The organism is Lysinibacillus sp. CNPSo 3705 (assembly GCF_028674935.1).
Classification (GTDB): Bacteria; Bacillota; Bacilli; order Bacillales_A; family Planococcaceae; genus Lysinibacillus.
The window spans coordinates 1-57,671 of sequence record NZ_JAQZSD010000021.1 but is presented as its reverse complement, the minus strand read 5'-3'; the positions used below and the strand labels follow the sequence as shown (position 1 = coordinate 57,671).

Annotated in this window: 41 protein-coding genes, 3 pseudogenes and 1 riboswitch; of the genes and pseudogenes, 17 read left to right on the top strand and 27 right to left on the bottom strand. The window is 38.2% G+C overall.

Annotated features, from left to right (window positions below; translation table 11 throughout):
* Positions 1-464: 464 nt before the first annotated feature.
* From nadD to hutH, 6 genes are all read right to left on the bottom strand, one after another.
* Positions 465-1,079 (bottom strand): nicotinate-nucleotide adenylyltransferase, encoded by a 615-nt coding sequence (gene nadD / locus PVA17_RS11285; RefSeq protein ID WP_132363515.1) that lies wholly within the window; start codon positions 1,077-1,079, stop codon positions 465-467.
* A gap of 310 nt (positions 1,080-1,389) precedes the next feature.
* Positions 1,390-1,614, bottom strand: coding sequence for a hypothetical protein (locus tag PVA17_RS11280; RefSeq protein WP_337993612.1), 225 nt, complete (start codon positions 1,612-1,614; stop codon positions 1,390-1,392).
* A 29-nt stretch (positions 1,615-1,643) separates the two neighbouring features.
* The gene (gene hutI, locus PVA17_RS11275; RefSeq protein ID WP_274067730.1) at positions 1,644-2,930 is read right to left on the bottom strand and encodes an imidazolonepropionase; all 1,287 of its coding nucleotides are present in this window, start codon (positions 2,928-2,930) and stop codon (positions 1,644-1,646) included.
* Positions 2,927-4,597, bottom strand: a complete 1,671-nt coding sequence (gene hutU / locus PVA17_RS11270; protein ID WP_132363519.1) for a urocanate hydratase — start codon at positions 4,595-4,597, stop codon at positions 2,927-2,929. Before hutU ends, hutI begins: the two co-directional genes overlap by 4 nt.
* Positions 4,598-4,612: 15 nt before the next feature.
* Entirely contained in the window at positions 4,613-5,878 is a 1,266-nt protein-coding gene (locus tag PVA17_RS11265) for a YjiH family protein (RefSeq protein ID WP_274067729.1), read from the bottom strand.
* Between the two features lie 165 nt (positions 5,879-6,043).
* A complete protein-coding gene (hutH, locus tag PVA17_RS11260; RefSeq protein WP_132363523.1) occupies positions 6,044-7,558 on the bottom strand; it encodes a histidine ammonia-lyase in 1,515 nt (504 codons plus the stop codon).
* 232 nt (positions 7,559-7,790) lie between these two features.
* Between hutH and PVA17_RS11255 the strand changes: the two genes are divergently transcribed.
* Both PVA17_RS11255 and PVA17_RS11250 read left to right on the top strand, forming a co-directional pair.
* On the top strand, positions 7,791-9,236 hold the full coding sequence (locus PVA17_RS11255; protein WP_132363525.1) for a response regulator transcription factor: 1,446 nt from the start codon (positions 7,791-7,793) through the stop codon (positions 9,234-9,236).
* Between the two features lie 406 nt (positions 9,237-9,642).
* Positions 9,643-11,148, top strand: coding sequence for a catalase (locus PVA17_RS11250; RefSeq protein WP_132363527.1), 1,506 nt, complete (start codon positions 9,643-9,645; stop codon positions 11,146-11,148).
* A 189-nt stretch (positions 11,149-11,337) separates the two neighbouring features.
* Here the strand turns inward: PVA17_RS11250 and thiC are convergent, their stop codons facing one another.
* Both thiC and PVA17_RS11240 read right to left on the bottom strand, forming a co-directional pair.
* On the bottom strand, positions 11,338-13,116 hold the full coding sequence (thiC, locus tag PVA17_RS11245; protein ID WP_274067728.1) for a phosphomethylpyrimidine synthase ThiC: 1,779 nt from the start codon (positions 13,114-13,116) through the stop codon (positions 11,338-11,340).
* Positions 13,117-13,247: 131 nt separating this feature from the next.
* Positions 13,248-13,362, bottom strand: a riboswitch (TPP riboswitch).
* 346 nt (positions 13,363-13,708) lie between these two features.
* Positions 13,709-14,638: an AEC family transporter gene (locus tag PVA17_RS11240; protein ID WP_274067727.1), complete on the bottom strand. Its 930-nt coding sequence runs from the start codon at positions 14,636-14,638 to the stop codon at positions 13,709-13,711.
* Between the two features lie 392 nt (positions 14,639-15,030).
* On the opposite strand from PVA17_RS11240, the gene PVA17_RS11235 reads away from it, so the two are divergent.
* From PVA17_RS11235 to PVA17_RS11215, 5 genes are all read left to right on the top strand, one after another.
* Positions 15,031-17,202, top strand: coding sequence for an S-layer protein (locus PVA17_RS11235; RefSeq protein ID WP_274067726.1), 2,172 nt, complete (start codon positions 15,031-15,033; stop codon positions 17,200-17,202).
* An 866-nt stretch (positions 17,203-18,068) separates the two neighbouring features.
* Positions 18,069-19,370 carry a hypothetical protein gene (locus PVA17_RS11230; protein WP_274067725.1) on the top strand — a complete coding sequence of 434 codons (1,302 nt, stop codon included), beginning with the start codon at positions 18,069-18,071 and terminating at the stop codon, positions 19,368-19,370.
* Positions 19,371-19,789: 419 nt separating this feature from the next.
* Complete coding sequence (locus tag PVA17_RS11225) at positions 19,790-20,050, top strand: FeoA family protein (RefSeq protein WP_400939848.1); 261 nt, start codon at positions 19,790-19,792, stop codon at positions 20,048-20,050.
* The gene (locus tag PVA17_RS11220) at positions 20,047-20,772 is read left to right on the top strand and encodes a FeoB small GTPase domain-containing protein (protein WP_274067724.1); all 726 of its coding nucleotides are present in this window, start codon (positions 20,047-20,049) and stop codon (positions 20,770-20,772) included. The genes PVA17_RS11225 and PVA17_RS11220 overlap by 4 nt, the downstream gene beginning before the upstream one ends.
* Positions 20,744-22,138: a nucleoside recognition domain-containing protein gene (locus tag PVA17_RS11215; protein WP_274067723.1), complete on the top strand. Its 1,395-nt coding sequence runs from the start codon at positions 20,744-20,746 to the stop codon at positions 22,136-22,138. Before PVA17_RS11220 ends, PVA17_RS11215 begins: the two co-directional genes overlap by 29 nt.
* Positions 22,139-22,263: 125 nt before the next feature.
* Here the strand turns inward: PVA17_RS11215 and PVA17_RS11210 are convergent, their stop codons facing one another.
* Positions 22,264-23,238 carry a helix-turn-helix transcriptional regulator gene (locus tag PVA17_RS11210; protein ID WP_274067722.1) on the bottom strand — a complete coding sequence of 325 codons (975 nt, stop codon included), beginning with the start codon at positions 23,236-23,238 and terminating at the stop codon, positions 22,264-22,266.
* A 79-nt stretch (positions 23,239-23,317) separates the two neighbouring features.
* On the bottom strand, positions 23,318-24,484 hold the full coding sequence (locus PVA17_RS11205) for an MFS transporter (RefSeq protein ID WP_337993611.1): 1,167 nt from the start codon (positions 24,482-24,484) through the stop codon (positions 23,318-23,320).
* A gap of 544 nt (positions 24,485-25,028) precedes the next feature.
* Between PVA17_RS11205 and PVA17_RS11200 the strand changes: the two are divergent.
* Positions 25,029-25,664: pseudogene (locus PVA17_RS11200) on the top strand (nucleoside recognition domain-containing protein); the annotation flags it as partial.
* A 165-nt stretch (positions 25,665-25,829) separates the two neighbouring features.
* On the opposite strand, the gene PVA17_RS11195 reads toward PVA17_RS11200, so the two are convergent.
* Complete coding sequence (locus PVA17_RS11195; RefSeq protein WP_274067720.1) at positions 25,830-30,059, bottom strand: S-layer homology domain-containing protein; 4,230 nt, start codon at positions 30,057-30,059, stop codon at positions 25,830-25,832.
* Between the two features lie 678 nt (positions 30,060-30,737).
* Positions 30,738-32,306 (bottom strand): sensor domain-containing diguanylate cyclase, encoded by a 1,569-nt coding sequence (locus PVA17_RS11190; RefSeq protein WP_274067719.1) that lies wholly within the window; start codon positions 32,304-32,306, stop codon positions 30,738-30,740.
* A 435-nt stretch (positions 32,307-32,741) separates the two neighbouring features.
* Between PVA17_RS11190 and PVA17_RS11185 the strand changes: the two genes are divergently transcribed.
* Both PVA17_RS11185 and PVA17_RS11180 read left to right on the top strand, forming a co-directional pair.
* Positions 32,742-33,653, top strand: a complete 912-nt coding sequence (locus tag PVA17_RS11185; RefSeq protein WP_274067718.1) for a CAP domain-containing protein — start codon at positions 32,742-32,744, stop codon at positions 33,651-33,653.
* 396 nt (positions 33,654-34,049) lie between these two features.
* Positions 34,050-35,234 (top strand): CaiB/BaiF CoA transferase family protein, encoded by a 1,185-nt coding sequence (locus tag PVA17_RS11180; protein WP_132363549.1) that lies wholly within the window; start codon positions 34,050-34,052, stop codon positions 35,232-35,234.
* A gap of 13 nt (positions 35,235-35,247) precedes the next feature.
* Here PVA17_RS11180 and PVA17_RS11175 read toward each other — a convergent pair whose 3' ends face one another.
* The 6 genes and pseudogenes from PVA17_RS11175 to PVA17_RS11150 all read right to left on the bottom strand — a co-directional run bounded on the left by PVA17_RS11175 (position 35,248) and on the right by PVA17_RS11150 (position 40,998).
* On the bottom strand, positions 35,248-35,532 hold the full coding sequence (locus tag PVA17_RS11175; RefSeq protein ID WP_274067717.1) for a hypothetical protein: 285 nt from the start codon (positions 35,530-35,532) through the stop codon (positions 35,248-35,250).
* Entirely contained in the window at positions 35,525-37,000 is a 1,476-nt protein-coding gene (locus PVA17_RS11170) for a hypothetical protein (protein WP_132363551.1), read from the bottom strand. Before PVA17_RS11170 ends, PVA17_RS11175 begins: the two co-directional genes overlap by 8 nt.
* Positions 37,001-37,831: 831 nt before the next feature.
* Positions 37,832-38,388, bottom strand: a pseudogene (locus tag PVA17_RS11165) (HPP family protein).
* A gap of 232 nt (positions 38,389-38,620) precedes the next feature.
* The gene (locus PVA17_RS11160) at positions 38,621-39,979 is read right to left on the bottom strand and encodes an acetamidase/formamidase family protein (RefSeq protein ID WP_274067716.1); all 1,359 of its coding nucleotides are present in this window, start codon (positions 39,977-39,979) and stop codon (positions 38,621-38,623) included.
* 82 nt (positions 39,980-40,061) lie between these two features.
* A pseudogene (locus PVA17_RS11155) lies at positions 40,062-40,469 on the bottom strand (PH domain-containing protein).
* 205 nt (positions 40,470-40,674) lie between these two features.
* The gene (locus PVA17_RS11150; protein WP_274067715.1) at positions 40,675-40,998 is read right to left on the bottom strand and encodes a helix-turn-helix domain-containing protein; all 324 of its coding nucleotides are present in this window, start codon (positions 40,996-40,998) and stop codon (positions 40,675-40,677) included.
* A gap of 427 nt (positions 40,999-41,425) precedes the next feature.
* Here PVA17_RS11150 and PVA17_RS11145 point away from each other — a divergent pair, with 427 nt between their 5' ends.
* Complete coding sequence (locus PVA17_RS11145; RefSeq protein ID WP_132363557.1) at positions 41,426-42,148, top strand: response regulator transcription factor; 723 nt, start codon at positions 41,426-41,428, stop codon at positions 42,146-42,148.
* Positions 42,145-43,533 carry a sensor histidine kinase gene (locus PVA17_RS11140; protein WP_132363559.1) on the top strand — a complete coding sequence of 463 codons (1,389 nt, stop codon included), beginning with the start codon at positions 42,145-42,147 and terminating at the stop codon, positions 43,531-43,533. The genes PVA17_RS11145 and PVA17_RS11140 overlap by 4 nt, the downstream gene beginning before the upstream one ends.
* A gap of 26 nt (positions 43,534-43,559) precedes the next feature.
* Here PVA17_RS11140 and PVA17_RS11135 read toward each other — a convergent pair whose 3' ends face one another.
* From PVA17_RS11135 to PVA17_RS11105, 7 genes are all read right to left on the bottom strand, one after another.
* Complete coding sequence (locus PVA17_RS11135; RefSeq protein ID WP_132363561.1) at positions 43,560-43,922, bottom strand: YxeA family protein; 363 nt, start codon at positions 43,920-43,922, stop codon at positions 43,560-43,562.
* Position 43,923: 1 nt separating this feature from the next.
* A complete protein-coding gene (locus PVA17_RS11130) occupies positions 43,924-45,792 on the bottom strand; it encodes an ABC transporter permease (RefSeq protein WP_274067714.1) in 1,869 nt (622 codons plus the stop codon).
* Positions 45,779-46,546 carry an ABC transporter ATP-binding protein gene (locus tag PVA17_RS11125; protein WP_132363565.1) on the bottom strand — a complete coding sequence of 256 codons (768 nt, stop codon included), beginning with the start codon at positions 46,544-46,546 and terminating at the stop codon, positions 45,779-45,781. Before PVA17_RS11125 ends, PVA17_RS11130 begins: the two co-directional genes overlap by 14 nt.
* A gap of 209 nt (positions 46,547-46,755) precedes the next feature.
* Positions 46,756-47,229, bottom strand: coding sequence for a glutathione peroxidase (locus PVA17_RS11120; protein WP_274067713.1), 474 nt, complete (start codon positions 47,227-47,229; stop codon positions 46,756-46,758).
* An 18-nt stretch (positions 47,230-47,247) separates the two neighbouring features.
* Complete coding sequence (locus PVA17_RS11115) at positions 47,248-48,582, bottom strand: FAD-dependent oxidoreductase (protein WP_274067712.1); 1,335 nt, start codon at positions 48,580-48,582, stop codon at positions 47,248-47,250.
* A 13-nt stretch (positions 48,583-48,595) separates the two neighbouring features.
* Positions 48,596-49,741 (bottom strand): VanZ family protein, encoded by a 1,146-nt coding sequence (locus PVA17_RS11110; protein WP_274067711.1) that lies wholly within the window; start codon positions 49,739-49,741, stop codon positions 48,596-48,598.
* Between the two features lie 298 nt (positions 49,742-50,039).
* Positions 50,040-50,327, bottom strand: a complete 288-nt coding sequence (locus PVA17_RS11105) for a DUF6509 family protein (RefSeq protein ID WP_132363573.1) — start codon at positions 50,325-50,327, stop codon at positions 50,040-50,042.
* Positions 50,328-50,497: 170 nt separating this feature from the next.
* Here PVA17_RS11105 and PVA17_RS11100 point away from each other — a divergent pair, with 170 nt between their 5' ends.
* From PVA17_RS11100 to tatC, 5 genes are all read left to right on the top strand, one after another.
* Complete coding sequence (locus PVA17_RS11100; protein ID WP_274067710.1) at positions 50,498-51,682, top strand: alanyl-tRNA editing protein; 1,185 nt, start codon at positions 50,498-50,500, stop codon at positions 51,680-51,682.
* A gap of 327 nt (positions 51,683-52,009) precedes the next feature.
* Complete coding sequence (locus PVA17_RS11095) at positions 52,010-52,756, top strand: gluconate 2-dehydrogenase subunit 3 family protein (protein ID WP_132363577.1); 747 nt, start codon at positions 52,010-52,012, stop codon at positions 52,754-52,756.
* A 14-nt stretch (positions 52,757-52,770) separates the two neighbouring features.
* Positions 52,771-54,483, top strand: coding sequence for a GMC family oxidoreductase (locus PVA17_RS11090; protein WP_274067709.1), 1,713 nt, complete (start codon positions 52,771-52,773; stop codon positions 54,481-54,483).
* Between the two features lie 403 nt (positions 54,484-54,886).
* The gene (gene tatA / locus PVA17_RS11085) at positions 54,887-55,090 is read left to right on the top strand and encodes a twin-arginine translocase TatA/TatE family subunit (protein WP_132363581.1); all 204 of its coding nucleotides are present in this window, start codon (positions 54,887-54,889) and stop codon (positions 55,088-55,090) included.
* A gap of 11 nt (positions 55,091-55,101) precedes the next feature.
* The gene (tatC, locus tag PVA17_RS11080; protein WP_274067708.1) at positions 55,102-55,947 is read left to right on the top strand and encodes a twin-arginine translocase subunit TatC; all 846 of its coding nucleotides are present in this window, start codon (positions 55,102-55,104) and stop codon (positions 55,945-55,947) included.
* Between the two features lie 14 nt (positions 55,948-55,961).
* On the opposite strand, the gene PVA17_RS11075 is transcribed toward tatC, so the two are convergent.
* Both PVA17_RS11075 and PVA17_RS11070 read right to left on the bottom strand, forming a co-directional pair.
* A complete protein-coding gene (locus PVA17_RS11075; protein WP_274067707.1) occupies positions 55,962-56,777 on the bottom strand; it encodes a metallophosphoesterase in 816 nt (271 codons plus the stop codon).
* Positions 56,778-57,486: 709 nt separating this feature from the next.
* On the bottom strand, positions 57,487-57,671 hold a 185-nt coding region (locus tag PVA17_RS11070; protein WP_274067706.1), incomplete at its 5' end, for a hypothetical protein.

The window sequence follows — 57,671 nt, the reverse complement described above, 5'->3', positions numbered from 1 at the left end:
ACACAACCCTTTATATATCATTTAGATTTATTATATCTTACCCAAACCTGTAAATGAGAAAGTTCACTATCTTTTCAAAATAAAAGACTCCTTTTCCGTTCCAACTGGGCGCTTTGTAGCTGACGCTTCGCTTTCGCTACAGAAAAAACATTTGTTGCTGACGCTTCGCTTTCGCTACAGAAAACATTTGTTGCTGACGCTTCGCTTTGCTGCAGGGCTCATCTGTGACGCTAATCCCGCAGGAGTCGCTACTCTCCATGAAAAATCATCAGCCCCTCATAATTTATTTAAAAATCCTAAATTGCAACGGGATATGTTGATAGTTTTCGCGCAAGGAAAGCATAAAAGTTTCTTTCAATACGCTACATGAAGAGGTCTCCCAAATAAATTACCATACCTCTTTTTCAATAGCTTTACCTACAGTTGAAACGCACTCCATTATCATGTATCCGCCCATACCTAGGTTATTTTTGATAAAGATTATGCTTTTTAATATAGTCATAACAAGCGCCAGGCAGTAGATATTTGGGTTCACCACCCATTGCAAACTCTTCTCGAATATAGGTAGAGCTAATTTCCATTGCTAAGCCTTTGTCAATCAAATGAAACCTTCCATCATCATGATTCCTCAAAATTGGAGAACGACTAATTGTTGATAACATATCAATTCCATGCCGTGCCATTACAATAAATTTATTCTCAGCTACTAACGCTTCTCCTTTTTTCCACAATCCTGCTCCAATATCAACTAATAAATCCGCTCCCATAATAAAATGCATTTCATCATTTGGGTGTTGTTCTCTATAATGTTTCATCGTATCATATGTGTAAATATTCCAACCTTCTTGCTCCATTTCATATGAATCTGCAATAAAACGCTCATCCTTTGCAATAGCCAGCTGCAGCATATTCCATCGATGAGAATTCTCCGTTTTTATTTCCTTATCCTTTCGTTTATTTGAACAAGGTAAAAAAATTACTTTATCTAATTTGCAACGATGCGCCACTGTGCTCGCGGTCCAAAGATGAACATTTGTAATCGGATCAAAGGACGATCCGTAAATTCCTATTCTCGCCATTATCTATCTCTCCGTTCTTCTTCTCCTTTTGGTTCTCCATTTATCATCTTTACGACTTTTTCTTTAATAATTAAATCGACAGGATACTTTTCTGGATTCATTGTTCGTTTATACTTACTCCATAGTAGATGTAAATTCTTTTCTATATATACCATCACCAAAACGTGTGGTTGATTTCCGTTCCGACTGGGCGCTTTCCTAGGGGCGTCCGATGAGCCGCTTCGCTGCGCTGCAGGGTCTCATCTGTGACACTGATCCCCGAGGAGTCGCCCAGTCTCCACTCCAGTCAACTATTTACATAGTAGAAGTTTTAACAAAAGTCATCCTCAACTTTTGGTGATGAACCATGGATTTCCTTAAGTGTTGGTTCTTTGTAAAGAATAGAACCATTTACTACAATGTCTTGCTGTAATTCTTTCACTGTAAAATTGTTCACGAATTTGCTGATATAAGTATGAACAGCGTGAAACATTTTCAAGCGCTTTTCCTCTTGCCGGTTTTGTCTAATGCAATTTAAAAAGCATAAACAAAGCACCTGTGCCTTATTTATGCTTTTCGTATTATTCAATTCACTAGCTGATTTTTCAAAAGAATACCATCCTGTACGACAACTCGCCCATTTTTAATGACCGTATTCGTATGGTTCATGCCATAGAAATATTGCAATTGCTTGTAATTGGCAACATCCAATATAATGACGTCAGCTTGTTTGCCCGCTTCAAGGGAGCCAATTTGATGTCCACGGTTAAGTGCATATGCTGCATTAATAGTTGTCGCCGTTAACACTTCCTCTAATGTCATACCCATATGCATACAAGCTAAATTCATAATAAACGGCAAACTCATCGTTGGGGATGAGCCGGGATTAAAGTCAGTTGAAATTGCTACAGGTACCCCTTCATCAATCATTAGGCGTCCTCTCGCAAAAGGCGCACGTAAGAAGAATGCTGTTCCAGGCAGCAGCACTGCAATCGTCCCGGCTTCAGCCATTTTTTGTATTCCCTCATCCGAAGCAACTAATAAATGCTCCGCCGAGATTGCTCCCACTTCCGCGGCAAGTTCTGCTCCCTTATAAGGCTCAATTTCATCTGCATGAATTTTCGGTGTTAACCCTAACGCTTTCCCGGCCTCTAAAATGCGTTGTGATTGCTCTGGCGTAAATACACCTTTTTCACAAAATACATCATTGAATTCGGCAAGGTTTAGCTCAGCTACTTTCGGCAACATGTCATGAATGACGACATCGACAAATTCATCCTCACGTCCCTTATAGTCACGCGGCACCGCGTGCGCCCCCATAAAGGTACTAACGACATCAATGTCATGTGTTGCTTGTAATTCCTTCGCAACTTCAAGCTGCTTCTTTTCAGTTTCCCAATCTAAACCATAGCCTGATTTTGCCTCCACCGTTGTGACACCATGTTTTAAAAATACATCTAAATGATTCATCGTTTTTCTATATAATTCATCAAAGCTAGTTTCTCGTGTCCGGTTTGTTGTGGCATGAATCCCGCCACCCGCATTCATAATTTCCATATATGTGGCACCATTAAGACGCATATTAAACTCCTGCTCACGTGTACCACCATGAACTAAATGTGTATGACAATCGACGAGACCCGGCATAACAATCTTACCTGAGGCGTCAATGACCTCAGCCATCTTTACAAGATCGGGGAAATCCGCTTCTAGCTGTGCAAGTAACCCTACTGCTATAATGCTATTCCCCTCTATTAAAACACTGCCGTTTTCCACTATTTCGATGTCATGCATTTGTTCCTTTGTACGAGGACCTTGTACAGCACTTTTTAACGTGATCACTTCATTGGCATTTTTGATTAAAATTGTCACTTCGCATCATCCTTTAACATTGGTATACGCACACCTTTGTTCTTTGCTGTATTAATAGCAATTTCATAGCCAGCATCTGCGTGGCGCACAACGCCCATTCCTGGATCGGAAATTAACACTCGTGCAATCTTCTCTGCAGCTAACTCAGAACCATCCGCTACTAGCACTTGACCAGCATGCTGAGAATAACCCATACCTACACCACCACCGTGATGAACACTTACCCAGCTAGCACCGCTTGCAGTATTGACAAGCGCATTTAGAATCGGCCAGTCCGATACTGCATCAGAGCCATCAAGCATACCCTCTGTTTCACGATTTGGTGAAGCAACTGAACCTGAGTCTAGATGATCTCGACCAAAGACAATCGGTCCTGAAAGCTCACCATTGGCAACCATTTCATTAACCTTTAATGCAAAACGATGACGATCACCATAGCCTAACCAGCAAATTCGTGCCGGTAATCCTTGCCATTTAACCATTTTTTGCGCCATATCAATCCAATTCACAAGACCTTCATCTTCAGCAAACATTTCTTTGGCAAGTGCATCTGTTTTATAAATGTCCTCAGGGTTACCTGAAAGTGCAGCCCAACGGAATGGCCCTTTCCCCTCACAGAATAAGGGACGAATGTACGCTGGAACAAAACCAGGGAAATCGAAGGCATTCGTTACACCCATCTCTTTGGCATAGGCACGTATATTATTACCGTAATCAAATACTTCTGCACCTGCTTGCTGGAATTCAAGCATTGTACGAACATGCTCTGCCATCGTTTCTTTTGCTCTTCGCTCATACGTTTTCACATCACTTTTACGCAGTTTAAGCGCTTCCTCAAACGTCATACCATTTGGAACATAGCCATTTATCGGATCGTGGGCAGATGTTTGGTCAGTTACAAAATCAGGGATAATTCCTCGGTTCAATAGCTCACGATTAACGTCTGCACAGTTGCCAACAAGACCAATTGACGCAGGCTCTTTTTGGTCACGTAGTTTATTGACTAATTCAATAGCTTCATCTACCGACTCTACAAGATAGTCACAGTAGCCTTCTTTTATTTTACGTTCAATTCGAGCACGCTCTACTTCGACGACTAAAATGACAGCGCCAGCCATTTTTCCAGCTAAAGGCTGTGCACCACTCATGCCACCCATACCACCTGTAAGGATGAATTTGCCTCGTAAATCTGCTGTACCAAATACTTTTTTCCCCGCCTCTACGAATGATAAATATGTTCCTTGTAAAATCCCTTGTGCACCAATATAAATCCAGCTACCAGCAGTCATTTGGCCGTACATCATTAAATCACGGTCCTCTAACTCATAGAAATGCTCCCAATTTGCCCACGCTGGCACTAAATTAGAGTTCGCAATTAATACACGTGGTGCATGTTCATGTGTACGGAATACAGCTACCGGCTTTCCTGATTGAATAAGAAGTGTCTCATCATTCTCTAATTCTTTTAATGACGTAATAATTTGCTCATAGCTTTCCCAATTACGCGCCGCTTTACCAATCCCACCATAGACGATTAGTTCATCTGGATTTTCTGCTACTTCAGGATCTAGATTGTTCATTAACATACGCATTGCAGCTTCCTGCGTCCAACCTTTACATGTTAATTCATTCCCACGTGGTGCACGAATATTTGTTTTAACTACCATTAAAAACACACTCCTTTAGAATAGTAAAAATGCAATCGGTGTTACGATGATTAAAGTTAATACGACACGCTCAAACCAAATGAGTAGAATCTGGCGCAATGTCAACGGAATTTCAGATGATAAAATAAGAGGAATAACGGCTGAAAAGAACAAAACTGCCGATATGGATACGACTGCCACAATAAATTTCGTCACAACTGTTGCTTGCGTGACAACAAGTGCCGGTAAAAATACTTCTGCTAACGATAATGACAGCGCTTTCGCTGCTAAATATGGTTCTGGAACTTGTAACACATATGTGAATGGTACAAAAATATACGCAAGCCAATCAAAAATGGGTGTATATGTTGCAAGTACAAGCCCTAGCAAACCAATCGATAGAATCGACGGAATAACACCCATCGCCATGATGAAGCCATCTTTTAAATTTGACCATAAAACTTTAGATAAAGGTGGATTTTGCTCAACTGCATCCATCGCTTGACGCCACGCTTCTTTAAAACGGCCCTTCTTTACAATCTTTTCTGGCATTGGCGTTGCGCCCTTGTAGTAGTCATCCTTTATTGAACGAAGTGGATAAATACGCGCAGTTAACGCTGTGACTAAGAATGTTACAACGAGCGATACCCAGAAAAACGCATTCCAATGCTGCATAATATCTAGCGTACTTGCAATAACGACCATAAACGTTGCCGATACAGTCGAAAAACCTGTTGCAATAATCGCGGCTTCCTTCGCTGTGTAGCGACCTTCCATATAAACACGGTTTGTTAAAAGCAAGCCCACCGAATAACTGCCGACAAATGAGGCAACTGCATCCACCGCTGAACGTCCCGGTGTTTTGAAAATAGGCTTCATAAACAGCTGTGTTAAAACACCAATACATTCAAGTAATCCATAGCTTACTAAAAGTGCTAAAAACAATGACCCGATTGGAATTAGTATTCCCACTGGCTTAACAAGCTTCTCCAATAAATACGGGCCAATACTTTCATCCTCTAACCATCCAGGTGCTATATTGAAAATTAACAAAATCCCCGCAATCATACCGCCCACTTTAAAGATGGACATCACTATATTGACGGTCGACTCATTCCATTTCTTAGTAACGAAAGGATGAATTGCTCCACCTACAAGCATGATGAGTACATACGCAGTTACAAGCAGCGGTGCTTCAGCTCGAATAAAATTCACGATGTGATCAATTAAAATTGTATTCTTCCCTTGCCAATCAAACGATATAAAAAAGCTGAATATTCCGACTAAGCTACAGACAAACATCTTAATCGCTGAGGAGACTCGAAATTGCGAGTCTCGCTCCAGCTCTCTTTGATGAAATTCTATATCAATCCCTCCGACGCAAGTGCTTTTGAAAGAAATTTCTAGGTCATCCAGACAACTTGAAGGATATGTTGGATTTTCTCTAGGAAGTTATCACCTTAATGTTTACAGATACTCATTCAATAGAACATCACTCGTTAATAAATACCGTGCAAGCGCTTCAATTTCATCGCCGATTGGTTGATCCGCTAACAACGGCGGACAAAACTCACGCACTTTTTCTAAATACTTTCGAGTTGTTGGAGATAACTGCTCTTCTGCCTTATCTAAATGAATAGCCTGCGATGCACAAATCATTTCTATCGCAATGACACGAGCGGCGTTATGCACGATTTGACGTACTTGACGGGCCGATGTTGTACCCATGCTCACATGATCCTCTTGGTTACCCGATGTCGGTATAGAATCCACGCTTGATGGATGTGCCAATACTTTGTTTTCAGATACGATAGAGGCTGCTGTATATTGTGCAATCATCAGTCCGCATTCAATACCAGGATTTGTCGCTAAAAATGGTGGCAAACCTTCATTAAGCTGTGGATTAACCATACGTTCTGTACGTCGCTCAGAAATATTAGCCCACTCACTTACACCGACTTTTAAAAAGTCCATTGCTAATGCAATTGGTTGACCGTGAAAATGCCCACCTGATAATACTTCTCCATTTTCTAAAACAATCGGATTATCTGTCGTTGCATTCATTTCAGTTTGCACACGGTCCTGAGCATAGAAAAATGACTGCCATGAAGCACCATGCACTTGTGGAATGCAACGTAGTGAATAGGCATCCTGCATACGGATTTCACCTTGCCTTGTCACACGTTTACTTCCATCAAGCCACTTACGGATTCGTCCGCCAACAAGCTCTAATTCTGGGTGTGGTCTTACCGCCAACAGCGCTGGATCAAATGCTGAAGTAATCCCCTTTAGTGCCTCAAGCGTTAAACTTGCTGCCATATCTGCCGCTAGCCCAATACGCTCTGCCTCGTTCACTGTTAAAACCCCGATACCCGTCATTGCTTGGGTACCATTTACAAGCGCTAGACCTTCCTTAGCTTGTAGTCGGACAGGCGTTAGCCCAGCTTGCTGTAAAGCCTCACTACCGCTCATAATCTCTCCATTAAACTCCGCCTTACCTTCACCTACTAGTACTAAAGCCAAATGTGATAACGGTGCTAAATCTCCGCTTGCTCCAACTGAACCTTGAGAAGGTACAATCGGATGTACTCCCTTATTAATAAATTCTAAAAGCAGCTGCACTGTTTCTAGACGAATTCCTGAAAAACCCCGGGCTAAAGCATTGGCACGTAAAACCATCATGGCGCGTACGACATCTGTCGGGAATGGTTCACCAACACCTGTCGCATCTGAACGCAATAAGTTTAACTGTAAAAGTTCAATGTCTTCCTCTTCAATCTTTATATTACTTAGCTTTCCAAAGCCTGTATTCACACCATATATCGTTTGCCCCTCAGCTAAACGCTTTTCAATGCGTTCCCTACTTAAACGTATACGCTCCACACTATCTAGAGAAAGCGCTACCGTAGCTCGACCATCTACAATTTCCCCTATTTGCTGTCTTGTTAATGTTTTGCCATCAAGCTCGATTATAGACTTCATAATAATGACATCCCCCTGTTTCCTTAGAGCTATGTAAAAATGCTTTTAATCAATTTCGCTATCGCTACAAAAGTTAAATAACAATAACATTAACTACATTGTACTAACTACTTTTTTCAGAAAATAGGGAATTTTAAAAGAGAAAACATGAATTATTTCAGAATTTTTGTTATTTTAATAATATAATAGTATTTTTTTACGAAACTAGATAATTTTAAGGAGGTTTGCAGTTGTGAAATTGTTATTAATTGACAGGGATTCCACTGATCTTTCAGGCATCCGGTGGTTTTTACATACATATTTTCCTGGGGATGTAACTATAGAAATAAGCACAACTATTAATGAGGCACTTCAAAGTATCCAGCAATTCGAACCTGAGGTGATACTGCTAAATATCGATTTATTCTCGAATAATCGTTTAACTGCACTTTATCGTGTTTTACAAAAGCATTCTGGGACTATTTTAGCTATGACAACTGAGCCATTGTTTAAAAATGCAATAAAAGCAATTGATTTACAGGTTGCACATCTCTTCGTTAAACCAATTGATTTAGAAATACTAAAACAAAAGCTCACCGCTATTTCCCTTCGAACACCAAAGGCAGAAGCAGCGTATCAAGAAGCTACAGATGAATCATTTTACTATCAACTCTTTTTAGATAATAAAACATGCAACCTAGAGACAAATAGTCATTTCACAATGATCGAGCCTGAGCATTCCGAAATGTTTAACAAACTATACAACTGGCTTCAGCAAACGCCTATTTATTCTAGTATGCGAATTTATCCTTTATCGGAAAGAATTGTTTGTTTATTCCAAACAAATGATTTAGAGAAGGATGTTCGAACATTAATGAAGGAATGGCGATTAACAAATAATAGCTCGTTAAATATCGGAATTTATGATGGGGAGCCGACTACCATGAAGAATATGTATACCTTAACAAAACGCGCACTTCATCAAAGCTTTTACGAAGGCTTTGGACATATTTTTTATGCGAGCAAACAATTGGAGACGCAGACCTTCGATCCATTACTAACACCTGAAGAGCAACAATTACTAATAAGTAGTTTAGAGGATGGAAATATTGAAGCCGTCAAAGCATTTTTATATCGACTATCTAATGAAGGAATATATTACAAGCAAGATGACTTACGTATACATCTAACGAGTGTTTTGGCGCAAATTCGGCGCTTTATGTTGAAGTATAAATTACATGAGAAAGCGGCAATTGAGCAAAATTATCGTCAGCTTTTTCATTTAATTATTGAGCACCCTATATTTTATACCATTCTAAATGGCATCATTTCATTTACACAAAGACTGATTGAATTAGCTCATGAGGCGCGAATGGAAAAAAGGGCTGACTATGTAGAGCTAGCTATAGAAATTATTGATCAGCAGTTTCAGGATAGCAGGTTATCTTTACCTTACGTTGCCCATAAATTAGGGATTAGTCCCAATTATTTAAGTACCATTTTTTCAAAGAAGCAAGGCCTGCCATTTAAACGCTACCTACAGCAAGTTCGAATTCAAAATGCCACAAAAATGCTTGTAGAAACCGATTTTGCTATTAGTGAAATTGCCGATTTAAATGGTTTTGAAGATTCGAATTACTTCATAAAAATTTTTAAACAGCACATCGGAATTACTCCCCATCGTTATCGCAAAACTTAAAAAGACTTTTTTTCCGTTCAACTAGGAACTTGGGCGAAAGCGTAGCGGGTAAAGGCTATATTTTTAAGGGATCTCCGATACCTGATCCCCACTTTCACTGCAATTTTTTCAATTATCATATTCTATTTTCAGTAAGAATAAATAAACAAAAGAATTCATTTTATTCTTGAGCTTCCTCTTCTTCATAACTCATTTTCAAGTAATTCTCGAAAATGTTTTAAAAAACTAAATTAGTGGTAAAGGTTATTCATAAGCTAGTTAAATCTAGCATATATTTATAGTCTATATCTTACTATAAATATTCTTTAACAATAATAATTATAATTTACTAGCAATTATAATTTACATTTGTTATAGTTATTGATGAAGAGTTTGACTCACAATTTTTCTTAGGAGGTAAACTAATATGACAAATGAAAATAACCGTAGCCGTCGTTTTACAACAGCAGGTGGTGCTCCAGTAGTAAGCAACCACGATTCTATGTCAGCAGGTCCTCGTGGTCCTCTATTACTCCAGGATGTATGGCTAGTTGAGAAATTAGCGAACTTCAACCGTGAAGTTATTCCTGAACGTCGTATGCATGCTAAAGGTTCAGGTGCATTCGGTACTTTCACTGTAACGCATGATATTACTAAATATACAAAAGCAAAAATCTTCTCAGAGATTGGGAAAAAGACTGATATGTTTGCTCGCTTCTCCACAGTTGCAGGTGAGCGTGGTGCAGCGGATGCTGAGCGCGATATTCGTGGCTTTGCACTTAAGTTCTATACAGAAGAAGGTAACTGGGATTTAGTTGGTAACAACACACCTGTATTCTTCTTCCGTGATCCTTTACACTTTACAGATTTAAACCACGTGGTAAAACGTGACCCACGTACAAATATGAAAAACGCGAATTCAAACTGGGATTTCTGGACTTCATTACCAGAGGCACTTCACCAAGTAACAATCGTTATGTCTGACCGTGGTATTCCGGCTGGATACCGCAATATGCATGGTTTCGGTTCTCACACTTATAGCTTTATTAATGCTGAAAATGAGCGCGTATGGGTTAAATTCCACTTCCGTACAGAGCAAAACATTAAAAACTTAACGGGTGCTGAGGCTGCTGAAGTAATCAGTAACGATCGCGAATCTTCACAACGCGATCTATATGAAGCTATTGAAAAAGGCGATTTCCCTAAATGGAAAATGTACATTCAAGTAATGACAGAAGAACAAGCTCGAGAGTTACCATATAACCCATTTGATTTAACGAAAGTATGGTATAAAAAAGACTTCCCATTAATTCCTGTGGGTGAATTCGAGTTAAACAAAAATGCGGACAACTACTTTGCGGAAGTTGAGCAAGCTGCATTTGCACCATCTAACATTATCCCTGGTATTAGCTTCTCGCCAGACAAAATGTTACAAGCTCGTATTTTTGCGTATGCAGACGCACAACGCTACCGTTTAGGTGTGAACCACTATATGCTTCCTGTAAACGCACCAAAATGCCCGTTCCGTTCATTCCACCGCGACGGCGCTATGCGTTTCGATGGCAACCTTGGTTCAACTTTAAGCTACGAACCAAATAGCTATGGTGAATGGGAGCATAATTTAGACTATAAAGAGCCTGAATTACGTATTGACGGTAATGCTGGTATCCACGACTTCCGTGAAGACGACAATAACTACTTCGAGCAGCCGGGTAAATTGTTCCGCCTAATGACTGCCGAAGAGCAACAACGCCTGTTCGAAAATACTGCTAATGATATGGCATCAGTTGAAGAGTTCATCAAACGCCGTCATATCCTTCACTGCTATTTAGCTGATCCAGCATATGGCGAAGGTGTAGCAAAAGCTATGGGCCTTTCATTAGAAGGTATGGATCTTTCAAATCCATACGAAAAACAACCAACAAACGTTTAATTTTCTATTATTATTGATATCCAATCCAACTTTTTTACTCCATGTGAAGGACAACTTCACATGGAGCTTTTTTGTATTAATAATAGAACGAGAACTCATCACTATAATGTGTGTTAATCGCTTTTCTGGGGGTGTCCGATGAAACGAATAAGGCTTGTGCCTAATTTTGACACAAGCCGACTTTACTAATTATTGATAAATTTGACTGCCAGCCTGTTTAAATTCCTCTGCCTTCTCCTTCATACCTTTGTGGATTGCTTCAGTCGTATTTAAGTCATTCTCTTTTGCATAATTACGAATATCCTGTGAGATTCTCATACTACAAAACTTAGGTCCACACATTGAACAAAAGTGCGCAGTCTTTGCCCCTTCTGCAGGCAATGTTTCATCATGGTATTCAACTGCACGCTCTGGATCTAACGAAAGATTGAATTGATCGCGCCAGCGGAATTCAAATCGTGCCTTAGATAGCGCATCGTCACGCTGCTGTGCTCCCGGATGCCCTTTCGCTAAATCGGCAGCATGTGCAGCAATTTTATACGTAATAACCCCTACACGAACATCGTCACGATTTGGTAGGCCGAGATGCTCTTTTGGCGTCACATAACAGAGCATTGCCGTACCATACCACCCTATCATTGCAGCACCAATAGCCGATGTAATATGGTCGTAACCAGGGGCAATATCTGTTGTCAGCGGCCCTAAAGTATAGAAAGGAGCTTCCTTACAAACCTCTAACTGTTTATCCATATTTTCTTTAATAAGATGCATTGGTACATGCCCTGGTCCTTCTACCATCACCTGTACATCATGCTCCCAGGCAATTTGCGTTAATTCCCCTAGCGTTTCTAGCTCCGCAAATTGAGCCTCATCATTTGCATCTGCAATAGAACCAGGACGTAAACCATCACCTAAAGAGAAGGCAACATCATAGGTTTTCATAATTTCGCAGATTTCTTCAAAATGAGTATATAAGAAGCTCTCTTGATGGTGATATAAACACCACTGCGCCATAATCGAGCCTCCTCGAGACACTATGCCTGTTACACGATTAGCCGTTAATGGTACATAGCGTAGCAATACCCCTGCATGAATCGTGAAGTAATCAACACCTTGCTCAGCCTGTTCGATTAACGTGTCACGATACACCTCCCACGTTAAATCCTCTGCCACTCCATTTACTTTTTCTAGCGCTTGGTAAATCGGCACCGTTCCCACTGGCACCGCGGCGTTACGAATAATCCATTCACGTGTCGTATGGATATGCTTACCAGTAGATAAATCCATAATGTTATCAGCACCCCAGCGTGTAGCCCACGTCATTTTTTCTACCTCTTCTGCAATAGAGGATGACACCGCTGAATTTCCAATATTGGCGTTTATTTTTACGTGGAAGTTACGTCCAATAATCATCGGCTCTGCCTCAGGGTGATTAATATTAGATGGCAAAATAGCACGTCCCGCCGCGATCTCTGAGCGCACAAATTCTGGGTCCATATTTTCGCGTATCGCTACAAATTCCATTTCTGGAGTAATAATTCCCTTTCGTGCATAGTGAAGCTGCGTTACATTTTTACCTTTCTTCGCACGCAAAGGCTTTCTAGATAAATTCGGAAAAACATTTTCATTCATTCGTGGATCATCAGCTTTGCGGAATCCATTATCTTCTGGCTTGATAGTACGCCCTTCGTATTCTTCAACGTCACCTCGTTCTTTGATCCATGCACTACGTAAAGCTGGTAATCCTTTCGTAATATCCACCTTATACGCAGGATCCGTGTACGGGCCGCTCGTATCATAAACACGTACTGGTGCATTTTCCTCCTCCCCAAAGCTTCCTGTCGTTGGACTTAGAGCAATTTCACGCATTGGCACTAAAATATCTGGTCGAGAACCTTCTACGTAAACTTTTTTACTTCCTTCAAAACTAGACATAATTGTAATATTCTTGTCGCTAACTGTTGTCATAACTACTTCGCTCCCTTTTATATTTTTACAAGGACCGAATCTAGCTCACCCCAATAAAGACAAAAGCCGAATCCAAAAAATTTTGGATCCGGCTAAGAATGTAAAGGTATAGTTATTGCAAATACATTGAGTGCAATAATGGTTAACTTTCCCACGCTGGTATGAGCCAGATCAGGTCCAAAGGGTCAAGAAACCTCTATGCGTTTCCCTCTCAGCCTGACTCATCAGACTCCCCTAGTTAATGCTATTAAGTTTGATGCTAGTGTAGCAGATATTGTTAAGAGATGGAAGCTTCATTTGTTTTTTTTGCTTATCATCATAACGTGTGGTTGATTTCCGTTCCGGCTGGACGCTTTTTTGCTGCCGCTTCGCTTTCGCACAGAGCAAAGCTTCCTGGGGGCGTCCGATGAGCCGCTTCGCTTCGCTGCAGGGTCTCATCTGTGACGCTAATCCCCAAGGAGTCGCCCAGCCTCCACTCCAATCAACTTATATCTTGTTTTAACAAATATAAATCACTAGCTTTTAATTCAGAAAAAAAGCTCCTAACTCCTGAAAAGCTTTCCACCCTATCTTTTTATATGGCACCCAACTGTTAGGTAAACAACAGTTCCGCTACATAAATCACGATTGTCACTGTAATACAGCTCACAATCGTTGAAAATAAAACTGTTTGTGCAGCAGTTGCCGATTCTACGTCATATTCTAATGCAAGACTAGAACTATTTCGCGATGTCGGGAACGAACTAGCTATAAAAAGTGACTGTGCCACGACACCATCAAGACCAAGCGCAAAAATAATTAGCAATGCCACGGCTGGCCCTATGACTAGTCGTGTAAAACAGCTAATGAATACTATTTTATTGAACATGGATTTGATTTCAAGTTGCGATAGTTGAGCCCCTAAAGTTATTAATGCTACAGCGATAAAGCTATCCGCCACATGGTCTATCGGAATTCTTACAAACTGCGGAATAGTAATAGTAAAATAGTTCATTGCAACACCAATAATAAGTGCATGAATAATGGGCATTTTGAGGAAGTCTTTCACAATAGACATGCCCGATTTTGTTGAAGAAATTAAATTGTACAAGCCGTAAGTATAGGTCGTCATATTTTGAAATATAACGAGAATGACCTGAATCGCCACGCCAATCGGCTGAGTCACAAAAATCATTTGTGCAACTGGAATTCCATAGTTTCCCGAATTAATGAGGACAACACTATTTTTAAACACCGCAGCCTCTGTTTTTACTAAGCCTAGTCCCTTTGCAAGAAAATGACTAAGCACCATTTGGCTTCCGATAAAGAGTAGAATAAATAACGCAACTTCCCCAAGCACAGACAGCTCTATACTCGTTTCATATATATTCACAAAAACTGCTGCTGGCATGAAGCAATATGTAATAAGTTGAGATAACGCCTTTAAATTAAAGCGAAATTTCTTTTGTAAAACTGCACCAAGTACTAGAAGCACTAAAATTGGAGCCACAATTTTAAAAAAAATCATACCGAGATACATCATAGCTTGTCCCCCTTCCCTCTCCCATAGTAGTGCTGTTTTTATGCTTGGTCAATGTACTTTAAAGCTAACTCACCACTCATATCAAGGCATTTTTCCTAAATACACTAATCTAATACAGTGGCTTTAACAAGATGGTAAAAGTTATCTTTTAGAACATTATAGCCCTTGAAATGAGCATGATTTCCGCACCCAACTACCCGATTTCGTACAAAAAACCTGGCACTTCACTTTCAATTTTCTGAAATAATTAAGGATTCTTAAAAACGAACGATAAAGAAAAAGGGACTACATTTCATTTACGTGTAATAAATAGTAAAATATACCCTTTATGTACTAAAACAGAGAAATATATGATATATTATCCATTAAATACAATGATCGGAGTGACTAAAATGAAGAATAAAGTATTAACGACTTTTATGGCAACTGCTATTACAGCAACCCTAGTATCGCCAATGCCCACTGCAGATGCCGCTTCAAATAATTCACCTTTAAACCACTCAATTCAAATGAATGGGCAGGTAGCTGCAGCCAAAACAAAGGGGCAAACAGTTACTATTAGCAACGTCACTAAAGAGAAAGTTCTTACATCCAATGGCCAATTTAAAATTAGCCAGTCGCTGAAGCCCCTCTTTAACACATCGAATAAAACTGCATTGATGAATGCCGAAGCAACAATAGTAGTGAAAAACGGCGAAATTACGAGCGTTACAGAACTAACATTAACGAAAGCTGGCACTGACAAAAAAGCGGTATATTTTGATGGTGGTGACGCACAGATTGAAGGAAGTCTAACTGTAAATGCGGATTATGTAAAAGTTCAAAATGTAACGATTAAAGATAAGCTCATTGTAACGAATCGTGTGAAGAAGGCCATTACAATTGATGATGTTACTATCGGGGATACAATTATTTTTAAACCTTTATTAACTAGAAATATTAATTGGTTAAATGTCACTTTAAAAGATATTAAATCTCCAAACATTAACTTGGAGCGTACGAAAGTACATGTGACTTCTGACAAAGCTATTTCAAAAATCGATGTAGTTGGTAAAGTTACAGCATTTGAAGTTACGGCCAATGTTGATAAGCTTACAATCGATGTTGAAAAAGATTTTAGCCTTTACGGGGAAGGCAAAATAGGGCAAGTGATTGTCAAACACGGGGAAAAGGTGGCATTAGACTCAGGGCATCTTATTAACAAGGTGCAGGTGGATGATAAAAAAGCCTCTGTAAAATTACCTGTGGCGAATAAAACTGAACTAAGTAATTTAGTAGCTATACCCCCATACGTTACCGTATCTGTTAATGGAAACGACGTTTTAACAACTGAGAAATGGACAACGCAGGCTGAGCGTACAGCATTTGAATATGCCGTAAGTAGCGCAAGAGCAGTAGCTAATAATTCCAACGCCTCTCAGGAACAAATAAACAACGCTATTACACAATACCGGATTTCATTAACTGTTTATCAAGCTGCGCAAAAGAACGGAACAAAATATGTTTACGGCGATAAGTCTTCATTACAATCGATGATTAATTCTATTCAGTATGTAACGGTTTCTTGGAATAATGGTAATGATGTAGCTTCTTATACGCCTTGGACGACGCAAAGTGAAAAGGATGCTCTTACCTCTGCCGTTTCATCCGCTCAGTATGTTGTAAATAATAACTATGCAACTCAGTCTGATATCACAAACTCTATTAGCAATTTAAACTATGCAATCACAGTTTATAAAAATGCACAAAAATATGGTACTCACCAAACTAGTGGAGATAGATCTGCCCTTTTATCGCTGATTAACTCTGTTCAGTATGTTGCAGTTTCTTGGAATAATGGTAATGATGTAGCTTCTTATACGCCTTGGACGACGCAAAGTGAGAAGGACGCTTTATCTTCTGCCGTTTCATCTGCTCAGTCTGTTGCAAATAATACTTATGCAACCCAGTCTGATATCTCAAGTGCTATTAGCAATTTAAACTATGCGATTACAGTTTATAAAAATGCACAAAAATACGGTACTTACCAAACTAATGCCGATAGATCTGCCCTTTTATCGCTGATTAACTCTGTTCAATATGTAACCGTTTCTGTTAATGGCTCTGAATTATCTTCTTATACAATTTGGACGACGCAAAGTGAAAAAGACGCTCTAGTTTCAGCTGTTTCATATGCTCAAAATGTTGCAAATAATGGCTACTCATCTCAGTCAGAAATTTCGTCTGCCTATAATTATTTAAATAGTGCTATTTCAACGTATAGAAGTAATCATAAATCCGGTGTAAACTATCGAAATTATGTTGATAAATCTTGGCTAACGTCACTCATTAATTCTATTAAGTATGTGAAAGTTTCTGTGAATGGAGATGGTTCTGATATCCCCTATTATGAACGGTGGACAACAGAACGAGAAAAACGGGACCTAGAAAAAGCAGTTGAACACGCCCAATCTGTTGTTAATAACGCCTATGCTTCTTCGTACGAGGTGACAGATGCTATTAACAGTTTAGACAGGGCCATCAACATTTATAATGATGTCCAACGTTCAGGTAAGCAACGATAAAAATTTTTATAGTTTAAAAACAACAGGCTAGAAAATCTCTATAGCCTGTTGTTTCTTTTATATAAACAATATCGCCTCTGTATAGGTTTTAAAATTACTTAAATGATTCTCGATAATTGCTTGGAGTATGTAAAGTCTTACAAATTTTCAAGATTACCATACACCACTTTAATACGGTTTACACAGCGTTCGATGGTTGTAACTTTATTTAGAACAACATCATATTCACCCTAGACACTCCCCCTCTCTTCAATCGCCTTCAAAATTCCCGCACGTTGTTCATTTAACGTTACATACGCTTTCATTCGTTCTATAACAAAGGCGTTTCCTCTAACGACCATACTACTCGCCGATATCAACCGTCTTTATATCGATTAATTCAACATCTACATTACAAGACTGCGCAATTTCCCCAGCTAATAGAAAGCGTTCAGTAACCTGAAAGAGACTTATCTCTAAAACACGATCTTTGCGTGCCGAGCCATGCGCATAAAAACAATAACAAAAGCTGGATTCACAGCTATAGTTGGCTTTTCAACAACTACCTTTTGTCGGTTTCGCCGCAAACAAACTATCCCCTTAATAGGGGGATTCTATCCGTCACTATATACGATTCTATCCACCTTATCCACCTCTCTTACCTTTCGTATCCCAAGTACATAAGACACAAAGTGTTAAAAAAAAATGCACAACCTATCTACCTATTCACTCAAAATATACATAAAAGAATCCTAATATATGATAAAATTGGTTTATCAACATATATTAGGATATTCTCAAGGCAATCAACGATTTCATCTAGGACAAAAATCCTCATGAATTACTATGACACTTGTGAAAAAACCAATTAGGAGGTTTCCCATATTATGAAAAACAAAAGAAAACTAGCCTTTCTCGCCCTAGTTGCGGCCCCTTCACTTATTTATGCTGCACCTACTACATCAGCATCGGCGGCTGATATTGCAGGACAGGCGAAAACTGCTTACATATACGATAATACTTATTACTACAACTATAAGGTTTCGAATGTTGTTCGACTTATTTCGAATATTAATGATACAACCTCTTCATTCCAAGCAACTTTAGAGACAGCTAGCAAAGCATACGATGAGTTGACGGCAACGGAACAACAGTATGTCACGAATTATTCCACGTTGTCTAATCATAAACAGACGAAAGTAGCGTATCGTAAGCTTGCTGATCAAATTGAAGAGAAATTAGCTTCAGTGGAATCGACTTCCGTTCATTACTACCAAAATGTTATGGAAACAAAAGATTGGTACAATACATTAAATGCAGCGCAAAAGACCTTTGTAAGTGCGGAATCACAAAGAATACTGACGTCCTATATCTCACCAAACACCTCTATCGATAAAGTGGTCTATAAAATCCAAGTGTTAAACTCTTCTCGCATTACCTTCCATCAAGATGTAGCTGATGCTAGAGCTGAGCTTAATGCACTACGCAGACATACAAACGTTTCATTACCTGCTGGTGTCGAAAAGATGTTGTTAGATGCTGAACAACTTGTTGTAAAGGATAAGGCAGCTGCTAAGGAAGTGGAAAACGCTATTGCCGCTTTATCGCCTAAAACGTCCACTGCTCAAGATGTACAGGCAGTGAAAACAGCCTTCGAAGCTTTAACGCCTGTGCAACAGCAGCTTGTACCAAATGTCTGGACTTTAGTAGACTTTGTAAACGGGAAATATGATCTACCTACTAAAGGGAACGGAACTAAAACTCCAGTTTTATCGGATACTACAGCAGAACCTGGTAAAATCACAGCTATGACTAGAGACAAAAATACCTATACAGCAAAAATAAACGTTGCAGATTCAGAAAATAGTACAGAGCGCTTTGTTTTAACAACAAAATCCAATATGACTGTTATTATTCCACCACTAGGAACTCTTCTTAATGAGGATACTGGTGTTATGGAAATTCAAATTACACGAAATTTAAATCGTATTACATTCCAGGCAACATTAAATAAAAAACAAGTTGAATTCGAGGCGGATATGGAAATCATTATCAATAACCTATCACCGAATGCCTCTATCGTTCGTACCTATGACTTTGGCGATCAAGAACCGGCTGATTACACAATAGAAGGAAATCGTCATTTCATTCAAACAAAGACACCTGGTTCATTCCAAATTATTAGATAATAATCCACTTTTAATTTCTAGAAAAGAAAAAACCATAATCCTCTGCTAATTCCGCAGAAGGTTATGGTTTTTTCTGCTCTGCTATTGTTTCTTCACGATCGACCTCTTCTTTCAAAAGTTCAGGTGGGCACCTGTAACGAAATCCTACTTACATTAATACATCATAAAGAAGACGGTTTCATTCCATTACATCAACAACTTTGGTATTCCCCCCCCCCTTTTATCAACATTCTTAGTCCAACAACTAATTAGACAATGCGTCGTTATTTCCTTCATCAAAACGTTCTTTTATCGCGTTCTTTCAAAAAAATTTCAGATAACTATTGACAATTGTCATAAAACAGGGATAATCATTAATAAAGTTTCCTTAGAGAAACAATATGGAGTTAGTGAAATATTATTATAGAGAGGAATAAAAAATGCGCATGGAAAAAACATTGAAACCACTTTCTGAATGCTCATTCGGAGATTGCTTTTTAATAAAAGAAATTAATATTAAGGGTCCTCTTAGAAGAAGATTATTAGATTTAGGCTTTGTGAAAGAAGCAGAAATCTCTGTTCTTCGTAAAAGTCCTTTAGGAGACCCTGTTGCTTATCGCGTAAGCAATACGACAATTGCATTACGAAATAATGAAAGCTCAATGATTTTGGGCGAAATTGTAAGGGGGAATACAAAATGAGCGTTAATAGAATAGCTTTAGCGGGAAACCCAAATACCGGCAAAAGTACATTATTTAATACATTAACAGGACTGAAACAGCATACTGGGAACTGGCCAGGGAAAACAGTTGTTCATGCAGAAGGATCTTTTGAACACAAAGGACAGCAATATGTACTTGTGGATTTACCTGGGACCTATTCGCTATTTTCCAATTCAGCAGATGAAGAAGTCGCAAGAGACTATATTATTTTTGATCAACCGGATGCAACGATTGTTGTTCTCGATGCAACATCATTAGAGAGAAATTTAAATCTTGCGCTTCAAGTTTTAGAAATGACTAATAATGTCATCATTTGTATCAATTTAATTGATGAAGCTGAGAAAAAAGGGATCCGAATTGATGAACGGAGATTAGCTCGTGAACTAGGAGTTCCAGTTGTAAAAATATCAGCAAGAAATAAAAAAGGGATTAATCGATTGCTGGATACGTTAAATCAACTGGTGAGTGGGCAAATTGTTACAACCCCGTATCGCATGAAATATTCAAAAGAAATAGAGGACGCCATTATAAAGGTTGAATCGAAATTAGAAGGTTATTTTGATGATAAATATCCATCGAGATGGGTTGCGCTTCGCTTACTTGATGGAGATGAGGAATTAATCTTAAAACTGCAACACCATAAAAATAATAACCAGCAAGAGGTGAGAACGAATGGAGTCCCAGTCAGTGTTAAATCATAATTCACTTAAGGGTATTTTAGCTGAAGTAAACGAAGTTTCAAATGAGGATATTCGAGATGAAATCGTTAGTGATATTTATACTAAAAGCAAATCTTTATGTAAAAAAGTAGTATCACAGCAACCTGCAATGTACAGATCTGATAAATTAGATGAAATTTTCACATCCCGCATTTGGGGATTCCCTATTATGCTTATCTTACTTGGGGCTGTCTTTTACATTACTATTGCAGGCGCAAACGTACCTTCAGATATGTTAGCAAGCTTATTCGGCTATCTAGAGGGGAAGCTCACAATTCTTTTTGAAACAATGCACGCACCAGAATGGCTACACGGTATTTTAATTCTTGGGCTATTTAGAGGTACAGGTTGGGTTATTAGTGTTATGCTGCCACCAATGGCGATATTCTTCCCTATCTTCGCTCTATTAGAAAACTACGGTTACCTACCACGTGTAGCATTTAATATGGACCGTTTATTTAAACGAGCTGGAGGACATGGGAAACAATCATTAACAATGGCAATGGGCTTTGGCTGTAATGCTGCAGCTATTCTATCAACGAGAATTATAGAATCTCCTCGTGAACGAATGTTAGCCATTTTAACGAACAATTTTGTTCCTTGTAATGGGAGATGGCCTACGCTTATTTTATTAGCATCATTATTTATGGTAACTGGTTTTTCAGGTGCAACAGGTTCATTAGTAACAGCGGCTATTTTAATAGGGTTTGTTATGTTAGGCGTCGTTGTGACATTATCCGTTTCTTGGGTTCTTTCTAAAACGGCTTTAAAGGGTGTACCTACTCATTACACATTAGAGCTTCCACCATTCCGAAAACCAAAGTTTTGGGATACCGTTTTAAGAGCAAGTATTGATAAAGCATGGAATGTATTAAAAAGAGCAGTTATCGTTGCAGCGCCTGCCTCTATTTTAACTTGGGTATTCGCCAATATTTACGTTGGCAATACGAGTATTCTAATGCATTTTGTTAACTTTTTAGATCCGTTTGGTCAGGCTCTTGGTATGGATGGCTTTATTATGGCTGCGTTTATTCTTGGGCTACCAGCCAATGAAATCGTTATCCCTATCCTAATTATGGCATATTTATCACAAGGAGCTATGCTAGAAATTGAGGATTTATCGAAGCTAAAACAAGTGTTTATCGACCAAGGATGGACGTGGCTAACAGCATTAAATATGATGTTATTCTCACTTCTACACTTCCCTTGCGGAACAACCTTAGTCAATATATATAAAGAAACAAAAAGTGCAAAGTGGACATTTATGTCATTTTTAATTCCAACAGTTATTGCCATTGGTGTGACATGGCTAACGGCGACAATTGCCCGAGCGTTTGGTTGGGTGTGAGGATGGAAAGGGTGGTCTTAAATAGGCCCCCTTTTTTATTTCTATCTAGAAAATGCTATTAAAAAATAAACACCTTAAATAAATTCACTCAATTTAAGGTGTATTGTGAGTTAAAGATATATCCTCTACAATCGATTAAGATCTCTTAATATTTCCCTAGGATTAATTCCAAATCTCTCCTTAAAAATCTCGGCAAAATAGCTAGGATTAGAATATCCCACTGCACTCGCAATGTCAGTTACATTCATAGTTCCTTCTTGTAATAAAAGAAATGCTTTCTCTAGCCTTTTTTCTCTTAAATATCCAAACACTGTTGTCCCAAACATTTCTTTAAATCCCTTTTTTAATTTGTAATCGTTTAAACCAATTAAACGCGATAACTCAATTAGTGTTGGAGGATTGGACATATGCTCCATAATAATTGATTGGGCTTGGTGTATTTTTGTTCTATCACTTTTTGAAAACATAACAGGGCTAAGAGAATTATCCAATAGATGAGCTTGAAAGGTCATAGATAATAGCTGTAATGCTCGACATTCTAGCTCTAAATTGGTCATTCTCTTACTTGCTATAGCATCTAACATTTGCCGAACAATAATTAGGGAAGATGCGTTAATGCTCTCTTGAAATAGTCTATATCGTTTTCCATCAAGAATTTTAGAGAAACTAAAGGATTCCCTACTAGTTTCACCAATTTCACTCATAAAATGATTGTAGGTTGAAATTGGAATACCAATCCCCACCATTTGATAGGATTGATTTTTATGAAACATAAAATTTGCCCCCACTTGCTCAATAAATTGAAGCGAGCATGTTCCTGAAGAAATTTCATATTCCGAACCTGAGATGTTAACACCTCTATTACCTTGTAAACAGAAACTAAGTTCAACCATAGGCTGCTTTGTTACTACTTGCATTTGGTACTCTCGATAAAATGAATAATCAGATATAACCACTTCTAAATCTTGTCGAGGAATAAAACGATGTATAGCTCCTTCCTGCACATTTGGTTGGAATGCAAACGGACATTCTTGTACCTTTAATATTTCCAATGCATGAAAAAATTCACTAAAGTTCTCATGGAAATTAGTATTCAACATGTTCGTCACCACCCTTTGATTTTCGATTGAGAATCATTATCAATCATAACCAAAGTATAGCAAACGAACAGAGATTAAGCTATTCTTCTTTAGTAGTAAGTACCATTGATAGTAGTAAACATAAAAAGAAAATAGTAGCTCCAAAACCATAAGCAGTAGCATATCCCCCAGCATATTCTATAAGCCATCCTGAAAGTCCAGGCCCAACCATTTGACCGATAGCGTAAAAGATGGAAATAAAGCCGATCGCTGGCGCCACATATTTTGCCGATACCTCTTGACTCGCCTTCATTTGAATGAGCACAAGGACACCTCCAAGAGACGAACCCCATATAATAGCAGACACGATAAACCCAATTACATTAGGAATTAACATCGGAAAGGTATCTCCGATAATTGACAAAAACAACGCTCCCATTAATGCTTTTTTCACACCTATCTTATCCGCTAGCATTCCCCATATTGGGGCACCGCCAATTGAAACGATTCCTGCAACAGCATAAATGGAGCCCGCCACTGCATTCGAAATCCCAATGTCCTTCATATAGCTCGTTTGATATAAATTCGGAATAAGATATACGAGTCCAACAGCAAAATAAACTCCAGCTATAAGGTATAGTTCTTTACTTCTCCAGGCTTTAGTTTTTTCTTGTACAGTACCATTTTCTGACGTCGATTGTGGTGTCTTTATCACTAAAAATGCAACTAACACGACTATAATTGTGATTACCGTAAATACTAACCATACTCCTCGCCAGCCAAGCTCAGGAAAATGTCGAAGCATAAAGGGTACAAGTACTCCAGACAAGAGCATTCCTACTCCCGCACCACTCATTAGCAATCCCATCACTGCCCCTCTTCTCTTTGGGAAAGAGCTAACTGCTATTGATAATAGAGGTGTATAGACAAGGGCACTACCAGCACCAGCCAAAAATAAAGGTATAGCCGCCCACCAAAAGTTCGTTACAAATATAAGACCTCCAAAACCTGCAATAACAAAGCATCCGCCTACCAACAGCACATTTTTCGCCCCAATCTGTAACGTAAGCATCCCAGACAGACCTACTGTAAGTAAATAACCTAAAAAAAGCACCGTACCTAATAAACCTGACTGTGTTGTAGTTAATGACAGCCCTTCCTGCATAAAAGGTAATACAATTCCGTAAGCCATACGAGCAAATCCCGTAGTTGTAACGATTAATAGCATTCCTGTTATAACAAATGCCCAAAAATTTTTCATTTTTATTCCCCTTTCATTATTAATGCCTATAACTCTTAAAATAAAAAACTTTTCACTATGTTGATCTATGATCCTCTTTTCGTCTTTTCTATTTTTAGGAATATAGTTATCTTAATTTTTTTAGTTCTACTACTCTACCGATTGACGGATAATAAGGCGGTATAACGGATTTTATTTTCTTTTAAACGTAAAAAAGACACCTCATAGATTTTGAGATGTCTTAGAAAATTGCACATTTAAAGAGAAGCTTGCCGAAACAAAAAACAAAATGCTTATTAAATATATATACATAACGACCCTACCGCTAAATTTTTAGTCGATAGGGTTTTTCCATCACTAAAAGATTGAAGAATAACGATCTTCTATAAGGTTGATGATCTTCTATAAGGTTGATGATCTTCTATAAGGTTGATGATCTTCTATAAGGTTGATGTGGGTAACTATCAGTAAGTAAAAACTTCTTATACTATATAAATTTTATATGTAAAAAAACTAGAGAACCTTACACAAGAATTCTCTAGCTTTGATTCCTCGTGAACGAATGTTAGCCATTTTAATAGGATTTGTCATGTTGGGCGTCGTTGTAACATTATCTGTTTCATGGGTTCTTTCTAAAACAGCTTTAAAGGGTGTTCCAACCCATTACACTTTAGAGCTTCCACCATTCCGAAAACCAAAGTTCTGGGATACAATTTTATGAGCAAGTATTGATAAAGCATGGAATGTATTAAAAAGAGCAGTTATCGTTGCAGCGCCTGCCTCTATTTTGACTTGGTATTCGCCAATATTTACGTTGGTGATACAAGTATTCTAATGCATTTTGTTAAGTCACGCTCTTGGTATGGATGGCTTTATTATGGCTGCGTTTATTCTTGGGCTGCCAGCCAATGAAATTGTGATCCCTATCCTGATCATGGCGTATTTATCTCAAGGAGCTATGCTAGAAATTGAGGATTTATCGAAGCTAAAACAAGTATTCATCGACCAAGGCTGGACTTGGCTAACAGCTTTAAATATGATGTTATTCTCACTTCTACACTTCCCTTGCGGAACGACTTTAGTCAATATTTATAAAGAAACAAAAAGTGCAAAGTTGACATTTATGTCATTTTTAATTCCAACTGTTATTGCCATTGGTGTGACGTGGCTAACAGCTACAGTTGCTCGCGCATTTGGTTGGGTTTGATGATGGAGGGGCTGTTTAGAAGCCCCTCCTTTTAGCGCTTCAGCAAATAGACCGCAATGAAGCGCGGAGTGATGGAAAGGACACTATTTTAATCTTGCTCAACTAGATAAAAATAAGAAGAAACTCTTCAACTAAAAATGTTGAAGGTTTCTTCTTTATTATTCTTTATTTTGTTATTTTATCCTGAACTTTATACATATTACCGTATTTGTCTACTATTACAATTACAATATAATCTCCTTCAATAAACGATGCTGTTGGATGTGTAATAAGTTGTTCAGTACGTCCTTGCGAAAGCTTAGTATTACCGTTACCTTCAATTAAACTTTGAACAGCTCCTGGTGTTTTAGGTACGACTACCTCTAACATTGACACAGCATCTATCTTATCCTGAGAGAGTGTTTTACTGTACATTTTATAATAGTAGGAAGCAGCTTCTCCCTCTTGAACAGAAGGATCTTCAAATACAAAGTCAAATGTTGCTACAATATTTTTACTTCTATCCGTTGAAATAGGTGGTTGTAATTTCGCACTTTCAATATTTGTTTCAAGCGTTCTATAGATGTGTGAAGCTGTTGGCTTACCGTCATTGAATAAATGACCTTTATTAATGGCACTTCCTATATCTGTAATATTAGAGTCTACAGTTAAAGCAAAGCTTTTTTCAACTGGATTAGTAAATGTTAGTATTAGTTTTCTTGGATCCCAAGTATTTTTGGTATCTGAGCCTTCTTCCCATGCCCATGTGTACGATGGTAATGTGGCAGTAGTACCATCTAAATTTGTAAGTTTAAAGAATGGTACATTATTACCTATAATTCCACCTTGATTACTAGGATCACCAACTGCTTCCGAAAATGTTACTTCAAATGTTTTTCCATCAATTCGTTTAAAAATAGGGTCTTCAACACGCGGCTTCGTACCGTCTGAGAAAAAGTCCTGACCAATTTTACCCTTACTACTTGTAATATTGCCATCACTATCGTAAGTCAGCTCTTTCAGAAGTGTTTTATTTCCAAAATTATCCGAAACACCTACATAAATTACATAATCCTTATGTCTCTGTAGGTCCTTAAAATTAATAGTATTTTCCCCTACACGCATAGTTGTCCCTTTTGTTGCAAAAATTTCTTCTTCAGTTGGGACAGGGTTTAATATCGATGGATCAGTATCACTATATTTTTTTCTTATTATATAATAATAAGCCCCATCTTCATTTGAAGAAAATTTAAAAGATCCACTTGTGTCCCCTTCATTCATTTTTAATGCAGTGTCACTGATATATGGAGCTGTTTTATCACCGATTAACTCTAACGATTTTACTAGAGAGATATTTCCTGATCGATCTCGAAGGACCATATAAACACTATAGCTCTCAAATGGACTTAAAGAGGCAGCTGGAGGGAACGGAACAGTAATTTGCTGATCACCTAAACTTGCCGGATTATCTCCTTTAGACCCTTTTATATCAACCTTTTCGCCGTCAACCTCTAAAAAAGATGCTTCATCTTGAATGGCATTAATTAATAGTCTTCCATCAATTTTTTTCGTATCAATACCTGATTTCATAATAACATAGTGATATGTTCCTGCTCTCGATGCATTAAAATTAACTACTGCACGAGTTTTTTCAGAGTTTAATATTGGCTTACCTATAAAATTAAGTACAGGTTCACCAGTATTTCGATAAACGTATTCCGCACTATTTCGGGGTTTTTCTATATTTGATGGTAAATTTGTATTATTTTCGAATTCGTTTCCTGCTAAATCTTTCACACCAGGTAGAACTGTTACAATTAAGTTATCCCCATTTACAAATCCTGTATTAGAAGGAATTTTTAAAGTTACTCTTGAACCTGTGCTAGTTTTTTCGTATTTAGCGGTTTCCGGTTTTACAATTTTAGGTTGACCTTCGATACTAACAATTACGGTACCACTTAGGTTATAGTTGTTTACATCTTCAGCTGTTGCTTTATCTAATTCTTCGTTAAAGTCTATATAGAATTCGTTCGAATATTCACTAGTACGTTTTAACTCTTTACTAATTAAATATGGCGGCTCATTATCTAATTTGAGTGTCCAAAACGTCTTAGATACAGCGGGATCTTTTGAATAATTACCTGAATCATCCTTCATCACTACATAAAGTTGATACTCTGTTTCAGCCTCTAAACCTGTTAGAATTTCAGTAATTCCAAGTTTCCCTGCAACTGCCTTACCCTTACCTGTTGGTTTAGCAACAATATCTGCTGTTGTTGGATCAGCAGCAGTAGTCTTTTTACGTACGTAGTAGTAATAGTCTCCTGGTTCACTCGCTGTAAATGTAAACTCTGCACGTGTACCACCCTGTAGAGGTGTAACTGTTAAAGATTTAACAGTTGGCGGTGTTCCATCTTTCATTTGGAATGATTGTGATTTAATATCCGAAACATTTTTTGCTCCGTCAACAACCATCACATAAACGACATATTCTTTTTTCTCACCTAAATTAGTGATTTTAATAGTGTTTTTGCCATTCACCGCTGCGCCTGTTCCATTTGCCGCATTGTCAGTAGAAATACGATTCACCATTTCTTTTTTCGTTGGAACTTCAGCGCCTTTTTCACGAACAATATAGTAGTAAGTTCCAACTTTATCTGAAGTAAAGTCGACCTGAACATCACTACCATTTAGAACTGCTACATTTGTAATGTCGATTAAAGGTTTTGTTTTATCAGCTGGCTTTTGATTATCAATATCGTCTTTATCGACTGGTTTACCGTCTGGATCTGTAATAGTGCCGATATTATCTTTATCCTCTAGGAAGTCGTCGAAAATATTATTCGGTGACTCGTCCTTCGGTATAATAACTTTGTCAACATACGTGTAATCGCCAAGATCCACCCAACCATAAACATTATCAACGTACAAAATCCCTACGCGACCGTCTATATAAAGCTCTAAATCAGTAAAGCTATTGTAATTTACCCTGTCGATATTACCAGTTCCGTAAATTGTTATCTTCGTTTCTGTATCAAGGTTTAGTGTGCCAATATTTCCTTGAATCTCAAATTCACGGACATCCCTGATGATGTCTATACGTGGTAGCTTCATATTTGTTTCGATTTTTGTACCACTTTGAGAGACAACTAGGCGTGATACAGTGCTGTTATAAAATTCGATATGTTTTTCAACATTTTTCATCGTCACTTTATCTTTAGACCAGTTCACAAATGGCTTGTTTTTATCAGGATTCTTGTCAGAATTCTGATCTGTCCAATTTTGAAGATCTGTTGTTGGACCGTTATTGGATGAGGACGAGCCTTCATCAGTTGGATTATCTGGATTAGACCAGTTGATAAATGCCGTATTTGTGCTTGCTATAGTAGGGCCCAGCCGTAATGGCTTATAGTAGGAAACGCCTAATTGTAAAGGTGGACGTACCGTTTCATTAACAAACATTGTGCCAGTCAATGTAACATTTGAAAATTCAATATAGTTCCCATTGACAACGATTGTCGCACCAAAAGAACCATGATTACCATCAAACTCTAGAAATCTTGAGCTTGTCCCACTAGCGTTCAATGTTAGCTTCGACACAGAGCGAATGGTTTTGCCTGACAGATCCCCTTCAATAAGTGCACCTTTTAATACCGCGGCGTTATCTTCGTTAAAAATATGCGAGAAACTTGTCGGTACTGTGTAAGGCTCACCATTTATGTAGATCTGTTCGTCTTCAACACCTGTAATTTTGAAAGATGTGGCATTGCCCCTTTGCTCTTGTGAACGCACAATAAAGGATGCAATTTGTCCACGTGTTACCGCATTATATGGTGAGAAAGTGACAGGTGTTGTCCCTTCTGTAATCTTTAAATCTACTAAAGTTTGAATATAGATAGCGTTGCTTGTTTGGCTAGTTACATCTTTGAAACTATTATTGTAATTAGATGCTACCTCAAATTTAAAGCCAAGCACTAAAATTTTCGCTAGTTGCCCACGCGTAATCACTTCATTAGGCATAAATGTTCCATTTGAATACCCAGCCATGATTCCTGCATTTTGTAATGCGGCTATATACTTGTAGTATTCACTGCTTTTTGGAACATCTTTAAAATATGGATCTTGTACATTATTTAAATCTAAGTTTAAAACAGTTGCCAGCATTTTTGCTGCTTGACCACGTGTTACATTTTGATCTGGTCGAAAGGTTTTATCTGCATACCCACTTATCGCACCTTGAGAGTATAATTTTAAAATATTATCGTAATGGCTTGAATACTGGTCAATATCCGTGAATGGTGAATTAGCCGCAGCGGACGCTTTTTGTGGTGGTGGCACTACAACAGCAACCCCACTAGTAGCAAAAACAGTTGCTATAAGTGCTTTATTCACTTTTTGGACTTTTGTTTTATCCATTCCACTCTTCCTTTCATCTATGTATTTGATACGTTCAAAATATCATTTTCATCATACCCTTTATATCGACAGGTATATAGTGAACCTTCATAGATAAACCTAAATTAATGGAAGAAAAACGTTAACAAAATACAGAAATAAATATACGGAAGTTCACCATCATAACGTGAGGTTGATCTCCGTTCCGACTGGGCGCTTTCCTGGGGGGCGTCCGATGAGCCGCTTCGCTTCGCTGCAGGGTCTCATCTGTGACGCTAATCCCCAAGGAGTCGCCCAGTCTCCACTCCAATCAACTTATACAATGGCATACGTTTTGTACCAACTTATGTGATGAATCAAAAAACTATTTGGACACTGACACTCTAAGCTATCCAAATTGCACTACTCACCAATCACTTATCTTTTCTCGATTCCTTTCCCTTAATCCAATAAAAAAAGCCAAGGAGCATCGGTGCTTACTTGGCTTTAACGATATATAGGCGTACATCTAGTCGCTTGCGATGTCATAAGGGAAAGGGGGATAACCTTACATCTTGTCAAGTCGATCGAGAGATGTGTCCCGAGTTTACGTATCATTTGGTCATATGGGAAATGACTTAAAAGTAGCTTGCCCAAATAATCGTTCCATTAATCATGTACCCCAAAAATTAGAAATGTATGCTTATTTTAAAACTTTTTTTATTTATTTTTTGGCTCTGCTACCATGACTCGATTTCGTCCAGCTTGTTTTGCAAGATACAGCGCATCATCTGCTGCTTCAATCAACTTTTCTGTCGTGTCAGCCATATGTGGATACACTGCAACACCCGCTGATAATGTAACTGGGCGACCACAAGGACTTGTAGTATGTGCCAATATATTGCGGAGTTGTTCAGCAACCTGTGCCGCTTTCTTAGCAGTAGTTGTTGGCAATAACATCACAAATTCCTCACCGCCGTAGCGACAGCAAACATCTCCTTCACGAGCAACCGTTTTCATATTCCGAGCCAAAAATTGTAAAACTTTATCACCTACGGCATGACCATACGTATCATTAACACTTTTAAAATGATCTAAATCTAGCAAAATGAGGGCATGTGGCAAATCGTTCTCAAGCCACTCAGCTAGCATCGCATCCATTGTGCGACGATTAGTTACACCTGTTAACGGATCTGTTGTAGATTGATCTTTAAAATAGGACACCTGTCCCTGTAAAAATGTTAAACTCCGAATGAGTGCACTTTTTAAAAAGTGCGCTTCAAAGTACCAACTACGTACAGATTTCAAACCTTCTACATTTTTCGATTTCATACTCTCCTCTGTTAAAGCAGCCAATTGCTGTAAGGGTTTAGCTATACGTGCTGCCATCCAAAGAACTATAAAAATCGAAATTAGCATAAGCGGAATGGATTTTATAGCTACATCTTGTACTCTATCAAACGAAGGAGCCAACGCTACCTTTAACGGTCTTTGAGCAACTACTCCCCAGCCTGTTAAAGGTACGGTGCTATAACCAGCAAGCATCTCTACTCCTTTAGTATTTGTTACTTGCTGAGCCCCACTGTTCCTAGAAACCACTGCTTGAACAACTTCATTATCAATAGCGATATCATTGATCCGACTTGGGTCCTGATGATAGATAACGCGCCCATCTGAATCAACTACGTACACATATGAACCATCATGATAATAATGCTCTCCGAGTAATTCATTAAAAACATTTCGTTCCTTTAAATAAATTGTCCCAGCTACCATTCCTAAATATTCATTTGTCTCTGAAAATATAGGATACGAGATAAAAATAAGGAGACGCCCTGTAATCCCCTTATAAGGCTTTGAGACAAGAGGTTCCCTTTTAGATAAAGCCTCTTTCGCTCCAACTGAAGTTAATACTTTACCTTGTACCTCCTCAGATGGTGGTGAAATAGATAATACATGACCTTTTGCATTTGTGATAAGAACAGAGTTAAACATGTTATTTTGCTCTTTCAAACGCTCGGTTTCCTGAATTAATGCATTGCTATCATGCATTTTCGTCTTTATCGCACTCGCGCTATACTTTAAAATTTGGAAAGATTCTTCAAGATAGGAACTTGCGGTTGTTGCTAATTTCTGTGCATATACTCGATTCGTTTCAAGCGAATTTTCTTTAATCGAAGCAACATTCATACGGTAACCGCTCCAAACGCTACCAATGCCTGTTAAGAAAAAAGCTGCCATGGCAACACCCATGATTAAATACTTTAACTTTATTTGTTTTGATTTCATTTTCTATTATTTACCCCTAGTTTATAATTTCTTCTATTATTCTATTTAAGCACAAAAAATTCCTTATTAAGAAATTTCCCGTATTGAGAGCAAAGTATTTGTGAAAAACAGTACTTTTGAAGTCCCTTTTTTACAAAAGCTTATTATAAAAATTCGAGGTGAAAATTTACCTTGTATATAAGGGGCACACGAGTGAAGCGGCTCATCGAACCCCCTTAGGAAGCTTTGCTCTGTGCGAAAGGGCAGCGGCAGCGATAAAGCGCTCAGCCGGAACGGAAATCACTCTAACACTTTGATGGTTAGCCATATAGTAGGCAATGTTCCAGGATTTTAGCATCGTTAATATGACAAAAATATAGTATTTTATATCTATAGAACTTTTATTATTTTGATAGATTTTCATTTTAAATTTATTATTAGAAGAGGGTTAAAAATATGTTGTTACGTAAAGTAGCTCCAATTATGGTTGGTTTTAGTATGGCTTTATGGACGAATACTGCTCTCAATTCGAATAAGTCAGCTCGTACAAAAATAACAAATACACAAAACACCTTGTCACTATCCAGCTTTCAAAGTGAATATAAAATGAAATGGCATCGTGTAGAGATGGACTACTCCCAATATTCCCTCGTAGGAAGGCATAATTCCAAAGTGGTCGGAGGCTATGAAACACGCGCTGGGCATAGCGTATTTGGTATTCCTATCGGTGCTAATCGAATAGATGTGACTAGAATATACGGTCTTCCACTTAGAGCTATTCACTATCAAAGCACAAGCTATTTGCTCGATTACAATGATTGTGACGGTAATACTACACACGGGACCTATTTGATCGATGGTCATTATGTTACTTTTTACTATGATGTACACAAAAACAATATTGTTCGTTCTATTATTTGGATTAATGCCAAAACCGAATTTAATAAACGTGGTTATTATGGTAAGCCTTCCGATGAACTACGAATAGGCCTTGAAGATTTAATGGTTGAACTTATTAACCATGAGCGGGTTTTAGAAGGTTTGCAACCACTCATTTATGACAAAAGTTGCAATCCTATCGCTCGGCAGCATAGTAGCAATATGATCACACACCAATTCTTTAGTCATGAAGATCATAATGGTAATCATTCCAATGATCGCCTCAATGCTGGTAGAGTTCATCACTATTGGTATGGCGAAAATATAGCACAAGGTCAGCCCAATAGTATATTCGCCCATGAAGCACTGATGAATTCAAAAGGACATCGTAAAAATATTTTAAGAAAAGAATTTACACATATTTTTGTTGGTATTTGCTTCAAAGATAACGGTGCGCCCTATTATACAATTAACTTTTATTCTAAGTAATTTAATAGTTACGTTGATGGCGGATGACCAATATACACAAAAATCTCTATGCAGGAATCTATTGCATAGAGATTTTTTAAACCTTATCGCAGTGTAAAATTTATTAAAACATATGATTTTATAAGTGATTGGTTTGGATTTATTATAGAGATAACATACATTCTGAATTTTTTCACTTTTATTGTTATTCTGACATATGATTTTTCCACTAGATATTTTATAATAAAATTTAACATAGTCAAGCCATCAATTCTTTTGTTATAATACTGATAATTTATCACCACGCTGTATTAATACAGAGGTGATGCATGCTTTTCACAAAATGGGGATTATGAGAAAAGCGCTACAATGCATTCTTGAATACAGTGTAGCCTACACAAAAAGGGGTTGGGAGATTTGGGTATTTTAAAGGGGTTAAAAATTCTCGATTTTTCTGCATTACTACCGGGACCAATGGCAACAATGATATTTGCTGATCTTGGCGCTGAGGTTATTCACGTTGAATCATCAAAGCGCGTAGATTTAACACGTATTATGCCTCCTTACGACGATGATCATGAGGCGTATATTCATCAACATTTGAATCGTTCTAAAAAGTCATTAACATTAAATTTAAAATCACCTGAAGCTATAGAAATTGTTAAGTCACTCGTAAAAGAGTACGACATCATTATCGAAGGATTTCGACCTGGTGTCATGCAGCGACTTGGCATCGGCTATGAGGCTCTAAAAGAAGTAAACCCTAAGGTTATTTATTGCGCTATTACAGGCTATGGACAAACTGGACCATATAGCAATCGGCCAGGACATGACAATAACTATTTATCATTAGCGGGCATACTTGATTATTCACGTCATAAAGATAAAAAACCTGTCTCAATGGGTATTCAGCTTGCTGATTTAGCTGGGGGCACGATGCATTCAGCAATCGGAGTACTCGCAGCTGCTTTACATCGTGAAAAAACAGGTGAAGGGCAATATATTGATATAAGTATGACCGATGCTGTATTTTCACTCAATGCTATGTATGGATCTGCCTTTATTGGCGGCGGTCGTATACCTCAGCCTGAGCAAGAAATTTTAAATGGTGGTAGCTACTATGACTTTTACAAAACAAAGGATGGCCGATTTTTCTCGGTAGGAAGTCTTGAACCTCAATTCCGCAGATTACTCTGTGAAGCGCTTGATATTCCTGAGCTCATTGATAATACGTTTAATGATTCATACTATACACAAATTCGTTTTAAAGAAGCTGTCCATGATGCGTTTTTATCGAAGACTTACGAAGAATGGCTTGAAGTATTTAACGAGGATTTCGAGGGATGTGTCGAACCAGTATTAACTTTCCCAGAAGCATGCGAGCATCCTCAGCTTAAGGCTCGTGATATGATTGTTGATATTCCAAAAAGCGATGGTACTACGCAAAAACAAATTGCATCTGCTTTTAAGTTTGACGGTTATAAGCCTCAGTACAAGCATGTCGGTGCTAAGCTTGGAGAGCATAATGAAGAAGTGTTGTCTTCACTTGGCTATAGTGTCGAGCAAATTGCTGACTTAAAAGACAAAGGAGTTTTAGAATAATATCGTTAGCCAACTACACGAAATAAAAAAAGGTGTCTACTGTTGCAAAAAACACATAGACACTTTTTTGTATTTCTAAATCAATTATGCCTCGGCAAGATGTTAATAACTCAGTCGTATATTGTTGCTGTCGCTTCGCTTTCGCACAGAAAAAACCGTGTTGCTGTCGCTTCGCTTTCGCACAGATAAATTGCCAAAGGACGTCCGTTCTTGGACGAAGTTCCTCTATAGATTTCTTTTGTGCCGATAGCTTAGACAGGTATGGATGTTTGTACACCCGCTGAAATAAGTTAAACATATGCGCTAATAAAGACTCGTAGCTTTTCAAAATGGTCATCAATAAGTAAATATTTTTTATAAATTTCCATTAATTTTTCAAACAGCTCATACTGTTCCGTCACAAATAAAACTTTTAAAATATTGAGCATATGCAAAGATGCGCTCAGTGCTACCAAATAGCAAGGTGTATCTAGCTGACGATAATATCGACGCCATTCTTCCACAGACAAGCCAATATGCTGTAATGAATTATTCACATGGAGAGCAATATCCTGTTGAACTGATGCCTCAATCGCAATAAATTGCTCATTACTATAGTTACCCTGTACTAAAGAGGCATGTATTTTTTTATTGGATGCTAGTACATGTTCCTTTAAAAGCAGGAGCCCCTCTTGATAACGCCCCATTTTCACATAATGATCAAGCAATACTGCGTACAAGTTTTCTAAAAAATTAAGTTCATAATTTTTAATAATGGCCGGAGGTGTTGGCTTACGATTCGGCAATAAGTCCTTATATTCCAACAAAATCTCTATTGCGTAATTATTAAGTCGTTCATCTTCTAATAAATACTCTCCGTAGTGAATAACAGTTTCAGATTTCTGCTCATGATGTGCTATATGAAACAGTAGATACGCAATCAGAACTTTTTCTTTCTCTGTCAGTGCATACATCGAATAACGCCAATCCGCTTCAAAGGAAGTAATTAGCGCTTTAACACAACGATAATCCCCTTTCGATAAACGATAATGCGTTACAATTTGGTAAAGATGTAACTGTTTTTTAGCCAAGCATGTAGAATTTCGGTTATCCACATAAGTTATACACTTATCAAGAGTTTCTCTATAATTATTCACAAAGTTATCCACATGTACACAAGTTTTTCTTGTGGATTGCTCAACATGACCCATCATTTCATGGATAAATGTGAATTGTTCTAATGGTTTGTGGATAAATAGTGAATAAACTTTTTTTATGAAAAGCCAATGCCAAAATTGGGCTTCTTCTTTATAAATCATATGCACAAAATATTCATTGTCAAATTTATATAAAAATATAGTTTGTAGTTCGTTAACTGGCATTGTAATTTGCATTCGCTTCCCGAAAATTAGCCAAATTAATCGCTCTAAGTCCATTGTATGCTGTGCAAAAAGCTGCTCAAAAAAGGTCTCCTTGCCTTTTTGCGTATAAAAAAAGGCATTGAGACGTTCATTAACAAATTTAGTATCTAAACCATGGTTATTAAAAAAAGTTTTCATATCTGCCGTTACACGACCCCAATATTTTCGTGCAGTTGAAAACGCAATATTCATCGCTGTTTCCTCATTCACTAAAAATAAACTAGGTGAAAGTGCAGTACCTAGAATTTTCGGGTCTGCTGGTGAATCAATCTCTGCTTCTACCCATTTTGAAAGTAACTTTTCAGCACCCTTTTCACCACTTTGTTTATAGGTCATGAATAACTGCTCATCACAATCCAACAACATGCAAATGGAGCCCCCCATCAAATTCAACCAACAAAGATCTTCCCCTATCATGTAAAATACTTGCCTAAAAGTTTAATCACTCTTTCTTCAATATAACAAATCTTATCCAACATATGCTAAAGAAATCGTGATATGGATAAAAGAAATGACAGCAAAAGTATTCGTGTAATATCGACAACTTTAACTACAACGCATAAAAAAAGCCATCTAAAGGTCAAATACCTCATAGATGGGGAAAGATGATTTGCTGTTTAAAAGATGAGCGGCAAATGAGCTCATTGGACAATCACTCATAAGTTGGTAGCCCATTCGTATTGTCACAAATAGCTCATTGCCTACGCCAGCTCAAAGCTAACGCCATAGTACGCACAACTTAAAAAGCTATGCATCATTCACCAATACAAACGAGAAAAAGCACTCTCACAGCAGTAGACGAGCGACCAACAAAATAGTTACAAAAAACATCCGTCAAATTTTTTGAGGGATGTTTTTCTGCCCCGAAAGCGTAGCGGCAGGGGCAAAAGGTTTTCTAATCCGTCAATTTGACGGATTTTTTTCTGCATCGAAAGCGCAGCGGCAGATGCAAAAAGCTCTTTACGTCAAATTTTTTGAGGGATGTTTTTCTGCCCCGAAAGCGTAGCGGCAGGGGCAAAAGGTTTTCTAATCCGTCATTTTTGACGGATTTTTTCTGCATCGAAAGCGCAGCGGCAGATGCAAAAAGCTCTTTACGTCAAATTTTTTGAGGGATGTTTTTCTGCCCCGAAAGCGCAGCGGCAGATGCAATGTTTAGCTTTGGAACAAGACATTTTTCCGCCACTTCCTTAAATTTTTTTACCAAAATAAAGGATACTTCCGCGTTTCTCGCAGATTATTTATCACAAGACCAAAGAATACGATAATGAGTGCACCAATAAGAACGGGCATTACTAGATAGCTCCAGCCATAGCCTCCTAAAATAATAATAATTGGATTCGCTCCTGCTGGCGGATGAATGATTCCTAATAAGGCCATAAAAAAAAAATGGTTAAACTTACGCCAAGGCTAATTGAGACTATGCTCGTCCCTAACAACGAATACATGGTCAAGCCGACAAAGGCCGAAATCAAATGACCTCCTATAATATTTCGAGGTTGTGACAACGGCGCATTCCAAACGACAAATACAAGTACACAGCTCCCACCAAGTGACCCCATTAACCATGGGGTACCTGTATAGTTCGTCAACCAAAGCAAGGCGGAAATACATATTAATCCACCGATTGCACCTGTTATTGCATCGGCAAAATTTGTTCGTGAAGGAGCATGTCCCCCACCTTTCATCTTGAATATGTATGTTTTAATAGAATTTGATTTTTCTCCCTTGTCCTGTAAACGTACGAAATCTGCCATGAGTCACCTTTCTTTCTATTCATAATTCTATAAAACCGTATCATTTTTTGTATATTCTAAGCTTGTTCTATTAAACAACTACTTAAAAGAGTCCAATTTACAAATGTAATATTTTGTAAATCATTTAAAGTATGTCTTTCACCATATTTTTTAGCATTATAATCTATTAGAAAGAAAAAGCAAACTATGAAATTTTCTAGTTTGCTTTCTTTTTGGACTTCATTTTATGCATTTAATCATATTGTTTTTTCACTGGTTTATAAATTTTTGCTTTTTTTAGTACTGTTTTAGGTACTTGGAAAGTTGCTGTTACAACTCCTGGATGACGACCAATTTCAATCGATCCTGTAATCGTCGCTCGATTCATAACCTCTGGCTCGCTCATCTCAAAAAGCCTTGCAGCACGGCTGATCGCATTCGTTGTTGCTTCATTTAATGATGTGCCTGAGCCAACAATTGATACTGGGAATGCTTCCTCCACTTGCTTAACGCCAAATTCCTCTGCAAGTTCACGTGCACGACGTTTTTCTTCCTTTGTAAAAGGTTTAGCCGTATAAGGTAAATCCTCTATATTTGGCAATAAAATAGGACCATCCAAAGCTACCTTTTTCAATACACTTACCTGAAGCTGAACAATACCAGCAACATCCGTTGTATGTCCCGCAATTTCACCGTCCCCTTGCATTGCGTGCATATCACCAATATACACACCGCCACCAGGAACCTTTACTGGACAAATAATTGTTGCCCCCTCACGAACACGGCTTATATCCATATGTCCATCTGTACGATGTGTATCTAATTCAGTCTGCGTAAATGCATATTCATGTGGCGCACCGATTAAAAAAGAACCAAAATCACCAGCATTATGGGAATCGGGCATCGCCTTTGAAGGTGTCGTTCCAAGCTGCCCTAAAAAAGGTCGCATTCTTGCCATAACACCAATCAAATCACTTGGCGCTAACGCAACCACAGGATTTTGCGCAGAATTTTCAGGTGTACGCATATAATTTTTAGCATCAAGTGCAATACGACGAGCGCCTTCTCGCCCAACAGTCACACCAATATTGCCTTTATGATCTAACGCCATAGTATAGCCATGCGTCATGTTAAAAGGTGATGTTTCTGTATCACATGTCGAACAGCGAATGGCCTGTCGACCTATTCCTTTGACAACTGTATTAGGATGTAGCTTACCACAGCCGGGACACTTTACTGATACGAATGGATCCCCAATGAATCGGTCTAAAATCGCCTCATCATGCCCAGATGCCGTTGCTACTGATGTTACCTGTATTGATTTAATCTTGATAACAATGGCGTCTCCTACCTCTGCCCCTTCTACAAATACAGGCTTCGTTACTTCATGCCCACCGCGGATCGTTGGTGTTAGCATCGGCCCCCAACAGCCTGGTGTCGTATTAGCAATAATTGTTCCACCGTCTTTGACAGGTCCAAGCATATTTTGTTTTGGATCTAAAATACCATCTATGAACTTATTTACGAATAACGTTTCGACAGCTTGCGGCTGCTGTACAAGATCTTCACTTTGTATTCCTTCTTTTTCTAGCATTTGCAATTCGCTTGTCATTTTTTCGTCACGCTCCTAGTTCTAATTTTATGTATATACTTAAGTTAAAAATGCTCTCCACAAAACGTAGAGAGCTATATTTTTAATTGTTCATGTATAAATCAAATATGTGTGAGAAATCACCTTTCTTGTATTTTTCTTTATGGTCAATCATCCAATTATTCGCAAAACATGTAATCTCCTCAAATGATGCAGATGGTGAGACATTGTCATTGCCGATATGAATATCAATTGATAATGGTTTATTGTCGATTGTAAATTTAATTTCGACATTAAGGTCAATAGTTCCTGCTGTTTCGAGGAATACATTACTAATATTGTGCATTAGGTAGTCGTAACGACGCAGTAAACGCTTTTTGCTCATCGCGCACTCACCGTTTACATGGATAATCGCACGATTTGTAAAGCAATAATCATCTGCGTCCGTCATCATAGCCCTCTCGAGTGATAACTACCCGAAATCTGAAAGTCCGAGCGCGTCTGCTGCTATTTTTTTAAAACATTGTTTCCATCTTAATGATTGACACTCTTATTACGCTTTTACATCTGTAAACGTGTCAAAAAGCCTTAGTACTCTTACTAGTACTGACCTTTTCTGGGATGGTTTTAAAAAGTTATGAAAAAGCTCCTGCGATCAATGACACGCAGGAGCTAGAACGTATTCTAATGTAAAGCTGTTTTTATATGAATATTGCCTAAAAATGTTTTAAAATCATTGAAATCAATCCGTAAAGCATTCCAATAATCGGTATCAACGCCCACCATTGTGTTATCGGAAGTTTATTATCTGTATTTTGAATGATAATCTCTTTTCGGAAATCTTTGTTACCTTTAACCAATTCATCTAGCGAAATATTATATAGCTCACTTAATGAAATGAGATTATCTAAATCCGGATAACAATTACCGTTTTCCCATTTTGAAACAGATTGTCTAGAAACATTTAATTTTTGAGCAATGTCTTCTTGTGAAAAACTGTGCTCTTCTCTTTTATTTTTTAAATTCTGAGATAAATTCATAGATCATTCCGCCTATCATTTTTGATACCTTAACTTTACTAAAAATCCCAACATTAATCGAGAACTCATTGGTTACTTTTTCCGCAACCTAAAGTTGCATCGTTGATTTTAAAGGCTTTTCTACAAAGTTCTAGAAACCTGTACGTGTTTAAAAATAAACTTTTCAGCTGAGTATGTAAATCATTATTTCCCCATTTATAGGTAACTAATTGGTCTTGATATTTCTTAATTCAAATAATGAATAATGTCTCAATTCCTTTTTTAAGCAAGTTTCATTTATAATGAGTCACATAACGAGAAATTTTCAATCGGTAACTTTTATTGCAAAATAATAAGGGATTGCTTATCGTGCTATCATTTACTTATTCTGCTATTCTTAAAATTCTAATGACGATTGACCATATAAAGAAGAAAGGACGTGTGAACAATGCAAGAACCAACAATTCTAGTAGTGGACGATGAGGCAGATTTAGCAAAGCTTCTAAAAGTCAGCCTGCAAAAAGAAGGGTATAAGCAAATTCATACAGCTGGCTCCATTCAAGAAGCTTGGACGAGCTTTCAACAGACTCAGCCCGATATTGTACTTCTTGACGTGATGCTTCCTGATGGTGAGGGCTACGATTTATGTCGACGTATTCGAGAAGTGTCGCATGTGCCGGTGCTTTTCATGTCAGCCAAAAACGAGGAAATTGATAAAATTTTAGGACTTGCTATCGGAGGGGACGATTATATTACGAAACCTTTTAGTCCTAAAGAGGTCGCCTATCGTGTGAAAGCACAGCTTCGCAGAGCTGGTTATCAAACGCAGGAAGCAGTGCCAGTAACTTCAGCGAAATCGATTCAAGTTGGTCCATTCTTGCTTAATGGAGATGAAACGGAGGTACATAAGGACGGTGTTTTATTGGAGCTAACAGCGAAAGAGATCGGCTTGATGACTTGCTTTATGAACAATCCTAATCGAATTTTAAGTAAAGAAACTCTGTTTGAGCGTGTGTGGGGAGAGGACTTTTTCGGCTCAGACAATACCGTAATGGTGCATATCCGACGTCTGCGTGAAAAGGTTGAAAATGACGCATCAAAACCTAGGTATATTACAACTGTAAAAGGGCTTGGCTATAAATTTGTCGTTCCAAAAGAGGAGCAAGTATGAAATGGAAATTAACAGCTAGATTTCTGCTGTCTGTACTGTCTATTGTTATTATTGTTATTTTCCTGAATACAGCCATTTTAATTGGTTTCATTTTCCAACAGGTAAATAAATACGATAAAACAACTACGTATTCAGAGGAAAACTTCGTGCGCGAGTTCCAACAGTATATTGATATAAGTAATGGAACGGTAGCGGTAAGCAAGGATGGACTTCAACAATTGCATCAGCGAAATGCTTGGATTCAATTACTTGATAATAATGGACAGGTCATTGAAGCCCATTTTGCTCCAAAGAAAGCTCCTGCACACTATGCGCCGATTGATTTAATTCAAGTTTATAAATATAAAGAATTCGACGTAGATACAACCGTATATGTGGGAAGTAAAGAAAGTATCAGTTATCTTATCGGCATCGAAGGAAGTGGCGTTACTAGATATGTCACTCATTTTTCTGGTTCTTCCGTATTACAGTTTATTGGTAAGTTTGGTTTGCTCATTGTCCTTGCTGATTTATTAGTAGCTACGCTCGTTGGCTGGCTTTTCGGTCGAACGTTGACCAAGCCCCTACACGCAATGATTGAACGTATTCGTCATTTAAAAAATCATGAGCATGTTTCTAGTAAAATGCCAGGTGGTGTGTACAAACCTGTTTTCGAGAATTTAAATGAAGTATCAAAAGAGCTTGCCGCACACGAGCAGGAACGTAAAAGATTAGAAATGATGCGTGAGGAATGGATCAGCAATGTTTCCCACGATATGAAAACACCTCTTGCTTCGATTCGTGGATATGCGGAGCTACTGAATGATGGAAAATTGACTGCTGATGAACAAAGAGACTACGCTCACATTATCGAAAAACAATCATTGCATATGCAAGATTTACTCGATGATTTAAATTTAACTATGCGCTTAAGACATCAGCAGCTTCCGCTCAGCTTAACCGAAGTAAATATGGTGCAATTTATTCGTGAAATCGTTATAGATACACTCAATACCCCTCAATATGAGGAAGCCAGTATTGAGTTTAATGCAACGAACGATGTCATCAAGCATCACATTGACGAGCACTTTATGCGACGAGCGATAATGAATTTTTTACACAATGCATTGCTTCATAATCCTTCTGATGTATCAGTTACTATTCTTGTTGAAGATCATTCAATTACGATTTCCGATAACGGTAACGGCATTTCCGCCGAAGATCTTGAACATATTTTTGAACGCTATTATCGAGGGACAAATACTGAGCAGACACATGGTACTGGGTTAGGTACTGCTATTGCTAGAGATATTATTGAAGCGCACGGAGGAACTGTAATAATTACCTCTGAAGAACAACAAGGTACAACTGTTAGCATTCAATTACAAGAAGAACAAAAGGAGTAGCCCGACACAGGGACTACTCCTTCTTCTTATTTCTTCATTAGCTCCTGTACTTTTGCAGGTAGCTCATGGAATTTTACTTCATCATATGATGAAACTTCTGTTTCTTTTTTTACATAAAGCTTTAAGTATGCATCGTGACGTAAATTTTTCTGAGCTGAAAACTTCAATGTTTTCTCTTCACCGTTCTCGTCATAAGCAGGTAGCTCGTACCAATATGACTTCCATATTTCTCCGTTGCTTGCCTTGAATTCCTCCATTTTACCATCAGAAGTGATATGAACATAGTATGCTTCTTTATTTAAACGGTTAAAATCAACGGTCATCAGCACAACAAGTCCTGCTACGAACAATAAGAACAATGCTCCTATACCTAAGAAAACCTTTTTCATATTAATTCCCCTGTCTAATAATTTTATAGAATGAACGAACTGTAAAGATATAATAGATGCCATAAATTGCTGAATAAGCAATCATCCACAGAATTACTGGTTTAGTAATATCCATACTAAATAGCTGTGAAAAGGCTAGTAGCGCAAATGCACTATGGACGATGCCAACAACGAGTGGTGCACTAAAGATAACGGCAACCTGCCCTGCAACTGTTTTTAGTATTTGTTTTTTGTTCACACCAATTTTATTTAAAATAGCATATTTAGGCTGATCTTCCTCTGCCTCTGTTAAAACTTTGAAGTAAATAATACTTCCTGTCGCTGCTAAAAATACTAATCCTAAAAAGCTTCCTACAAACAATAGTGATCCTACAGTAGCTAAACCATCCTCATAACTTTGCGGAACACTTGAAAACCCTTCTTGCTGTTCAGTAGATAGTTGATTGTAAATTTCCTTTGAAATAGCCTGTTGCTTTAAGTCATTGTCCATACCAACTACCTGCATTTTAACATCTTCAGCATTAGTTGCAGCGAACACTTTATCATTTACAACGAGGACTGTCCCAGCTGGAATAAAGTTTAATACACTCTCTGTATACATTTTATCCACATGGAATGATTCCCCGTTCTCTAATTTAAATTCTTCACCGGTAAAATCATGTGAAAAACGTTCATCGAAGCTTGTATCAAGTAAAACTGTTGCACCATTTGCAATGTGCAGTTGTTCATCTTTTCCCTGCAATTTTGCTAGACGATTATAGTCGGATTCCTTTAATAATGTATATTCAAAAAACGAAAATTCATTATCCACACGTAATTTTTTCACAGAAAGCGATTCGTTGTATAAGACGTCTTCTTGAGAAAATTTTACCGTATCGCCCTTCCACATAAATGTGTTAGGTAGCGCATGACGTACACTGGCTTCGGCATTGTAATACATACCGAAAACGCCGCCACCTGCTGTGATCGTTGTCGCACTTAAAATAGCGATAATAGAAAGTGATTTAGCATTTGCTCGAATACGGTACAATAATTGTGATACACCAATTAAATTTAAGCCTTTCCATGACCAAGAAGTTGCTTTTTTCAACGCCGTTAACACAAATACGCTAACACTATGGAATAATAAATATGTCCCTGCAATTGTCATACCTATAACCATCAGTGGCGTCCCTAATATTGTGAAGAATCTCCAAATTTTACTCGTAAAAATATCAGCTGACGCTGTATAATAACCAAATGCAAGTAGCGCTGTCCCAAGAATAGCTGCTATTAATGATGCACGTGGAATTTTCTCTCCTTGCTTCTCAGCATGAAACAGGTCAATCAATTTAAATTGATAGATGACACGATAGCCTTGTAAAGATGTGAATAAAAATAGTAGCGCAAAAATACATGTTGTATTGACTAGAGCCTCAGGGGAAAATGTTAAACTTCCTACAACATCAAAGCCCATTAAACGTACTAAGATCATTAATAAACCTTGTGACATAAAGAATCCAAGAACAATTCCTAGTACTAGAGAAACAAAACCGATCACTAAATTCTCAAAAAAGAGCATTAAGCCGATTTTCTGTTTACGTACACCTAATAGCGAATAAAGTGCTACTTCCTTTTTACGTTTTTTCATAAAAAACGAATTGGAATACGCCATAAAGATGACGATAAAGAATAATAACACAACAGATGATCCACTCATTAAGCCTTTAATTTGCCGTGAAAATTGTTGTGAGGCTAAAATATCATCATTATATTTTAATGTCACAAACGTAAAGTAGATGACGATACTAAAAACCATCGAGGCGATATATAAAAAGTAGTTCGACAAATTACGCTGAATATTTTTACGCGCTAAACTAAATAACGTCATTTACTCCACCTCCGATGCCAGCAAGCACCTGTAAAATCTCTTGGAAGAATTGCTTTCTTGTTTGAGTACCACGATGAATTTCCTTAGAAAGCTGTCCATCTTGAATAAATAGAATGCGCTGGCAAAAGCTTGCTGCGAATGCATCATGCGTCACCATCATAATAGTGGACGCTTGAGAATTATTCAAATCACTTAAACTTTCAAGTAAGTCTGTTGCTGATTTTGAATCCAGAGCACCAGTTGGCTCATCCGCAAATATTAATTTCGGCTCTGTAACTAATGCACGTGATGATGCTGTACGTTGTTTTTGCCCGCCAGAAATTTGGTAAGGGTATTTATCGAGTAACTCTTTTATCCCAAATAGTGTAGCTATGCGTTCTACCTTTGCGTTAATTGCCTTTGTTGGCACTTTTGCAATCGCAAGTGGCAGTACGATATTTTCACGAACGGTTAAAGAATCAAGTAAGTTATAGTCTTGGAAAATAAAACCTAGATTGTCGCGACGAAAATCTGCTAACTCTGCGTCCTTCATGCGCGCTAAGTTTGTATCACCAATAATGATTTCACCAGTCGTTGGTGTATCGATTGTCGCTAACACATTTAGTAGCGTCGATTTCCCAGCCCCCGAAGGCCCCATTACACCAACAAACTCTCCTTTTTCTACTTCAAATGATATATTCGATAGCGCTGTAAATGTATTTGCGCCTTTGCCGTAAGTTTTTTCTACATTTTGTACCTTTAATAATGGCGTCATAAACGCTCACCTCTTCTTTCTGACTTTAGTATACGACCCCAAACTTACAACAAAGTTGTCGCAAGCTTACAACAACCTTAAATTGTAGACAATTTATCGAGAATTTTTCGCACTTTATCGCAACTTTTATGTGTTTTATCGAAAAATTTTCGCGTTTTATCGACCAAAAAGGATTCACACACAAACTGTGCGCGAATCCTCCAACTTTATTATGCTAATACTTTTTTAATATCATTCTCAAAACTACTTGGCTTATCCGCTGAACCATAGCGTCCTACAACCTCACCATTACGATTCACAAGGAATTTGGTGAAATTCCACTTTATACTGTTGCCTAGAAAGCCTTTAGAATGGGATGTCAAATGCTCAAAAATAGGGTGTGCATCTTTACCATTGACCTTTACGATTTCATGCATCGGGAATGTCACACCATATGTCAAACGACATTGGGACGCCGCTTCCTCAGCAGTTGCTACCTCTTGCTTAAACTGATTTGATGGGAAGCCAAGAATAACAAGGCCTTTATCCTGATACTTTTTATATAGATCTTCTAATTCTTCAAACTGTGGTGTAAAGCCACATTTGGAAGCCGTATTAACAATTAACATTGCCTTCCCCTTATAACGATCTAAACTATATTCAGTACCATCGTCTAGAGCAACTTGAATGTCGTAAATGCTCATTTCTAATTACCCCCTATATTATAAACGCCCATTTTTTCTGGCAATCTGCTGTAGAGGATCCCAAACACCATTGAATGGAGGCGCGTAGGCTAAATCTAAATCTAGTAAATCTGGTAATGTCATTTTATTGTATAAGGCGGTCGCAAACACATCGATCCGTTTATCAACACCTGCAGGTCCAACAATTTGTGCCCCTAAAAGTTGTTGATCTCGTTTACGAACAACAATTTTAATAAACATCCGTTGAGCACCAGGGTAATAACCTGCAATATGGCGGGCAGATAATTTAAAGGCCTCATACTCAAAGCCTAGCTCTTTAGCCTTGCGCTCATTAATACCAGTCGTAGCAATTGTTAAATTGAAAAACTTTAAGATTGAAGTACCTACAATACCGCTAAACGGCGCAGATTTGCCTGACATATTGAGTCCCGCTAACCGACCTTGCTTATTAGCAGTCGTGCCAAGAGGTACATAATCTAAGCGTTCTTTTACAATATTAAAATGCGTTGCACAATCTCCCGCAGCATAAATATGTTCAACAGATGTCTCTAAATGTCGATTGACAATGACCGCACCATTTTTAGCTAGTGCTACACCTGTTCCCTCTAAAAATTGTGTATTCGGTTTAATTCCAACAGCCATAATGACTAAATCTGTATCAAAAGTGCCATTGTCCGTAATGACACGCTCAACACGGTGATTGCCCTCAAACGCCTCTACTTTTGTATTTAGCACAAGCTCGATGTCATTCTTTTTTGCTTCCTCATGAACATGTTGCGCAAGCTCTTCGTCTAAAATTCTTGCAACATAGCTACCTCGTTGAATCAATCTTACTTTTTTACCGCAAGCATATATCGTCTCAGCCATTTCTAGCCCAATATAGCCTGCACCTATAATGGTTACATTTTCTATATCTAACGTTAAATCAGTTAGTAAATCCTCTAGCTGCGGTATTGTTTTCACCGTGTGTATACCCGCTAAATCTGAACCATTCTCCACCGGCATAATAGGATCTGCACCTGTTGCAATAAGTAGCTTATCATAGGGGATTTCAAACGATTCCCCGGACGTCTGCGTTCCAAAAACTAGCTTCTGTTCAACATCAATTCTGGTCACCTCATGACCAACACGGGCATCAATACGATACTTATCACGAAAAGTTTCTACATCTCTTGCTATAAGACGCTTAGTCGATGAAATCCGCCCATCTACCACATAGGGTAAGCCACACTGCCCATATGAATAAATAAAGCCACGTTCTACAGATGTAATCTCTGCCCCTGGTACATTTCGATATATTTCCATTGCTGCTGACATTCCGGCAGCATCTCCTCCAATGATTACGTATTTCATCCAACAATCCCCCTTATTTTTTTCTCGTTGCTAGCAAGCCTGCGTAATAGTCCATAAATAAACGGCGTCTGCCTCCACTTACGATGACCCGTATTACATGAATAGCCATTACCATCGTTAGAACAAAATTCGCAATAAAGGCTAGCAATGTAATGACAATTTGCAGTACATAAAATGGTGAATCCATATCTAATTGAATATTTCCGAAAGTTGTTATCATTTTCGACGTACATACTACCACGAGAATAGCAACACAACGGCGCCAAGATTGACTGACAATACTTTTGCCATTTTCACTGACCATTGTAAAACGCATAAATTTCATCCCTAATGTTGCCCCACCTGTAAAGCTTGGAACAACTCCAAATAGCAACATATACAAAGCAATTTTCACTAAAAACTCGAACATGCCACTATAGCCTGTTATGACACTAACGAAGAACAAAATGAACTGCGCGATTATCAAATCCACTGCTAGTGCTAACAAAATAGATAATGGCTTGATGATATCTTTTTCGACCATTTCTGCTGCTTTAGCCGCTACCTCTTCATGTGAAGGAAACAGCGCCCACACAACAGGGGCTAAAAAGAATCCTAATAGTGCACCAACACTGTTAAGCATTAAATCATCCACATCAAAAATTCGATACGCACAATTAAAGATGCCATAAATCCCCGTAAATTGAGTTACCTCATAAAACAATGTTAGCAAAAAGCTAAATAGAAATGCACGCTTCCAGTACTCTCTTTTTTTAAGAAAATAACGCAAGTATACTCCGAATGGCATGAGCAATAAGAAATTATAGAATGCTTGATAAAAAGCGGGCTGCTTTGGTATATAAATCCACGTTGATGGATTCGTCAGAACAATCCCACTATCCTTTAAAATATCCGTGACAAATTGAAAAGGATGTAAATTGTAATGGACGGTATCTGCAGCTTGTAGAGAGCAAGTATCACGTGTTTCCGGGAAAGGTAGTAAAACTAAGCATAATGCCGATAAAAAGTAAAAAATAAAGGAGAACATAATAATCGTTTTGGATACAGATAAGTAGCCATATTTCCGATACGTATAAATAAGCCAAGGTACAAATAGTACAAAGGAAAAGAAAATTGTTATTAACAAAGCTACCATAATAGAATGTGTATAAACTGACATAGAACACCTCTTCACCATAAAGTGTGGTTGATTTCCGTTCCAACTGGACGTCCGATGAGCCGCTTCAGTGATAAACTTCAAAATAACCTTAAACTTAGTTTAGCACTTGAATACAACACGAATGTTTCACCAACCTTAAATAATCTTAACTAATGATGTAAAGTTAAAATTCCGCGTAAACTCCCAGGAGACAAACAAGAGTACGCCAATGTAGCTCGTGCCTGCCCACTGAAAGAAGAGCGGAATTTTACCAAATAAGAATATTAATTTTTGTTGGAAAGGCTTTTACGCGAGCATATTATGCTTTTGCAATTTCCTCATTGCAGAATGCTAAAATTTCCTCTAGCTCTTCATCCTCTAATGCAAAGTCTAAATATTCGCCTTCAGCTTTTTCCATGATGAAGTAATTTAAAATAAATGACTCTTCACCTTTTTCAGCAATTAATACACGAATTTCAATTCCTGCTTCGTGATAAAGCTCATCCTCTTCATCAATATCTACATCTAAAATAAATTCGTAGCGCTTGCCTTCAATAATGTTTGTTGGATCTAATATTTCTTCCATTGAGAATTGTGTAATTTCCATTGTACGATCTCCTTTAAGTTAACCTGTTCTTATATATATTAAATCAAATTCAGCATGGGTCAAATAGAAAACTCATATACACTAGAAAGTAATTATGCCACAATGAAATGGAACTAATTGAGAGATATGATTCTCATATGAATACTTTACATAAAGGGGGAGGCTTTTTCTTGAAAGAACTACTATATTATCAAGATGTTATGCTGCGCGAATTTAATGCAACAGTTGTCAATAAAGGGACGGATTTAGATGGCCGTAACTACGTGGTGCTATCAAATACTGCATTTTATCCAACTGGAGGCGGACAACCTCATGACACAGGTACTTTAAATGATATCGAGGTCATCAATGTTGAGAAAATGAATGATGAAATTCGTCATTATATTCAAGGTGACTGTTCAAATTTAGTTGGTGAAGTGCATGGAAAATTGAATTGGCAACGGCGCTTTGATCATATGCAGCAGCATGCAGGTCAACATATTTTAACAGCGGCTTTTGTCGAGCTTTTTGATGCACCTACCGTTAGCTTCCACTTGGGCACTGAGCAGGTCACAATTGATATTGCAGTGGATACCCTAACGGAAGAGCAGCTTGTAGCAGCAGAAGCTCGTGCTAATGAAATTATTCTAGAGAATCTTCCGATTGAAACGAAATGGATTACAGAAAAAGAACTGGAGAACTATAGCCTACGTAAAGAGGTAGCCGTCACAGGAGATATTCGACTTGTTATTATTCCGGACTTTGATTACAACGGTTGTGGCGGTACACATCCAACATCTACAGGACAAGTAAGTGCGATAAAAATCCTTGGCACTGAAAAAATGAAGGGTAATATTCGTGTCTCCTTTGTCTGTGGTCACAGGGTTTTAGCAGAGCTTGCCATGCGAAAGAAAGTACTAGCTGACGTTGCAAGACAATTAAGTGTACCTGAGGTTGAAGCAGCTACAGCACTTACAAAAATGTTAACAACACAGAAAAATACAGAAAAAGCACTCGTAGCAGCAAAAGAGGAGCTACTGAATTATGAAGCAAAGGCGCTAGTATCTAGTAAAGAACGTATTATTACTGCAGCCTTTACTCAGCGTACTATGCAAGAGCTGCAAAAATTAGCTAGAACTATTGTCGCTGAGCAGACTGAAGCGATCGTATTACTTATTTCAGAAAATGAAGACAAGCTCCAGTTTGTCGCAGCACGTGGTGCAAAAGTTGAGAAAAGTATGAAGGATATTGCTGCAAAAGCATTGCCACTCATTAACGGAAAAGGTGGCGGCAGTGAGCAGATGGTACAAGGCGGTGGCGAGCGTATTATTTCTACCGAGCAACTTTTTGAAGCTATGCAAGAAGTAGTTCAATAACAAATCATTTCGATGATAGGAGCTCTCCATTACTGGGGTAGCTCCTTTACTCATTTATGGCATCATTTACTGAACATCCTATTGCCACTATCTCCCCGATTGATAATTATCCACAGACATTTGCTCAGCTGCAGTAATCGTTATCTTATTTCCCCACACATTATCCACATTCAATGCACAACTTATCCACAATCTATCCCGATTACATTAAATTGAATCCTCGGTTGGATTAAATTATAAATTTTACCAGGGATACCTGATTATAATTTACTTTTTTTGCTGATTATAAAAAATAGAATAGTTTCTATACTTTTGAGGAGGATTTCTATGAGTTCGGAAAAAGATATTTCACGTCGTGATTTTTTAAAAACGACAGGTATTGCAGCAGGTACATTAGTCGGCGGTGGATTAATAGGAGGCCTTGTAGGCTATAACATGTCTGGTAAAGGAACTGCTACGCTAGAGCATGGTCAGCATGGAACGGCTACTGAAGAGACTGGCTCGCCAAAAGCTAAAATGTTTTTTATGAATCAAAGGGATTTCAATATTTTAGCAAATGCGACTGAACGTATTTTCCCTGAGGACGATTTAGGTCCAGGGGCAAAGGGCTTAGATGTGCCTTACTTTATCGACCATCAGCTAGCAGGCCAATATGGTAGTAATTCTAAAGAATACATGCATGGACCATTCGGTGAGGGTGCGCCAACACAAGGTTATCAGAGTCGTTTAACGCGAGCGGAAATTTTTAAGCAAGGTGTTCAAAGGTTGGAGTCGGAAGCACAGAATCGCTATAAAAAGAGCTTCAATGATATAGAGGCTAAGCAAATGGATGAAATTTTAACTGCCTTCCAGAAAGGCGACGTACAAATGAGTGGCGTCACATCTGCTTTCTTCTTTACTTTATTACGTGCAGCAACATTAGAAGGTGCTTACTCTGACCCTATATATGGCGGTAATCGTAATATGGATGGCTGGCGAATGAAAGGCTTCCCCGGTCATCAAATGGCGTATATTACGCAAATCGAAGAACCGAAATTCCAAAAAATTGAGCCTAATTCATTAGGTAGCCACTAATAGGGGGTTAGTAAATGGCCAAAACATTACCAAGTGTAGATGTTGTAACAGTCGGGGTAGGATGGACCGGCGGCATTGTCGCTGCAGAGTGCTCAAAGGCAGGCTTAAAGGTCGTTGGCTTAGAGCGTGGACAAAAGCGCGGCACGGAAGATTATTTGACAATCCACGATGAGTATCGTTATGCAATTCGTTATGATTTAATGCAAAATCTCTCAAAGGAAACAATCAGCTTCCGTAATAATCGGAATATGAAGGCATTGCCTATGCGTCAGCTCGGTTCCTTTTTACTTGGGGAAGGGCTTGGCGGCTCTGGTACACATTGGAACGGTATGTCGTATCGCTTCTTACCGTATGATTTTCAAATTAAAACAATGACAGACAAACGTTATGGTGCGAATAAGCTTGGACCTGATTATTTATTACAAGATTGGGCATTAACATACGATGAACTAGAGCCCTATTTCGACAAATTCGAAAAAACGTCCGGTATTTCCGGTGATGATAAAAATCCTTTTAGCGGGAAACGTTCAAATCCTTATCCGACGGGGCCAATGAAAATGACACCGATGCTTACGCAATTTGAAACAGCTGCAAAAAAATTAAAACTATCGCCTTACATGGTACCTTCTGCAAATTTATCAGAAGTTTATAAGAACCCTGACGGTGAAACCATTAATGCTTGTCAATACTGCGGCTTCTGTGAACGCTTTGGTTGTGAATATGGCGCCAAATCATCTGCGGAGGTTACTGTTGTTCCTACTGCATTAAAAACAGGTAACTTTGACTTACGCTATAATTCCAATGTTGTTGAAATTTTAAAGAAAGGCAATAAAGTAACTGGTGTCCGATACATCGATACGATATCTGGTGAAGAATTTATTCAACCAGCAAACGCTGTTGTACTTACTAGTTATGTCTTTAATAATGCCAAGTTATTGATGGTCTCTAACATTGGGGAAAGATATGATCCAGCTACTGGAAGAGGGACACTTGGAAGAAACTATTGCTATCAAATACTCCCTGGAGCTGCAGGGTTTTTCGATGAGCAGTATAACGCATTTATGGGTGCAGGTGCCCTTGGTATGAGCTTAGATGATTATAATGGAGATAATTTCGATCATAGTGATTTAGATTTTATTCACGGTGGAAATATAGCTCTGACACAAACAGGTGCGCGTCCTATCGGCTCAAACCCAACACCTCCTGATACGCCAACATGGGGATCAGAATTTAAAAAACAATCTATTCATTACTATACACGCTCATTCGGGATTGGTGCACAGGGTGCTTCAATGCCACATAAAGAAAATTATTTATCTCTAGATTCTACGTATAAGGATGCTTACGGCTTACCTCTTGTACAGTTAACCTACAACTTTACGGATCAGGATCGCGCACTTCATAAATATATTTCAGCACGTGCAGCTGACATTATGAAAGAAATGGGCGCTAAAATTGTTGTCCCTAATGCTGAAATCACTGATTACAATATTGTACCGTATCAAACAACCCATAATACAGGCGGAACAGTTATGAGCTTAAAGCCAGAGGATGGCGTTGTGAATAACTACTTGCAACATTGGAATGCAGAAAATCTTTTTGCTGTAAGTGCCGGAAACTTTGCACACAATAGTGGCTATAACCCAACAGGTACTTTAGGGGCACTAGCCTACCGCTGTGCAGAGGGTGTTGTGAAATATAGCAAATCAGGCGGTTCCTTAGTATAACTTCTTTTTAGCGGATGTTTGGACACCCGCTAAAATAGAGGAACTCAGTTTAAGAACGTCACGTCCTGTGGCAAGTTATCTGTGCGAAAGCAACAACAACAGCAACACGGGTTTTGTCTGTGCGAAAGCGAAGCGACAGCAACAACACACGCTTGAGTGACCAACATCATGCTGCTGACGCTGCGTTTGCACTACGCTTTCGCGCAAAAAAACATCATGCTGCTGACGCTGCGTTTGCACTACGCTTTCGCGCAAAAAACATCTGTTGGTCCAAAGTTTCCGGCGAATGTCACAGAATCGAAAAAGGAGTTCTTTGTGCTTGTGCTTGCACAAAGCCGATTCAAGATGCAATTATGCCGATGCATAAATTGATATACTAATGTTTCAAAAAGGAGGTAAGACTATGGGAGGTCTCGGAGCAATTGGGGTACCTGGGTTAATCATCATTTTAGTCATTGTTTTAATCGTGTTTGGTCCAAAAAAATTGCCGGAAATCGGTGGTGCAGTCGGTAAAACATTTGCAGAGTTCAAAAAGTCCACGAAGGGGCTTATCGATGATGAGGATGATTCAGTGAAAAAAGAAGAAAAAAAATCTGACGCTTCGTAGGAGGTTGTCCTATGGATCCATATGAAGAAGGAAAAAGAAAATATTTAAGTCCACTTGATAAGAAAGAAGCTGAGCCTCTCACACCTGTGGAGGCTTTTGTTGAAATTCCAGTTGAGACAAGTGAACCGGATACGGAAGCCGGTGGGTCCCTTTTTCCAATAGCCTCATTGCTTGAACATCTTACAGAACTACGAAAACAAATTATTAAAGGGCTTATCGTATTTATTTTATTTTTTATTATCGTATTCTCTACTATTAATAGTTGGTTCCCTTATGTAACTCGAGGACATTCACTAATTATTTTAGGGCCGTTAGAGGTTGTCAAATTTTATATGACGATTTCCACAACATTAGCATTTGGGCTATCAATGCCATTTTTAGTTCATTTTTTGTGGAGTTTCGTAAAGCCAGGTTTAAAAGAAGAAGAAAGCCGTTTCCTCGGTCTTTATGCCCCTGTCATGCTTTTACTCTTTTTATTAGGCGTAGCTTTCGGTTACTTTATTGTGAATCCACTTAGCTATTCATTTTTAGTAAGTGTTGGAGCAGCTAATTTTGATGTGATGGTGTCCGCAAATGAATACATGCATTTTTTAGTGATGACAACTGTACCACTCGGACTACTCTTTGAATTACCAATTGTAGCTCTCTTTTTATCATCCATTGGTGTACTAACGGCTGAATCCATGAAAAAAATACGAGGCTGGTCTTATATCGGGATGGGCATTGGTTCTGCTGTAATTACACCACCCGATTTTATTAGTCAGCTACTCGTTTTAATTCCGATGATTATTTTATATGAAATAAGTATCTATCTTGTTAAACGTATAGAGCGTAAACAAATAGAAAGCACTGCGTAGCAAAGACGCAGTGCTTATTTTTTCTTTAATTCCATGACAACAATCTCTGGTGGATTAAAAACCCGCATAGGTACTGTACTATTGCCTAATCCTCGACTAACGGCCATAGTTGTTGTGCCTTCTTTAGAAAGACCAGCCGTATATTTCGGGAATATTCCCTGTCCTCGTGCGAAAAGACCGCCAATACCAGGAATTCGAACTTGTCCACCATGCGCATGTCCTGCAAATACTAAATCAATTCCAAACTCTACATACGTATTAAACACTTCTGGTCGATGTGCTAGTAATATCGTTAATATATTTGGTGGAACATTTTTAGTTGCTATTTCTAGCATTTCTTTCGTTGTTCTACCTGATAACGGATCTTCTATGCCAACAATCGCCAAGCGCTCCCCGTCGCGCTCAATGAAGGTCGATTCATTGGACAACACATGTACACCTAACGATGATAGCTCCTCATAAATTTCATTCACTTTATTCGTCGCTACTTCATGGTTTCCTAGTACATAATAGACATCCGCTAATTTAACTAATCCTCTAGCGGCTTGCAAGCTTCGCTCCAAATCATAACGATTACTATCAACTAAATCACCTGTAATAAAAATTAGGTCAGGATTTGTTGCTTTCACCTTTGCTATGAGCTTCTCTTGCTGTTCGCCAAAGAGAGCATCCTGTAAATCTGATATTTGTGTAATGCGTAGCCCATCGAAGCTAGCAGGCACTTTTTCTGACTCGAATTCATACTTGCTTACAACCAGCCAGTGATTGTTTACGTACAAAAAAATGACTATAAAAACAACAAAAAAAGCTACATATAATAATTTTTTCAATCGCAATCGCTCACCCTAGGCTACTTTTTCATCAGATCAATTTCGCCTTGGCGTAATCTCCGCTAACGCTTTGCTTCGCGCAAATAAACAATGCGTCCGGATTTTCCACAATTCAATCCTTTAAAAATCCGTGACATCCGCCGGAGGCTTTGGCCAACATATGTTGGTCACTCAGTCGTGTGCTGTTGTTGTTGTTGCTGTCGCTTCGCTTTCGCACAGACAAAACCCGTGTTGCTGTCGCTTCGCTTTCGCACAGACAACTTGCCACAGGACGTGGCGTTCTTAGCTTAAGTTCCTCTATTTCAGTAGATACTCACTGAAAAGGAACACATGCACATTCACCTCATCACCTTGGAGAGGTGGGAGATTCTACTGAAATGAAGATAAAAATCTGACCCTCCTATTATAAGCATAAAACAAAATAATTGTAAGCACATACACATAAAATCATTAGATTGAACGAAAGAGGTAACCCAAAAGTGCTACATTTAAAGGTTACTCTAAAGTAGGGCAAGAATGAACAAGATTATTTTTGAACTCTTCCAAACATATTAAACCGAGTGATAAAAGCTTATCTACTCAGGCTTAAACATCACTAACTTGAAATGCCTACTTGCTCTTCAAATCTATGACTATCGAAATATTTTTTGCTATTACAAACAAAATACTGTAGATATGAAATTCTATGTTTGCAACATCTTCTAGAATGTTAAATCTTTTTAGATAACTCGAGCTCATTACCTTCATTCATTTTTTCATACCCGTTAAAACTATAAATAGTGCATTCTTTAACAGTATTTCCCTTATTGAAAAAACACGGTTTTTCACTTCGTAAAACAGCCAATCTATCATAATTTTCTGATAAATACATCATAATAAAATGTATAATAAAAG

What these genes read in the sequence shown, in the direction of transcription:
- nadD (WP_132363515.1), bottom strand. Translation starts at nt 1,079, where the DNA reads ATGGCGAGAATAGGAATTTACGGATCGTCCTTTGATCCGATTACAAAT.
- hutU (WP_132363519.1), bottom strand. Translation starts at nt 4,597, where the DNA reads ATGGTAGTTAAAACAAATATTCGTGCACCACGTGGGAATGAATTAACA.
- PVA17_RS11265 (WP_274067729.1), bottom strand. Translation starts at nt 5,878, where the DNA reads ATGTTTGTCTGTAGCTTAGTCGGAATATTCAGCTTTTTTATATCGTTT.
- hutH (WP_132363523.1), bottom strand. Translation starts at nt 7,558, where the DNA reads ATGAAGTCTATAATCGAGCTTGATGGCAAAACATTAACAAGACAGCAA.
- PVA17_RS11250 (WP_132363527.1), top strand. Translation starts at nt 9,643, where the DNA reads ATGACAAATGAAAATAACCGTAGCCGTCGTTTTACAACAGCAGGTGGT.
- thiC (WP_274067728.1), bottom strand. Translation starts at nt 13,116, where the DNA reads ATGACAACAGTTAGCGACAAGAATATTACAATTATGTCTAGTTTTGAA.
- PVA17_RS11240 (WP_274067727.1), bottom strand. Translation starts at nt 14,638, where the DNA reads ATGATGTATCTCGGTATGATTTTTTTTAAAATTGTGGCTCCAATTTTA.
- PVA17_RS11235 (WP_274067726.1), top strand. Translation starts at nt 15,031, where the DNA reads ATGAAGAATAAAGTATTAACGACTTTTATGGCAACTGCTATTACAGCA.
- PVA17_RS11230 (WP_274067725.1), top strand. Translation starts at nt 18,069, where the DNA reads ATGAAAAACAAAAGAAAACTAGCCTTTCTCGCCCTAGTTGCGGCCCCT.
- PVA17_RS11225 (WP_400939848.1), top strand. Translation starts at nt 19,790, where the DNA reads ATGCGCATGGAAAAAACATTGAAACCACTTTCTGAATGCTCATTCGGA.
- PVA17_RS11220 (WP_274067724.1), top strand. Translation starts at nt 20,047, where the DNA reads ATGAGCGTTAATAGAATAGCTTTAGCGGGAAACCCAAATACCGGCAAA.
- PVA17_RS11215 (WP_274067723.1), top strand. Translation starts at nt 20,744, where the DNA reads ATGGAGTCCCAGTCAGTGTTAAATCATAATTCACTTAAGGGTATTTTA.
- PVA17_RS11210 (WP_274067722.1), bottom strand. Translation starts at nt 23,238, where the DNA reads ATGTTGAATACTAATTTCCATGAGAACTTTAGTGAATTTTTTCATGCA.
- PVA17_RS11195 (WP_274067720.1), bottom strand. Translation starts at nt 30,059, where the DNA reads ATGGATAAAACAAAAGTCCAAAAAGTGAATAAAGCACTTATAGCAACT.
- PVA17_RS11190 (WP_274067719.1), bottom strand. Translation starts at nt 32,306, where the DNA reads ATGAAATCAAAACAAATAAAGTTAAAGTATTTAATCATGGGTGTTGCC.
- PVA17_RS11185 (WP_274067718.1), top strand. Translation starts at nt 32,742, where the DNA reads ATGTTGTTACGTAAAGTAGCTCCAATTATGGTTGGTTTTAGTATGGCT.
- PVA17_RS11175 (WP_274067717.1), bottom strand. Translation starts at nt 35,532, where the DNA reads ATGTTTAACTTATTTCAGCGGGTGTACAAACATCCATACCTGTCTAAG.
- PVA17_RS11170 (WP_132363551.1), bottom strand. Translation starts at nt 37,000, where the DNA reads ATGTTGTTGGATTGTGATGAGCAGTTATTCATGACCTATAAACAAAGT.
- PVA17_RS11160 (WP_274067716.1), bottom strand. Translation starts at nt 39,979, where the DNA reads ATGACAAGCGAATTGCAAATGCTAGAAAAAGAAGGAATACAAAGTGAA.
- PVA17_RS11150 (WP_274067715.1), bottom strand. Translation starts at nt 40,998, where the DNA reads ATGAATTTATCTCAGAATTTAAAAAATAAAAGAGAAGAGCACAGTTTT.
- PVA17_RS11145 (WP_132363557.1), top strand. Translation starts at nt 41,426, where the DNA reads ATGCAAGAACCAACAATTCTAGTAGTGGACGATGAGGCAGATTTAGCA.
- PVA17_RS11140 (WP_132363559.1), top strand. Translation starts at nt 42,145, where the DNA reads ATGAAATGGAAATTAACAGCTAGATTTCTGCTGTCTGTACTGTCTATT.
- PVA17_RS11135 (WP_132363561.1), bottom strand. Translation starts at nt 43,922, where the DNA reads ATGAAAAAGGTTTTCTTAGGTATAGGAGCATTGTTCTTATTGTTCGTA.
- PVA17_RS11130 (WP_274067714.1), bottom strand. Translation starts at nt 45,792, where the DNA reads ATGACGTTATTTAGTTTAGCGCGTAAAAATATTCAGCGTAATTTGTCG.
- PVA17_RS11125 (WP_132363565.1), bottom strand. Translation starts at nt 46,546, where the DNA reads ATGACGCCATTATTAAAGGTACAAAATGTAGAAAAAACTTACGGCAAA.
- PVA17_RS11120 (WP_274067713.1), bottom strand. Translation starts at nt 47,229, where the DNA reads ATGAGCATTTACGACATTCAAGTTGCTCTAGACGATGGTACTGAATAT.
- PVA17_RS11115 (WP_274067712.1), bottom strand. Translation starts at nt 48,582, where the DNA reads ATGAAATACGTAATCATTGGAGGAGATGCTGCCGGAATGTCAGCAGCA.
- PVA17_RS11110 (WP_274067711.1), bottom strand. Translation starts at nt 49,741, where the DNA reads ATGTCAGTTTATACACATTCTATTATGGTAGCTTTGTTAATAACAATT.
- PVA17_RS11105 (WP_132363573.1), bottom strand. Translation starts at nt 50,327, where the DNA reads ATGGAAATTACACAATTCTCAATGGAAGAAATATTAGATCCAACAAAC.
- PVA17_RS11095 (WP_132363577.1), top strand. Translation starts at nt 52,010, where the DNA reads ATGAGTTCGGAAAAAGATATTTCACGTCGTGATTTTTTAAAAACGACA.
- PVA17_RS11090 (WP_274067709.1), top strand. Translation starts at nt 52,771, where the DNA reads ATGGCCAAAACATTACCAAGTGTAGATGTTGTAACAGTCGGGGTAGGA.
- tatA (WP_132363581.1), top strand. Translation starts at nt 54,887, where the DNA reads ATGGGAGGTCTCGGAGCAATTGGGGTACCTGGGTTAATCATCATTTTA.
- tatC (WP_274067708.1), top strand. Translation starts at nt 55,102, where the DNA reads ATGGATCCATATGAAGAAGGAAAAAGAAAATATTTAAGTCCACTTGAT.